Raw genomic sequence first — 57,671 nt, 5'->3', positions numbered from 1 at the left:
CTTCCGTCTCGGGAAAGCGTGTCTGGGTCGCCTCTCGCAGCCGCTCCCACAACGCCTGAAGAAGGCTGGAGCGATCGGGAAAATAGCGGTATATGGTCCGCGCTCCCATACCAGCGGCCTCAGCGATGCTCTCGTGGGAGAAGGTTCCCCGTGGCCCCTGGCCAAGCTGGTGCATTGCCACCTCGAGGATCTGTTCGCGTGTTGCAGCCGCTTGGCGATCCCGAAGCGTTAGAACTTCTGCCTTCATGACAGTATTGTGCCACTAAGGCAGATCTATGTCAAAATTTTGGCAGGCGAAAATGTGCTGTCTTTCCTGAAAACCTGGCGCTCTTGCTGCCCGTACGAGCTCGGATGGCGAATGTAGAAGTGCCTTCGCTATAGACCACAGAGAAGAAGAGGGGCTGCATAAAGCAGCCCCTCGAATCGCCTACCTTCCGTGCCCACCACCTCCGTGTTCACCGCCATGCCCGCCGCCTCCCGGATTACCTCCGCCGCCGCCGCCATGCGGCATCTCTGGCGGTCGAGGCTGTTGCATCTGCTGCATTTGCCTGGGGGGCTGTTGCGGCATAGGTGCAGATCGATACTGCATCTGCCTCGGTGCCTGTTGCGGCGCAGGAGCAGGTCTCGGCTGTGGCATGGGCCTTGGCTGCTGTTGCGGCATGGGTCTTGGCTGCTGTTGCGACGCAGGCCGCTGCATCTGCTCCGGCGCGGGCCTCGGCTGTGACTGTGGCGTCGGCCTCGGTTGCATCTGCGAAGCCGGACGTTGTGCCGGCTGCGAAGTCGGCCTCGGCATCGGCTCCTGCGTTGGCCGGACCTGCGGTTGCTGCTGACCCGGTCGTACCTGCAGTTGCTGTGTTTGACCAGGCTGACCGGGACGGACCTGTGGCTGACCGGTTTGCATCTGTGCCTGACCGGGCCTGCCCTGAAATTGACCAGGCTGGCCAGGCCGCATCTGCGGCTGCGTAGGACGCTGGCTCACAGGCATCGGGCGAGCCACCGGGCGCTGCACTCCACGGTCCGCCTGGATCGCCTGCGGAGCCGCCGCCGTCACGGGACGGCCACGATTCGCACTGTAGAACTGCTGCCGATTCTGCGCCGCCTGTTGCCGCACCTGCAGCTGGGTGTTCATCTGTCCAAGCCGCGGCTCGCGACGAGCTGCAATCTCTGCCGGCCGCGGTCGAACCTGGATACCTCCACGCCCGCCGTTATACGAAACCCGATTATTGATGACCGTACGATTCACCACAACCGTACGGCTGTATACGTTCGTCACCCGGGTAACGTTGATCCGTGTGACCGAACGGTTATAGAAGAAGTTATTCCCGCGCCAATAGCCACCGTAGTAGCCATAGCCGGTGTACCCGAACCCATAGGGAATTCCACCGTAGAAGCCGACGTAGCGGCCCCAGTACCCGCGATGGAAGCGATAGCGTCCGCCGTAGAAGCCCCAATAGCCGGGGGTCCATAGCGCCCCGGGCCACGGCGAGGCTACCCATACTCCGGGAACCCAGTAATAACCCGCTGGAGCATAGCCCCAGTAGCCGGGAGTCCATAGATAATTCGGCTCAGGAGCTGGCGGCTGTTGATAGGTAGGCAGCTGTGGAGGAGGCTGCTCGGCCTCCAGCTCGTCATAGCTTGCTTCGTCGTCCTGAGGATTTCCCTGGGAGTCGTCATACACGCCCTGCTGGCCAGCCTGCTGCTGGTCGGGAGCCTGTTGGTCCTGTGGTTGAGCCTGCTGTTGATCCGGAGGTGGAGCACCCGCCTGCCCGCCCGTCTGCTGATACTCCTGAGCCCGCTGAACACTCTCGTTCTGGACTCCCGAAGAAGGAGGGGCTGCCTGCTGAGGCTGCTGCGCCCGAGCCACTGGTTGCTGCACTTGCCCGGGCTGCCGAGCTGCCTGTGCGTAGGGGTCGCCTGGATCGCCATTCGCGGGAGCCATATTGGCGTCCGCCGGATCAGGGCCCGTGTCCTGTGCTGCCGTGGATTGCGCTGTCACCGGAGAAGTGTGGCATCCGATCAAAACAGCGCTCCCGAAGAGAGCAATTCCCAAAAAAGAAACTGGAAGAGTTCGCAAAAATCTGGCCTGGATTCTACTTTTCACTTGTACCCTCATCGTCCAACGTACTCCTGCTGCGTATAAACACAATTCCTGGTCATGAGATGCGAATTTCGGTTAAGGTCTGTCGTTTGTCGCACCTCAAAGCTGTCCTTTCATAGAGATAAATCACTTTGCGGAGATTTATTCCCGACCTCCCCCGTGAAAGCCGCAAGGTCGGCGAACGAAATTCCCACAACCAGTAGCTTCATGAAACACTTGAGACCGCTCGAAGGCTGGTCGTAAAATGATTGCGATGGCAGGACACGGTCCACTTCTTCTCAAGCGCTATCGTCACGGTCGTCCTGACCGCGGTCGTTAATCGAGCATCTACGCTACCCCTCTAAGATTTTTGATACGCTTTTCCCCGTCGGACCGGGGCTGCTTTGGCCAGCCCCAGGCCTCCCAACCAGCGCGCCCGGCGCGCTCCCTCGGAGATAAAAAGAGATGTCCAGCTCACAGAACAATCCCGATTCCTTCAAAAGCAAAGCCGCTCTGGCTTCCGGCTCAAAAAACTACACCATCTTCCGCCTCGACGCCCTGAAGTCCGCAGGCGTCAATCTCACCCGCCTGCCCTTCTCCCTCCGCATCCTGCTCGAGAATCTGCTGCGCCACGAAGACGGCCGCACCGTCACCTCCGACGACATCAAGTTCCTTGCCAACTGGGAGCCCAAGGCCGAGCCCTCCCGCGAGATCGCCTACATGCCCGCCCGCGTCCTCATGCAGGACTTCACCGGCGTTCCCGCCATCGTCGATCTCGCCGCCATGCGCGATGCCATGAGCGCCCTCGGCGGCGATCCAGAGCGCATCAATCCGCTTCAGCCTGCTGAGCTCGTCATCGACCACTCCGTGCAGGTCGATCAGTTCGGCACCTCCAGCTCCTACGACCTCAACGCCGCGCTCGAGTTCCAGCGCAACCGCGAGCGTTACGCCTTCCTCAAGTGGGGACAGACCGCCTTCCGCAACTTCTCCGCCGTTCCTCCCGGCATGGGCATCTGCCACCAGGTCAACCTCGAGCACCTCGCCCGCGTCGTCTTCACCACCGAAGACAACCTCGCCTACCCCGACACCCTCGTCGGAACCGACTCCCACACCACCATGATCAACGGCCTGGGCGTCCTCGGTTGGGGCGTCGGAGGCATCGAGGCCGAGGCCGCCATGCTCGGCCAGCCGGTCTCCATGCTGGTCCCGCAGGTCGTCGGCTTCAGGCTGACCGGCAAGCTCAAGGAAGGCACCACCGCCACCGACCTCGTCCTCACCGTCACCGAAGCCCTCCGCAAGCTCGGCGTCGTCGGCAAGTTCGTCGAGTTCTACGGCCCCGGCGTCTCCGAGCTTCCCCTCGCCGACCGCGCCACCATCGCCAACATGGCTCCCGAGTACGGCGCCACCTGCGGCATCTTCCCCGTCGACGCCGAAACCCTTCGCTACCTCCGCCTCACCGGCCGCAGCGAAGACCAAATCGCGCTCGTCGAGGCCTACTACCGCGAGCAGGGCATGTTCCACACCGCCGACGCTGCCGAAGCCGAATACTCCGCCACCATCTCGCTCGATCTCTCCACCGTCGAGCCCTCGGTCGCCGGTCCCAAGCGCCCGCAGGATCGCGTTCCCCTCTCGCAGGCTGGCCCCAGCTTCAAGCAGCAGCTGCCTACCCTCCTCGGCCCCAATGCCAACCTCAACGAGGTTCGCCAGATGCTGCGATGGGAAGGCGAGGGCGGACACGCCTCGCTCGGCGGCAATCTCGCCAGCAGTATCGGAGCTCCCACTCCTGATCCCCTCGGCTCTGCCGTGGCCACACTCGAAGCCCCAGCCATCTCCATCAAGGGCCGCTATGGCGTCGATCCCGAGCCTTACCTCGATCACGGCTCCATCGTGATCGCCGCCATCACCTCCTGCACCAACACCTCCAACCCCTACGTCATGCTCGCCGCCGGACTGCTCGCGAAAAAAGCCGTTGAGAAGGGCCTCAGCACACCGCCGTGGGTCAAGACCTCGCTCGCTCCCGGCTCCCGCGTCGTCACCGACTACTACGAGAAGGCCGGGCTGACATCCTTCCTCGACAAACTCGGTTTCCAGACCGTCGGCTACGGCTGCACCACCTGCATCGGAAACTCAGGTCCGCTGCCTACCGACGTCTCCAAGGCCATTGAAGACCACGGCCTCGTCGCCGTCTCCGTCCTCTCCGGCAATCGCAACTTCGAGGGCCGCATCTCCCCCGACGTTCGCGCCAACTACCTGATGAGCCCCCCGCTGGTCGTCGCCTACGCTCTCGCCGGTCACATCGCTCATAACTTCGAAACCGATTCGCTCGGCAAGGGCAAGGACGGCAACCCCGTCTTCCTCCGCGACATCTGGCCGACCCAGAAGGAGGTCTCCGACGCCGTCGCATCCTCCATCGACTCTCACATGTTCGAGGAAGAGTACAGCCGGGTTACCGAGGGCGACCAGAACTGGCGCGGCCTCAAGTTCCCCGAGGGCAAAACCTACGGCTGGGAGCCCGACTCCACCTACATTCGCAAGGCTCCCTACTTCGACGGCATGAAGGCCCAGCCCTCGCCCGTCGAAGACATCGCCGCTGCCCGCGTCCTCGCGGTCCTCGGCGACTCTGTCACCACCGACCACATCTCGCCCGCAGGCTCCATCAAGTTGAACGGCCCTGCAGGCAAGTACCTCACCGACAATGGCGTCAAGCCTGCTGACTTCAACAGCTACGGTTCCCGCCGCGGCAACCACGAGGTCATGGTGCGCGGAACCTTCGCCAACGTGCGACTGCGGAATAAGCTTGCGCCGGGAACGGAAGGCGGCGTCACCCGTCTGCTTCCGGACGACATTCCAATGTCGATCTACGATGCTTCGGTCGCCTACGCGCAGCGCTCCACTCCGCTCGCCATCCTCGCAGGCAAGGAGTACGGTTCCGGCTCCTCGCGTGACTGGGCAGCCAAGGGCCCGCGCCTGCTCGGCATCCGCTTCGTCGTCGCCGAAAGTTACGAGCGTATCCATCGCTCCAACCTCGTCGGCATGGGAATCCTTCCGCTCCAGTTCCTGCCCGGCCAAAATGTCGAATCCCTCCTGCTTACCGGAGAAGAAGTCTTCCGCGTCGGCCAGCCCGGCGAGCTGAAGGCCATGCTCGACTCGAAGTTCGCCAACGGCAAGGTCATCAACGTCTTCGCCGAAGACGATCTCGGCAAGACCAAAGAGTTCTCCGCCACCGTCCGCATCGACACCCCGCAGGAGATCCTCTACTACCAGAACGGCGGAATCCTGCAGTACGTCCTCCGCCAGCTCGCAGCAAAGGGATAGCCGTAAACCATCACCCTCAACAAGCCCCGGCTTAGGCCGGGGCTTCTGATTTGGCTCATCCCTGAAAGAAATCGCTTCGTCCCACATCCATACAATGGTCGCCATGAAACTGCTGGCGCTGCGGTTCTTTCTTCTCCTTGCCGGATTCCTCGTCCCCTGCGTCTCGTTCGCTCAGAAGACCTACACGGTTGGCTTCGAGACCCGCTCCTTCATCGACGACACCCGCCGCAACTACTCTGACACCGGTCCGCGTCCGATCGAGACCGTCATTTGGTATCCCGCTGCCGACGGTTCCGTCGCCGCCGTGCAACCGGAGCCCGAGAGCTTCGTCAAAGGCATGTTCGTCATCGAGCCAAACGCTCCGAAGGCTTCGCTTCCCACAGGCAGCAGCAGGTTTCCACTCATCGTCCTCTCGCACGGCACATCCAGCCTCGCCTACTCCATGGGCTGGCTTGGCTGGTTTCTTGCCTCCCACGGCTACATCGTCGCCGGGGTCAATCACCACGGCAACACCGCCGCCGAACCCCAGATGCTGCCTCAGGGCTTCGTTCTCGAATGGGAACGTCCGCGCGATATCTCCGTGCTCATCGACAGGATGCTCGCGGATCCGAAGTTCGGCCCGCACATCGACGCCGCACGCATCGGCGCTGTAGGCCACTCCGCTGGGGGAGCCACCGTCATCGAGATCGCAGGCGGAGTCTTCGACGCAATGGGCTACTGCAACGCGCACCCTCAGGACGCCAATTGCAATCTCCCGCCTATCTTTCAGCAGTGGGTCGCCGGTTACAACAAGATCAAGGACACCGACCCCGTCGTCCTCGAAGCTCTCCGCCACCAGCGCGACCCACACCTCGACTCTCGCGTAAAAGCGATCTTCGCCATGGCTCCCGCCGTAGGCTTTGCCTTTAGCGAGCAAAGCCTGAGGTCGATCCACGTACCAGTCTTTATCGTTGTCGGTGCTGGCGATACGGTCGTCGATCCCGTGACCAATGCCGAGCGTTATGCGAAGTTTATCCCCGGCGCGCAACTCAAAATCTTTCCCGGAAGCGCCAACCATTACATCTTCGGAACTCTCTGCAAGCCGTCAGGCGAAAAGGCCCTCGCCTCCTGCAAACCCGACGCCGGGGTCGACCGCGCTCAGATTCACACGGAAACAGAAGACCTCGCTCTCAACTTCTTTCAGAAGAGTTTGAAGGGGAAGTAATGAGCAACCCGCCTCCACATTCGTCTCTTTCGGACGTCTCCACGAACTCTGTTCTATCTTGTCCCCAGCCGCGCCGGAGCTCACCGATGAACTTTACCCGTTCCATCAAGCCCACCCGCCCTCTCTCAACCCTGACGCTCCCGCCCCCGCTTCGACAGAAGCTCGAGAGTATTGCTAACTGCACCACCACCCTCTACACCCGCGGCCAACACGGTTCTCCTCACCGGCACCCCCTCGGCATCGAGAGCCGCCGCCGAAGCCATCGCCCACTCGACCGGGCGCGAACTTCTTCGGGTCGACCTGGGCGCGTTGACCTCCAAATACATCGGAGAGAGGGAAAAGAACCTCGATCGCGTCTTAGCGAACGCCGATCCCTCTCGTTCCATCCTCTTCTTCGACGAAGCCGACGCTCTCTTCGGCAAGCGTTCCGAGGTCAAAGACAGCCACGACCGCTACGCCCCATATCGAAATCTCATACCTTCTGCAACGCCCGGAGTCCTTCTCCGGCATGGCCATCTTTGCCACCACTTCGGAGGTCAAACCTCCCTCCGGAAAACCGTTCCGGCACACCCTCCGCCTTCCTCCTGATCCCGAATAGGCAGCGCATCCTCAGCCCATTCACGAAAGATTTTTATAAGAAACAGCGAACCAACCTTCACTTTCGCGCGTCCCATAGATATCGGGTCACGACTATAGACAGCTAAAATAACTCACGATCCGATCTCTCTCGATCTGGTGGTGCAGTTTTCCGCCTCCTGACCAGCGAGGGAAGGAGGAAGACCATGGCAGTCACGCCTGTGTTTACATGCCTCTGCGGAATCCAGAAGAAGTCTACGAACCACTGGGTTCTTGCCTCGGTGACTCCTGCAGGAATTACTTTCATGCCCTGGGACTGGAAACTCGCCCAAAGCGACGACATCATCGTCCTCTGCGGGGAGGGCTGCGCCGCGGCACTGCTCAGCCGCTCTCTGGGAGATTGGAAGCAGGCAACCGAAACCGCGCTCGCTGCGACTGCATAATCGCAGCAGGTGCGGCTGAATCCAGGTTCGTCCCTCGCCGGGGAAGGCCTGTGCCCCTCGCATCCCTACAAAAAAATCCCTCTCTGTTCCGCATCTCGATGCCCGAAGACGCTCGCTCCGCAACTCCCCTGTTTTTAGATCCATCGCCCGTAGATCCATCGCCCGTAGATCCATCGCCCGTAGATCCATCGCACGTAAATCCATCGCACGCAGATCCTTCGCACCTAGAACAACCACTCCGGAACACAACTCCTTCTTCCACGATCCTCGCTGCCGACCCACTCGAGCTACAAAGCAGTTAAGATGATCGCGTGCGCAAGATTTTGTTGCTGGCGAATCCCGTCTTCCAATCCCAGCAGCGGCGATATCTCCCTCGCATCCTGCGGGTGTTCGAACAAGCTGGCTGCGACGTTGAAGTCCAGCAGACCGGACCGGATCGCGCAGCAGACAGCGCCGTCATCCGCGCCATCGAACGCGGCATCGAAGGCGTGATCGTCTGTGGCGGCGATGGAACGGTCTTTGACGCTTTGCAGGGCCTTGCCGGGTCAGAGATTCCCTTGGGGATCTGCCCCTTCGGCACCGGAAACATCCTGGCGCAAAACCTGAAGATTCCCGCGGATCCCGTCAAAGCGGCACAGTGGCTGCTTCAAGCAACCCCGCGCCCCGTCCCACTGGGCAAGATCACCTGCTGTTCCCCCGCAGGCGCGCGAACCTGGTTCTTTGCCATGGCCGCGGGAATGGGCGCGCACGCTGCGATGATGGCGGCAGCGCTCCGATACGGGAAACACAGCGCCGGGAAGATCGCCTACTTTGCCGCTGGATTTCAGACGCTCCTCACCCAACCCGTCCAGCCGTTCGAGCTCGAGATTACAACCCTCGATGGAACCGTCCTGCAAAGGAACGCCTCCGAGATGATCGCCGTTCGCGTCGCCGAGCTGAATCGATGGCGCCCCGGCGGTGGACTGGAGCTTCCCTTCCTTCGTCTCGCCAGCGTCGAGGAGGCGTCGCGTATCCGCCTTGCCCAAGCCTCGTTGGAAGCCATGTTGCTCGGGGCAGGCCAGCGCGACCGCAAGCCCCGGCAGAATCCCGCAGCTCGTTATGAAGATGTGAAGCGCGTGCAGTGCCGCCCCATCCCGGGCTTGAAATACAAACAGCCGATCACCGTGCAGGCGGATGGAGAGATTCTGGGAAGCTCCTGCGCCACCATCGAGATGGCAGACGTAAAGGTCAGCCTGCTGGCAAACCCAACGCCCAACCCATAAATTCCCCCACCACGTCATTCCGAGCGCAGCGTAGCGGAGTCGAGGAATCCCTGTATTTCGCCAGTGCCACCACAAAAGCACGGTTAGCCCAATCAGTTCAAACCAGAAGCCGTCGAAGCATCTGCAGTCCGTAGCAAACCGGGCGCGCTTTAACGATCCTTCTCGATCACAGCCTCCGGACGCTGCGCATACTCAGCCCACGATCCGTCATACAGGCTCACATCTTTCGCCCCTGCAATCTCCAGCCCCAGCGCAATCACCGCCGCCGTCACGCCCGACCCGCACGTCGTCGTAATCGGCTCTGCCAGATCAACCTTCTTCGCCGCGAATACTTCGCGCAGCCGCTCCGCATTCTTCATCCGGCCCTCGGCAACCAACTCCGTAAACGGAACCGAGGTCGCGCCCGGCATATGGCCGGAGCTGATCCCCGGCCGCGGCTCCGGAGCCGTGCCCTCAAACCTTCCCGCCGAACGCGCATCCAGAATCTGCCCCCGCGCCGTAATCCCCTGCTGCAGCTGCACGAAATCCTTCACCGCGTCCCGATCCAGCTTGGCCGTGAAGCTCGCCCTGCCCCGCTCCACCGGACCCGACTCTACCTGCAGTCCCGCCTTCGTCCATGCCTCAAGACCTCCATCGAGAACATGCACCTCTCGAGCGCCAAAGCTGCGCAGCATCCACCAAGCCCTGGGAGCCGAAAAAACACCTGCCTGCTCATACACAACAATGGTCATCCCATCGCCAATGCCCATCTCCGCCATCTTCTGCGAGAACTCTTCCTCCGCCGGCAACATGTGCGGCAGCGCAGTGGAGTGGTCCGAGAGCTCGTCGATATCGAAGAACACCGCCCCCGGAATATGCCCCTCAAGGTAACGTCCGCGTGTATCCACAGGCGGCGTCACTCCCACCGGAGGAAGCGTTGCATCGAGCACAACCGTTTGAGGATCATTGAGGCGATCGGCAAGCCACGAGACGGAGACCAGGGGATTCAAAGCATTCATAGAATCAGCTTACTTCGTCTCCGGAGAAGCTTCACCTCCGCCTCCTGAAAGCCAAACCCGGCGTGACGATCCTGCGACATACACTGTTGGGGATGAAATCGCGTCGTTCCGTCTGGATCTTTCCATGGGCCTTTGCCGCTTCCCTCGCCTTGTGTCTCGCTTCCACAACGAGTACTCAAGCACAGACGCACAACCGGCAACGCTCTTCTCTGCAAGCAGGCTTTCGCAATCCCCCTGCCTCATCGCGGCCCTGGGTCTTCTGGATGTGGCTGCGGGTGAAGACAAATCACGCAGCCATCACGGCGGATCTCGAAGCCATGCACGCCAAAGGCATCGAGGGTGCGATCCTCTACGACAGCGGCGTCGGCGACGAGATGCAGGGCACCACAAAGATGGTCCTCGCCGACAAGGGTTACAAGCAGATTCCAACGACGGACTTCCCCGGCGCGCACTTCTCCGAGATTCCCTCTCCGCCCATGCAGTCGTGGCAACCGGAATCGCGTGAGCTGGTACGGTTTGCCGCGCAAGAAGCAGCGCGCATCGGAGTGAAGCTGGTCGTGACCGTAGGACTGGCCAGCACCTCCGGCGACATTCCCGTCGAAGATTCGCAGCAGAAGCTCGTCTGGTCGGAGACCGCCGTAAAAGGCCCGGCGAAGTTCTCCGCTACGCTCGCCGAGCCAAAGACTGCGATGCGCCCCAGTAAAGACGCCGTGCACTCGATGGTGGCGGAGAAATTTACGCTCCCGGACATCGCGAAGTATCGGCATCCGATCGCAGTGCTCGCGGTGCCGGATCGCGAGCACTTCGACGAAACAGACGTGATCGACCTCACCAACAAAGTCGACGCGAATGGAAGGCTCAACTGGGACGCTCCCGCTGGCGCGTGGACCGTGTTGCGCTTCGCCTACGAGCCCACGGGAATGCGAAACGCCTGGGGCCTTTACACCGACGGAATGAGCAAAGAAGCCCTCGACAGAACCTGGGACGTCACTATGGGCAGCGTGCTCAAGGAGATGTCAGCCAGTGAGCGCAAAGGCCTCTATGGAGTGGAGGACGACAGCTGGGAAGCCGGGCCCACCACATGGACGCGATTGTTTCCCGCCGAGTTCGCGCGTCTGCGCGGATACGACCTCATCCATTGGCTGCCAGCACTGGCCGGCAAGTCGATGGGCAATGCAGGCGATGCGGAGGCCGTGCGTCGCGATTACTACCAAACCATCGCGGATGTAATCGCGACAAACCACTATGCGCATCTCGGCGAGATCGCGCACCGCAACGGGCTCCGATTTTATTCAGAGGCCGCCGGGCCCAACTCAGGCCAGCTCGATCCGCAGCAGGACGTAAGCGGTGTGGATGTTCCCATGGGCGAATTCTGGGTTCCCTCACCCCACCGGCCCACGCCCGACCGCCGCTTCCTCATGCGGGACACCGCAAGCGCAGGGCACATCTACGGCAAGCACCTTCTCGGATGCGAGAGCTTTACCTCCGTCGGTCCGCACTGGGAGGACACCTTCTTCGACATGAAGAACACAGGCGACCAGGGATTCGCCGATGGCTGCAATCTGATCGTGGTCCACAACTACAGCCAGTCGCCCTCTGTCACCGCAAAGCCCGGTTATGTCTACTTCGCAGGGACGCACTACAGCCGCAACACCACCTGGTGGGATGAGACCCCGGCATTCAACGCCTACCTTGGCCGTAGTGCGTTCCTCTTGCAGCAGGGATTGTTCGTCGCCGATGCGCTGTACTATCGCGGCGACGCCATCGGTCAGATCGAGCAGAGAAAGACGGAACCCGCTCTTCCAGCCGAAGGATACGACCACGACAACATCAACCTCGATGCCCTGCTGCATCGCCTGACCGTGCGCGACGGACGCCTTACCCTGCCCGATGGAATGAGCTACCGTATCCTCGTGTTGCCTGCGAATACCCCAATGACTCCCGAGGCTCTGACGAAGATCGCCGGACTGCTTCGAGCGGGCGCAGTCATCGTTGGGCCGAAGCCTTCAGGCATAGCAGGGCACGTGCTCGACGCAAACGTGAAAAAAGAGTTTTCCGCTGCCGTGGATCAGCTCTGGAGTGACCGGCTCAAAGACGGAGAAATCTTCCAGGGCAATGCGAAAGAGGCACTGCATGCATTGAAGCTGCAGCCCGACTTTACCTACACCGGACTGAGCGACAAAGGAACCATCGACTGGATTCACCGCCGCACCGGAGATACCGAGATCTACTTCATCGCAAGCAAGTGGGACCCGGAAGAGAAGATCTCTGCAACGTTTCGCGTTGCGGGCAGACAACCAGAGCTGTGGGATCCCGTAACCGGCGAGATTCGCGACGCACATGCATTCTCGCAGACGGACGGAAGAACAACCGTACCCCTGCAATTCGGCCCGCGAGGCTCGACATTCGTGGTCTTTCGTAGGCCCATCGCGCGGTCTGCCTCAGGCACCGCGCAGACAAACTATCCGGCCATCAAAAAACTTGAAACCCTGAACGGACCATGGCAGGTCGCCTTCGATCCAAAGTGGGGAGGCCCGGAGCACATCACCTTCGACACCCTGACCGACTGGACAAAATGCCCTGAGTGGGGAATTCAGCACTACTCCGGGGCTGCACGTTACACAAAGACCTTCAGCCTTGCATCTACTCCGCAAGCCCGCGAAAAACTCTTGCTAAACCTGGGCGAAGTGCACGAGGTAGCTGCAGTCCGTGTGAACGGCAAGGATGTCGGCGTCGTATGGACGAAGCCAACCCGGACCGACATCACAAAGTTTGTCCATGCCGGAAAGAACGAACTGGAGATCAAGGTTGTGAACCTCTGGCCCAACCGGTTGATCGGAGATGCCAGCCTTCCCCCAAACCAACGCCTGACTGAGACCAACGTCCACAAATTCAGTGCGAAGACACCCTTATATCCTTCCGGTCTGGATGGACCGGTAACGGTAGAACGCGCCGCGTTCTGAAGATCGCTTTCCTGCGACGAAGGCGCCAGCCTCGGCGCCTCTCATCGCGAAGATTCATTCCCGGCCAAAACTCCCTCTGCCGTCAGAAGCCGCTGCACCCGGCCTCGTATCTCATCGCGAATCACTCTCACCTCCTCGATCGGCAGACCCTTCGGATCCCGCAAAGGCCAATCCTCTCTTCGAAACCCCGGAACATAAGGGCACTTGTCTCCGCAGCCCATCGTCACAAGCAGGTGAGCCTCCCGCGCCAGCTCGTCCGTCAGCTTCCGCGGTCTTGCATCGCTCAGGTCGATCCCGGCTTCCTGCATAACCGCCACAACCTCCGGATGCACGCGCAGCCCCGGCTCCGTTCCCGCGGACACGGCCTCCGCTCTCTGTCGATCCACCAGGTGATTGAAAAAGGCCGCAGCCATCTGTGAGCGGCCCGCATTATGAACGCAGGCGAAGATTACCGTGTACATTGCCTCTCCTGAAACATCCCGGTTTATGAGCAGCAGGCAGGCCCGCAGCACGTCTTGGCCGAAGCCGATTCTGGTTTCACCGCGTAGACCTTCACGCTGGCCGCCGCCGCATTCACGTCATATTGCGAAAGCAGCGTCTTAAGATCGTCATGCAAAGATGACTCACCGGCAGGCGGAGCGCAGCAGGCACTTTCAGAACTATCCCCCACCATCGCGGGGGAGCAGCAACCGGCCTGATTCTCAACCTTGCCGTAGGCATTCAGATCCGCTCCGCTGTCCACAATCTCGACGTGCTGAAATCCCGCCGCCAGCAGGCCAGCGCGATAGTCTTCGATCAGGATGGCTCCCGCAACGCACCCCACGTAAGCTGCCATGCTTTGGGCCACAGCTTCAGGAAGTTCGTGCTTCAAGGCGATATCGCTGATGGCGACACGGCCACCCGGTTTAAGGACGCGGGCCATCTCGCGAAAGACCGCAGGCTTGTCCGGCGCCAGATTGATCACGCAGTTGGAGAGAACGCAATCCACCGAGGCATCCGGCAGAGGAATCCTGTCGATGGTCGATTGATAGAACTCCACATTGGTGTAGCCGCCCTTTCGCGCATTCTCACGTGAACGCTCGATCATCGCCGTCGTCATATCGATGCCGATGGCCCGACCCTTCTCTCCCACTTGTTTTGAAGCGAGAAAGACATCAAGCCCGCCGCCCGAGCCCAGGTCAACGACCACCTCTCCCGGCCGCAGATGAGCGGTAGCCGTTGGATTCCCGCAGGACAAGCCCATATTCGCCTCTGCCGGAATGGAGGTCAGCTCCTCGACGCTATAGCCAAAGGCCTCCGCCACGGCCTTGACTCCCTCGTGATGGCTCGACAGCGAGCTCTCCGCAACCATGCTGTACTTCGACTTCACCGAATCCAGAATCTGCTCAGGCATGTCGCCCTCCTACATATTCGCTTAGGCGACTATAGGAGCTTGCCATCGCATACGTCAAGGCGTATATATTAAATTCATGGCGGCAAAACCGGCTTTCAATGTGGAACGTTTCTTTCAGGCGCTCGGGGACAACACTCGCCTTCGCCTGTTGAACCTCATGGGAGACCAGGAGATCTGCGTCTGCTACTTCGTCGAAATTCTCGGAGGGCCTCAGCCGAAGATCTCACGCCACCTTGCCTATCTCCGCAGCGCGGGAATCGTTGCGGCGCGGCGCGAGGGCAAGTGGATGCACTACCGCATCGTCATGCCGCCCCACATCGGCGCCGCGCAGATTCTCCGCCAGACGCTCGATTGGCTTACCGAAGACAAACAAATGCGCGCCGACCGGGCCACGCTCACGAAGGCCTGCTGCGCGCCAGCGAAATACGCTCTTCTCGACGGAGCTCCCCTGCCCTCGTCCATCGCCCCTCTGTCATCCACAAAAAACACCTCCTGCGAGTCCTGCTGATGTCCGTTGCCCCCGTTGCACAAGGTCGCATCTGCGCCCCCGCCGCTCGAAAGAAGCTCTCGTTTCTCGATCGCTTTCTGACCCTCTGGATCTTTCTTGCGATGGCTCTCGGCGTCGGGATCGGCCATTTCGTTCCATCCACCGCGGGCTTCGTAAACCGCTTTCAATCGGGAACGACCAACATCCCCATTGCGATCGGGCTGATCGTCATGATGTTTCCCCCGCTGGCCAAGGTTCGTTACGAAAAGCTGGGAGAGGTCTTTCGCAACCGGCGCGTACTCGGACTCTCGCTGGTGCAGAACTGGCTGATCGGTCCGGTGCTGATGTTCCTGCTGGCCCTGGCCTTTCTTCACGGCGAGCCTGCCTACATGCGCGGACTCATCCTCATCGGCATCGCCCGCTGTATCGCGATGGTGCTGGTCTGGAATGAGCTCGCCGAAGGTGATACCGATTATGTCGCCGGGCTGGTGGCCATCAACAGCGTCTTTCAGGTGCTCTTCTACAGCCTGTATGCCTGGGTCTTCCTGACCATACTTCCCCGTTGGTTCGGTCTTCACGGAAGCGTTGTTCCCATCGGAATCGGCCAGATCGCAAAGAGCGTCGGCCTCTATCTCGGCGTCCCCTTTGTCGCTGGCTTCCTCACCCGCTACGCTCTCATTGGCCGCAAGGGAGAGGACTGGTATCGCACCCGATTCGTTCCACGCATCAGCCCGCTCACCCTGGTAGCTCTGCTCTTCACCATCCTCGTCATGTTCTCGCTCAAAGGAGACCTGATCGTCCGTCTCCCGCTCGATGTGGTAAAGATCGCAATCCCCCTGGTCATCTACTTCCTCATCATGTTCCTGGTCAGCTTCTGGATGGGGAAACGGTTGGGCGCGGACTACGCCCAATCCGCCACGCTCTCCTTCACGGCGGCGGGCAACAACTTTGAATTGGCTATCGCGGTAGCCGTAGCCGTCTTCGGATTGAACTCGGGCGAGGCCTTCGTCGGAGTCGTCGGCCCTCTAATCGAGGTTCCCGCACTGATCGGGCTGGTTAACGTCGCCTTCTGGATCAAGCGCCGCTATTTCACTTCGGAGACCAAAGGCGTGGTCGCTTTTCAGCCTTAAAGGGCTCCAGCCTTCACCATTTAATTCCAAACACTTCCGCCGTCATTCCGAGCGAGCGCAGCGAGCCGAGGAATCCCTGTATTTTTTGCAGGATCCACAATCGAGGGTTCCACTTCATTGGACCTTTTCAAGCCATCGAGATCCCAGAGCAAAGCTCACCTAATCCCAAACAGCCCTCACCGCGAAGCGAGCCGAGAGCCTGCCTGAGCGAATTCGAACGGGCATCCCTGTATTTTGCAGAGATACCCAATCGAGAATCCCACCTCCGCTGGAACTTTTCAGGCCGCTGCAATCCCTAGCGTGAAGTTCACCTTCGCCACCGCGGCCTTCTCTTCCTCGGTGACCAGCGTTCCCCCAAACCCAAGGAATCCGCCCTCCTTGGTAGCCTCTGCCGTGGCATCGGCAATCTTGCCCAGCCACTGCTTCACCTCGGCGGCCTCTTCCGGCGTGGCTTTCTTCGCCAGCAGCTCTGACGTGCGCCGCAGAATCTCCGTCGCGGCATCCTGCACTGCCGTAGGCGAAGCTCCCGCGGGCGGTTTCGGAATCGACATCGAGGCCTTCATGTCCTCGGCCAGGGCTTTCAGCAGTGGAGTCTGCGCCGAGCTCGCTGCAGAAAGAATCATCTTCCCCACCGCAGCCGACTCCTGCACCAGCCCTACCGGCCCGCTCGGACTCGCCGCCACCACCAGGATCCCCGCCATCATCGGCGAAGAACGCAACAGGTCCCACTCCTCTGCGCTGTAGTCTGGCTTTGTGCTCATCGAATGCCTCCGCCCCACGCAAGGCATCTATGCCGGCGGGGCCATTGGATTAGTCAGCAGGAAGATAGAAGATTGGCCCGCCGCTATCGCCGACGCCTTGAGGCTACCCAGCCTCCCCTCCCCTGTCAATTTGCAGACCATGAATTAAAGAAGAACGCAGATTCAAATCCCTGAGCGAAGCCGAACGGGTGCCCCCACCAGCAAAAACAGCAGCTTCAGCCCGAGATACCCACACCACAATTCACGTCATCTCGACAATTCACGTCATCTCGACCGAAGCGCAGCGAAGTGGAGAGATCCCTGTATTGCGCTTCTCCACAGACCGCCACGCGCAACGTGCCCGGCAACCGCCCTGTCAAGCCTCTATTCGACCCAACCACCACATTCAAAATGGTTTACCCGTTGCCGATCAGTTCCCCCTCGCTCCCTATAATAGAAGTAGCATTCGAAAATCGTGGGAGGCTCAAACCGCTCCCGCGACGAGGTCCGGACCTAAATTCCCTGAATCGAAGACTTTGCGTAAAAAAGTACGGGGAGGGGTATACCTGCGTGGTACGGCGTCAAACTTCCGCACCAATCCTCCGGCGCATAGAAGAGACTGAAAGAAGTATGAAGAAAAAGCAGCGCATCGGAATCCTCTTCGGGGGACGCTCCGGCGAGCACGAGGTCTCGCTCCTCTCCGCCGCATCGATCCTCAAGGCCATCGACAAGAAGAAGTACGACGTCGTCCCCATCGGAATCACCAAGCAAGGCCAGTGGGTCACGGCCTCCGACGCCCACGCCCTCCTCACCGGCAAACAGGCTCCCGATAACCCACGCCTCGCCGGCGACCCGGCCACCACCCCAACCGCCGCCGTCCTCAAACGCGGCGAAGCCATCATCATCCCGCCGGTCCCGGCCGAGTCGCTCCAGCCCCTGCAGCTCCGGGCAAGCCCCGAGCTCTCCCGGCCCGCGCTCGATCTCGACGTCATCTTCCCCGTCCTCCACGGAACCTTCGGCGAAGACGGAACCATTCAGGGCCTCTTCGAGCTCGCCGACATCGCCTACGTCGGCTCCGGTGTCCTCGGCTCCGCCGCCGGAATGGACAAGGCCGCAATGAAGAAGCTCTTCGCCGCCGCCGGCCTGCCCCAGACCCCCTGGATCTCGCTCCTGCGCAGCGAGTGGCGCGCCAACCCGAAGGCCTGCACGAAGAAGATTGAAGCCGCGCTGAAGTATCCGATCTTCGTGAAACCCGCGAACCTCGGCTCCTCGGTCGGAATCAGCAAGGTCCACGATCGCTCCGAGCTCGCGGCCGCCATGGATGAAGCCGCCAGCTTCGACCGCAGGCTGGTCATCGAGCAGGGCGTCGGAGGAGCAGGCGCGAAGCCTCGCGAGCTCGAGGTCGCCGTCCTCGGCAACGACTCTCCCGAGGCAAGCGTAGTCGGTGAGATCGTCCCCGGCGCCGAGTTTTACGACTACGAAGCCAAATACCTCTCCGACGCCAGCGTGCCGATCATCCCGGCGAAACTCACCTCCGCCGAGTCGAAGCAGATCCGCCAGATGGCCATCGAAGCTTTCAAGGCCTGCGACTGCGCCGGACTCGCCCGCGTCGACTTCCTGATGGAGCCCGCAGCCAAGGGAAAGAAGAAGGGAAAGAAGCCGCGCATCTTCCTCAACGAGATCAATACGCTTCCCGGCTTCACCAGCATCAGCATGTATCCCAAGCTCTGGGACGCGAGCGGCCTGCCCTACAAGCAGCTCATCGACCGCCTCATCCAGCTCGCCGTAGAACGCCACCAGGAGAAGCAGCAGACCCAGTTCTCCCGCAGCTAACCGGCGCACCTGCATTGACTTCGCGACGGGGCCCGGGTAGAGTGGCGCTCGATGAAAAAAGCGCTCGCACTCGTGGTTTTATTCGCTGCGGTTACCCTCGCGTGGTCGCAGCAGCGTCCGGCTATCACTGGAATCGCCTTCGTTCGCGTCTACGCCAGCGACGGCGCAGCCACCGCGAAGTTTTACGGCCAGACGCTCGGCTTTCATCCAGACAAGGCTGGCGAGATCACCCGCTACGCCGTCAACGACTCGCAGTGGATCGAGGTGACGCCGCTGCCTTCGCCCGCTCCGAACGCGCGACTGGCTGCCGTCGGATTCATGACGCGGGATGCGAAAGCACTTCAGAGCTACCTGAAAGCTCACTCAGTCGAGATCGTCGATCCCCTTAGCAAGGGTCGCTTCAGCGTGCGCGATCCCGAGGGCAACCTGATCTTCTTCGTCCAGCAGGTGAAGGGGCCAGCGATCCCGGGCGCGGTCCCTGCGACTGCAGTCTCGCGACGCATGATCCACGCCGGCTTCGTCGTAAAGGATCCGGCCACCGAAGACCGCTTCTATCGAGACATCCTCGGCTTCCGCCCCTACTGGCATGGCGGACGCAACGACTCCACGACCGACTGGGTGAGCGCGCAGGTCCCCGATGGATCGGACTGGCTGGAGTACATGCTCAACATCAGTCCGAATGCGACTCTGAAACAGATTGGCGTATCGGACCACATGTCGCTCGGTGTAACCCACATGAACGACGCCATCGCCGCTCTCGAGCGCAATCACTGCGAGGGCCCCAACTGCTCCTCCGCGAAGACCGGCCGCGACGGCAAGGTGCAAGTAAATCTCTACGATCCAGACCTGACTCGAGTAGAGATGATGGAGTTCGAACCTGTGGCCAAGCCCTGCTGCTCGGAGTTCACCGCAAAACATCCCACGGAACAGGAAGCCCGCTAGAACAGAACATGGAGCGATGACAACACGCCGGCCTTCGAGAGTATGAAGGTGAACTTCGACTACCTGAACTCGGTGAAGCTTACCTAACCGACAGTCGTCACAGCCGGAAGAATGTCAGCGACATCGACCCACTGGGTGGGATAGTCGCCGGTATAGCAGGCGGTACAGAAGTCGCCGGGCTCAAGGCCATGGAGCGGCTCGCCTGTTGTGCAGGAGTGGGTCAGACCGACGAGGGAGAGATAGGCGAGCGAGTCTGCCTCGATATACTCGCAAATCTCTGCAACGGATTGGTTCGCTGCGATCAGGTCCTTCTTGCTCGGAGTATCCACACCATAAAAACACGGCGAGATCGTCGGTGGACACGAGATGCGCAGATGCACTTCCTTCGCCCCGGCTGCCCGAACCATGCGCACGATCTTGCGCGAAGTGGTTCCCCGGATGATCGAGTCGTCGATCAGGATGACGCGTTTTCCCTCAAGCAGCGAACGCACCGGGTTGAGTTTCATGCGGACGCCGAAGTCGCGCACGCGCTGCTCCGGCTGGATGAAAGTGCGGCCAACGTAGTGATTGCGGATGAGACCGAGGTTGAACGGGATTCCCGACTCAGCGGCGTATCCGAGTGCGGCAGTCACGCCGGAGTCGGGCACGGGGACCACGAGGTCGGCATCGACGTGGGACTCGCGGGCGAGCTGACGGCCCATTTCCTCACGACTCTTCTGGACCCAGCGACCATAGATGCGCGAGTCCGGACGAGCGAAGTAGACGTGCTCGAAGATGCAGCTGGCCTGCGGGGTCTTGGTGTCGAAGTAGCGGCTGGTGACACCGTCTTCGGAAACCATGACGAGCTCGCCGGGCTTCACGTCGCGCTCGTACTTTGCATGGAGCAGATCGAAAGCGCAGGTCTCCGAGGCGAAGACGAAGGTGTCGGGCGCGCCATCGACGCCGGGGATGCGGCCCATCGAGAGCGGACGGAAGCCATGCGGGTCGCGTGCGGCGAAGATGCGGTTGCGCGTCATCATCACGATGGAGAAGGCTCCGTCGACCTGCGAGAGCGAGTCGGCGATGCAGTCGACTAGAGTCGATGCCTTCGAATGCGCGATGAGCTGGATGATGATCTCGGAGTCGGAGGTGGTCTGGAAGATGGCTCCGTCACGCTCGAGCCGCTCGCGTGAGTTGCCGAGATTGACGAGGTTGCCGTTGTGCGCGATAGCGATGAGGCCCTTGGTCGATTCAACCGAGATGGGCTGCGCGTTCAACAGCGCGGAGTCGCCGGTTGTCGAGTAGCGCGTGTGGCCGATGGCCATGTGGCCGGGAAGCTTGGCGAGAACCTCGTCGGTGAAGATCTCGGAGACCAGCCCCATGCCCTTGATGTCGTTGACGTTCTGACCGTCGGCGGAGGCAATGCCCGCAGACTCCTGCCCACGATGCTGCAGCGAGTAGAGACCCCAGTAGGTCATGCGCGCGGCATCGGGATGGTTGTAGATGGCCATCACGCCGCACTCTTCGCGCAGCTTGTCGAACGGGGTCTCGTCGTCCTGCAGATCCTCGATCATGACTTCTTCATCGTTCAAAGCGGTGAATTCATTTTTCATGCCGTCACCACCTCTTCTGCAAGCTGGGCTTCGAGAGCGCCGGACCACGCCTGCTTCAGTTCACCTATCGTTGAGTTGATCAGCGTCTTGCCGTTGACCTCTATGGTGTAGTCGCCTGAAGTGACTTCGCCGATGGCGAAGGCCCAAACACTTCCAACTTCCTTCAACACTGTCTGAATCTCTTCAATCTTTACGGGATCGGCGGTCGCGATGACAGACGATCCAACCTCACTGAAGAGACGCTCAGAGAGCAGGAAGGGCTCATCGGACTCCATCTTCATGGAGACCTTCACACCAAGCTCGTTTGGAAAGCCGCTCTTGGCGAATGCGGTAACGCAGCCACCGTCCGAAAGATCTGTAGCTGACTGGAGGAGCCCCTTCGCCGCGAGTGCTATCAGTGCCTTGTGGAGAGCTGCCTCCTCGTTGATATCCAGCGCTGGTGGAGCTCCCCAAAGCTCTCCCAGGACCGTCTTCGCGAAGTCGGTCGATCCCATGTCCTGCTTTGCGTTGCGGCCCTTGCCGCTCAGCGCGGAGATGAAGAGAACGGCGTCCCCGGACTTACGTAAGGAAGCCGGCACAGCCTTCGTCACATCATCAATAATTCCGACAATCCCAAGCACCGGGGTCGGATAAATTCCCACGCCCTTGGTCTCGTTGTAGAGCGAGACGTTGCCGCCGGTGACCGGAGTTCCCAGCGCGTTACAGGCTTCGGCGATGCCGTCGATGGCGGCTGAGAGCTGCGCCATGATCTCAGGCTTTTCAGGGTTGCCGAAGTTCAGGCAGTTCGTCGCGGAGACCGGAGTCGCGCCGGTACAGGCGACCTTGCGGGCGGCTTCGGCGACGGCGTGCATCGCGCCGAGTTTGGGATCGAGATACGTCCAGCGTCCATTCCCTGCGAGAGCCATCGCGAGACCGCGCTCACGCGGAGCGTGCTTCTGTTCCCTGTCGTCGGTCGGAGAGAGCGAGGTGCCCTTGGTTCCCGTTCCCTTGATGCGCATCACTCCGGCTTCGCCACCGGGGCCCTGCACGGTGTTGGTCTGAACCATCGAGTCGTACTGCTCGTAGACCCAGCGCTTGTCGCAGATGTTGGCGCTGGCGAGAAGCTTTTTGAGGTCTGCGGTGTAGTCGCGGGGCTTCTTCAGCTCTTCGAGGACATGCGTCGGAGGATCGAGCGGAACCGGAGCCTTCCATGTGCCGACGGGACGGTGATACACAGGAGCGTCGTCGGTGAGCGACTGGTTCGGAATGTCCGCGACCAGAACTCCGCGCTGGGTGATGCGCATGTGCGGCTCGGCGGTGACCTCGCCCACGATGGAGGCGTCGAGGCCCCACTTCGAGAAGACGTCGAGAACTTCGACTGCTCGCTCTTTGTCGGCGACCAGAAGCATGCGCTCCTGCGATTCCGACAGCATGATCTCGTAGCTGGTCATGCCGGTCTCGCGCTGAGGAACGCGGTCGAGCTCGACGGTGAGGCCAAGGCCGCCGCGTGCGCCCATCTCGCAGGTGGAACAGGTGAGGCCTGCCGCGCCCATGTCCTGAATGCCGAGGACGGCCCCGGTGGCCATGGCTTCGAGGCAGGCTTCGAGGAGAAGCTTCTCCATGAAAGGGTCGCCCATCTGGACGTTCGGGCGCTTCTGCTCGGAGCCTTCAGTGAATTCTTCGGACGCCATTGTCGCGCCGTGGATGCCGTCGCGGCCAGTCTTCGCGCCGACGTAGATGACGGGGTTGCCGATGCCGACGGCCTTGGCATAGAAGATCTCGTCAGTCTTCACGAGGCCGAGTGCAAAGGCGTTCAGAAGCGGGTTGCCGGAGTAGCAGGGCTCAAAGCGGGTCTCGCCGCCGAGGTTGGGTACGCCGAAGCAGTTGCCGTATCCGGCTACGCCGTGAACGACTCCGGTGGCCACCTGATGATTCTTGCGCCGCAGAGCCTCATCGGGCTCAGTCTCGTCGAGCGGGCCGAAGCGGAGCGAGTCCATGACGGCCAGCGGACGGGCGTTCATCGTAAAAATATCGCGCAGGATTCCGCCGACGCCGGTGGCCGCGCCCTGGTAGGGTTCGATGTAGCTGGGGTGATTGTGCGACTCGATCTTGAAGGCGCAGGCCCAGCCGTCGCCCACGTCGATGATGCCGGCGTTCTCGCCGGGTCCCTGAACCACGCTTCCGGGGCCGGTGGTGCGCTCCCCTCGGGTGGGAAGGCGCTTGAGGTGCACGCGCGAGGATTTGTAGGAGCAGTGCTCCGACCACATGACCGAAAAAATCCCCAGCTCAGTCAGGCTGGGGGTACGGCCAAGCGCCTCTTCGATTCGCTTGTACTCGTCCGGGGTGATGCTGTGCTGCTTCAACAGCTCCGGAGTGATGGTCGCTGGGGAGGGTACCGCTATGGGATGTTCCGCTTGCAGATTGGCCATGGCTCGCAAGGTTAATTGTACGTGACATGCGGGTCTCCTGTTGTCGGCGGAGACATTCCCGCGCAGGTGGCGATAGCGAAGCTGTCACATGCCCTCGACCAGTCATGACGACAGGTGCTGCCATCTCGATCATTTCAGAAGGTTCTGAGCCGAGATTTCTCGTTTACGCGCCGGTGCTGCCGAACCCGCCAGCTCCCCGTACTGCCTCGCCGAGCTCTGCAACTTCTTCAAAATCAGCTTCGATGCGCTGTACGATTCTGAGCTGGGCGATCCGATCGCCAGGCTTGACCTCGGCAGCTGCTGCTCCCAGATTCGTGATGACGATGCGGATCTCGCCCCGATATCCGGGATCAATGACGCCCGCCAGAGTGGTGATGCCCTTCAGCGCCAGCCCAGAGCGATCTTCGACGAGCGCACCGTGTGTGGATGGAAACTCCATGGCGATGCCGGTGGAGACGGCTGCGGTCGCGCCGGGCTCGAGGATAAGGCCCTCGGAGGCGTAGAGGTCTGCCGCCAGATCGCCATACTCTCCCACATGCGAGTAGCGCGGAAGCCGCGCCTGTTCCACTAACTTTTTCACCCTGATCCGTACGGCCGAACTCATCCTGAAAGGTCCCTCATTCCACAACGATCTTTCAGCGATGATCGCCGGGGGGCTCATGAAAAAGCAAATATGGGTCTTGAGGGACGAGTGGGAAGCTAGAATCAAAGCACGATGCTGCAACGCCTCTGGACGTGGATGAAAGCGGAAGATTCACGCGCAGAGGGCGATCCTCGGGCACCATGGCGTCTCTTCTGGGTCGCCTTTGCGATACGCGTGCTTTACATGACGCTGGCGCACAGCTATCGGATCCGGCCTTTTGTCGACCACTTTCAGTTCGGTTGGGAGGCCGGGCGCATCGCGCGCTCCCTTGCCACCGGTCATGGCTACGCCAATCCGTTTGCCCCAACCTTTATGGGCCCGACCGGTCCCACGGCATGGGTTCCTCCCGCCTACCCCATGCTGATCGCCGGAGTCTTCAAGCTTTTTGGGGTCTACACGAATGCCTCGGCGTGGGTCCTGCTCTTCATCAACTGCGTTCTGTCGGGATTCACGGCCATGGCCGTCTGGGAGATCGCCTGCCGCTGCTACTCCCGCACCAACGCCGTCTGGTCAGGCTGGCTTTGGGCGCTCTACCCCGCAGCCATGCAGTATGCGGTCCGCTGGATCTGGGAGATGACGCTGACGACCTTTCTCTTCAGCTTCGTCCTGGTCCTGGCGCTGCGCATGCGAAATATCAACGTAAATCCTGCCACGGGCGAAGCCTCGTCCCGTACCAGCCAGACGCGCCAGTGGCTGCTCTTCGGCCTGGTGTGGGGGGTCATTGCCCTATCGACCTCCACGCTGCTGCTCTTTCTTCCCATCTGCGGGCTCTGGATTCTGATCGGCACGTGGAATCGTCCTCATGCACTGCGAAACGCCGTCCTTGCCGGGATCGTCTTTATCCTCTGCCTGACTCCTTGGGAGATCCGCAACTATCGTGTCTTTCACGCCTTCGTGCCTATCCGCGGCAATCTCGGGGTCGAGACGTACCTTGGGAATGGTCCCGGCTCCAATGGCTGGGTGATGGTCTATGACCATCCCAATATGGCGACCAATCAGCTTCAGCTTTACAGGGAGATGGGCGAGGTCCGGTACGCGAAGATGCGAGGCGACCTGGCGAGGGACTATATGCGCGCGCACCCCCGGCACTTCCTCGCCAACACGATTAAGCGCTTTTATTTCTTCTGGATCAGCGTGCCCTCGGACGCTCCATGGGCGCTTGAGCTTCCCCGGGTAATCAGCTACAGCTTCATCAGCCTGGCGGGACTTCTCGGCCTGGGGCTGGCGCTTTATCACTCGGTTCCGGCTGCCGGGCTCTTCGCCTGGATCTTCGTCCTTCTGCCGCTGCCGTACTACACGGTCTTCGTGCAGGCACGTTTTCGGCATCCTCTGGAACCTGTCATCACCATCCTGGCTGTCTATCTTTTCCAGTCGGCCAGGCCGCGCCTGTCCCGGTCCCGAACCGCTTAGACTGGCCCAGAAAGGCCGCCTGGCCCTTGAGGGTATCGGCGCGAAGCCGATAATGGTACACTAGAAACTGATCGTCGAATCCGATCTGGTTCTTGCTTGTTCTGGTTACCCTCTACTCGCAAACAATCCACTTTGAGTTCAGCGGTACATTTCATGCAGCACAAGGAACGAGTTATGGAACAGGGAATTGTTAAATGGTTTAACGACGCAAAGGGTTTCGGCTTTCTGAGCCGCGCCAACGGCGAGGATGTATTCGTGCATCACTCCGCTATCCAGAGCAACGGCTTCCGTTCGCTCCAGGAAGGCCAGAGCGTCCAGTTCAACGTCGTCAAGGGCCCCAAGGGCTGGCAGGCAGAGAACGTTCAGGCTCTCTAATCCTGAGATAAGAATCATGGAAGGGGCGGTCCTGAGGACCGTCCCTTTTTGGTCTTCCGAAGAGATTGCATCTTAATAAGTTCTGATTGCAGATCGCCTCGCGTCGTTCGCCAGCACCCCTATGTCGCAACCAGAATTCCCCGGAGGATTCACAATGTCCACTCCACCCCATGGAAAGTACCAGCTCCGCACTCTTCACGAGGAGATCGGTCTCTTCGATCGCAAGCTGGCCCATCTGCTCAAATACGAAAGCTTTCCTTCAGAGGCAGAGCGTGAGGCTGCCGCCGGCAAGCTCAATTCCAAGCGCAATCTGCTGGTAAAAAGTGCGCTTCAAATGGCCAAGGATGGCGTCGAGTTCAGTCCGTCCGAGGTTCCTTCTTCACTCAGACCGGTTGGAGAACAAAGCACCGATCCCGTCCCTTCGTCTGCCGAGCCTTCTTCCGAGATCCAGCAGCTGGTCCCGTCTGTCAAAACGCAGGATGCGCAGGCTCAGCCTTCCCCATACGCCGGAACCTCCTTGGATTGCCGGCTGGAAGTACAAGCCTACAAGCGCACCAAGACGAAGAAACAGGCCTAGGTCAACATCATTCGAAGATCGTTCGTTTGCTAGCTGTATCCGGGTTCGCACTCGCATCGTCGGACATTCCTCGTCGTCGCGGCCCTATCTCGAAGCCATGTCAGAAACACTGATATTTGCGAAAAAGCGCGCTTTTAGGAAGCGATTCGTTGTCGGTCGCGGTTCAATGAGTGAATTGTCCTGTAATCCTCGATTGAGCCAGGCGTCGGCTGAAGCGTGGGGCAAGGGCGTAGCCCTTACCCCGCCAGATTCTCTAATGGGATGGGATACGAAAGCTTAGAAATGCTTATTTGCCAACTTGTAGGGTCGGTCAGTTTGCCTTGGGGAGTGTTTGTAACATAAGTAGAGTACTGATCACCGGCCGCGATACAACACAGGCCAAGAAGATATGCAAGATCAGGATCAAAGCCTGCTGGCAATGGGTTTAGTGGTTGTGGTGGATTCGAGCTTGCAATACATGTTGTTGTTTTTTTCGTCTGCCGAAATCCGCATGATTGAAAGTTGTTCGGCGTTGCTTGTGTGCAGAGCGGCAGGAGTCGTAGTTTTTTCGTCGGTGTGCAGTGTCTGAGGAACAGTAGTTATTTCGGACATGACGGATCTCTACATTGCGTCGTTGTTGGATTAGCAACGGAGCAGGCGGGAGAAAGTTAATTCGAATGCAATGAATATCCGATTATTGACTACCCGGAATTTGGTCTGGTTACACCGCTCTCGGTTGTACCGCATCCTGTCTTCAAAAGTCCAATGATCAGATCCCTACTTACTATTCAACAACTCAGGCGAGTTGTTACGCACGTTACCGACGGCTTTTGCTGATCTCACCGCAAAGCCGTTCGACAAACCATACAGTCACGCTATTTTGTCCGATGAGTGCTGACGGAAGCGGACGACGATGCTGGCTCACAGTCTGAGGCGTTGCCGGCCTCCATCTCTAAGCAAGTGTCAGATTAAGCGTTATTTTGTACTGGATTCAGAGCTATTGGATACCAGCTTGAATTCTTCAGCGATACAGGATACTGGCCCCCGGGTGCGACTTTTCGAAGATGTGATGACCACTGAAATCGCCGGCACCAGCCCTTTAAAATCGCTTCGCCGGAGAGATGCTGGTTCGATAAGCCAAGAAGTTACCTCTGAAGGAGGAGTTGCTGGACAAGCGTCCTGATGACTTCACGAGTTCCTTCGCCCTGGCTTAACGCACGGCGCGGCCTAGGCGGATGGCTTCATTCTTGCGGCGTCTTAGGAAATAAGTGCCAGCAACTTCCAAGCCTGGATCAAGCACCCGCTCGTCAACGGCAGTTCTTGCAAAAATCAACTAATCACTGCACTCCGCAAAAATCACGCACGGTGCACTGTCAAGGCCATCGAAGAGCCATGGAACGACGTAGACCTTATCAAGCTCAGGCAGCGGGTTCGGTAGGTTGGTATCTTCAATCAAGAGAATTGGCCGGCTCGAATACTCTTCGCATCCGAGAAAAACACGGTGCGCCTCGCAACCTTCCTCCATGTGCGACATCGCCGCGATCGAAACGAAATCGACAGCGAGTGCCTTGAGGTCTGAAAATTGACGCATGAGAAAATCAGCCGCTGCCTTGGAAAATCCGGGGGAATGATCGACATACATCTTTGCGTCGGTGCGATACTTTCCGAACCCCGAACGTAGGATAAGCAGATCGCAATCCCTGCGGCAGGCGGAAGATGCCTCGAGATGTTCAGGGAGAATCAATTCGTCCGGTGACACTTGGATATCCATCACAACCGTCTTTGTGAAGATGAGCTCGGACAGGTCGTACTCGGAGATCTTCCTACCCTGGGGGTTGAAATGGAATGGTCCATCGACATGTGTCCCCGCATGATTACTGGTCGTCAGATAAAACGAGTTGCACCCATCGCCCTTCGCAAGATCGTAAAACCTGTCGAGCCGCGGACCGGGTAGCGCACTGTAGAACGGCGTGGACTCAGAGAGATTATGGGAGAGTTTGATAACCATACAACGGATTCTAGAGTGGTTCGGTATCTGTACGCCGGGATGATGCAAGCATCTGTACCCCCTGCATCCTGTATACGGGAAGGAAATTTGCACCTTTATTTCCAGGGTCAATAGCTCGCATCAATTTGAAAGGCGGCCTCTCCCTTTACATTCGGAATTCTGATCCACTCTTTGTTCGCATCGAAATCGCTCCACGGTTGGCCGTTCACAGTCACGTTGCGAATCGGTAGGTTCTGTGGATGACGCACGCGAACCAGAATGGTCTTTCCAGGATCTGGCGCATCGAGCCGAAGCAAGGCTTCGATGTGACCACTGGCGACATGGCTTCTTAGCTCGAACGAGATATTTCCGAACAAGGTCGGAGCACCGCTGACCGTAATCGTCTTGCCGTCCTGCAACCATGCTCGTGGCGTAGCCTGTCCAAGAATGAGAGTGTCATCATCCCATTCACGGACGAGCATATTGCGATAGATCTCAAACCAGGCTCCATCTGTACTTGGCGGGCCAAAATACTGTCCCCAGCGCCATCGGTGCTCCACGGGCTCGTACCCACCCTGGCTGAAGCCCCCAGCCATCAAGCTGTAAAACGTGCGGATCGTGGCCTTGGGGTCATCGCGAAGCAGATAAGCAGCCGCCTGCTGGCTGTAGACAGGTTCATTCGCCAGGCCCCACTGGTGCAAAAAGAGGTTATCTTCGTGATCATTCAAAATTGCATCGGCCAGTTCCCCTTGTGCAGGCAAAGCCTTCAATCGGAGAAGATGGGCTACCCCCGTATCCACATCCGATGGATACCACTGCTCATAGTTCCTCCCTGCATGATCGGCGTCTGATGGAACGAAAGAAACCCACGTGTGATCTCGCAACTGCACCAGGGGAGATCGAACCGTCGACACTCGAACCGCTCGCTCTATTGCAGTGCGGTACTCTGCTGCGACCTTACTGCACTCTAAAGCTCGTGGGCTTCCGTACTTTGTCAGTGCTTTGCCCATCATCTCGACACCGGCATACAGATACGCCTGATTGAAGGTCCAGTAGCCGACTCCGGTGATGTCGTTCAGGGGCCCCGCCACAAGACCTTCCGTTGCACCAGCGACCGACGAGGCCCCGCGAATCTGCGCGATGGACCAGTTCAGCGCCTTCAGCGTCTCCGGGAGCAGTTGCTCGAAACTCTCACGGTCGCCCGAGAGCAGATAGTTCTGCGCGACTGAATACAACATCCCCGGCGTGTAGGCATGCCAATGTGCAAATCCGTCAACGCGGCCGCTAAACTCCTGGTTATTCCGAAAGATGGCGGCCATCTCTTCTGTCGCGACTTGGTTGTATCCGCGCAGGCCGTAGATCATGTAGTCGACATAGACTGCCTGATTGATCGGCCACGGAGTTCCTGTCTGGTCATACGCAAAGTTCGAATAGGGTAAGTCCATCTCCTTGTCGCTGTGTCTTCGAGGCAAACGCAGGGCATGCCAAAGATTGGCATTGAACAAATCATTGACAGCCTGCTCGGGTACATGAAACTTAGCGCCCTGCGCCAGATAAGCGGACCAGAAATTCAGCGTCTCTGTTCTTGCCTTCTCATAGTCCAATGCCTCGAACGCAGCTATGTCTTTCTGATCAACTATCGGCGAAGGAAGTGTGACATAGAACTCGCGTGTACCACGAGCAGGTAAATCAATTGAGACCGTAACGTCTACACGTTTCGACTTCTGACCTCGCTCGTAGACGCCTACCCAATCAACCTTCTCTCCCCTTGCATTGACGGCCAGGACTGCGTGACGACGCGCATCTTCGCTTAGCACGAGCATTCCATCTCGGTACTCACTCACAACATCCGTGTCTCCCTGCAATGACAGAAAGCGTTCATGCGACATCGTCACAGGAATCGTGTGTGCCACGCCTGTAAGGTCAGTCAGCCGCACCCGCTGCAGCAACACCATCTTTAGGTCGCCCGTCCTTTTCTGCGGCGGACCGTTCAGGGGATAAGCGAATTGCTCAACCTCATAAAGAACATTCTCACGCTCGAAGAGCGTCGTCATCACTGGAAGCCCTTCCGCCAAGGTCTGGCTCTTCCAGTAAGGAATGATTCCGTCGGCGAGGTTACCGAAGCCAAACCAGAACCGAAATCGATCGGGATTTCCATAGTCGTTCCAGACACCGGCTCCGCGATCGATCCCGAACTTCGGAATAGCACTATCCCACGCGAGACCGACGATGTGCCCCGGTCCCTCTTGTACAGGGTGGGTATAGGCGGGGCTTCCCATATTCTCCCATCGCTGTTTGAACTGTTCGTAGCTGGCCTCCGGGTCGCGTTGCACCCGGTCGAGCACGCGGCCACCTCTGTATGGAGCAGATGTGCTCTGATACTCGGCAAACGAAACAGATTTCGCTCCCGTCGAGAGATACATATCGAGCGAAGGAATCCAAAACGTCTTATTCCGTACCAACTGGTCGATGGTCAGGGTAAAACCGCGCGTGCCTTCCGCATTAAGTTCCACCCTGATCCGGCGCGAATCGATACGAGCTGCAGGATCGCCCAGAAGTCGCGCCGCGGTATCAGCGTCGGAGTGAGCAATCAAATCGGCCCATATGACGTGGAGGTCCTGTAGCGGCTTGACGTCCATCTTTGGATAAGCAAGCTCAAACGTCTGCGTCTCTACATGTCCTGCCCCGGCAGTGCCTTGCCATAAACTTTCACCACGGACCGTCACGCCGCCTTCCATCACGAGACGAACATGGAATGGTTCACGTTTCGAAGCCGTCTGGCCCAAAGAAAGGCGAACTGTAAGCGCCTCCCGCGACTGCGCACGAAGGCTCCCCCCACATAAAAGAATAAGTGCGATCGTTGCTCCGCAGGAGATCCCACTCCGTTGGCGGCTCCAATCCAGCAGCCTCTTTGAAAAAGTTCGAACTCCAAAAATTGACAACAGCATTGGGCACTAACCTCAGCTGATAGATCACTTCCATCTTCCTCTTTTAAGTGCGCCCAGGAACTGAGACGGAAGCATCACAACCCCTTCCAATCCGATTGGCTGGATGAAACACTGAGAGAATTTATTAGCGCGGACGCCAGAGACTATGCGCATCCATAGAATGAAAGCCAATCCCGGCAAATGGCTTCGGGTGCGACGAATCCAGATAAAAGGAATTTCATTTGCTGCAGATTGAGTCGTCTGATCTTGTTGTTGCGATCCTGCCCGAGGTTGGCGGCAAGATTGCGCAGATCCGCAACAAGTTCTCAGGCCGGGAGTATTTCGTTCCTCCGCAACGCCCCTACCGTACAATTCCAGCCGAAGGTGACTGGCTGCAGCATGACACCAGCGGGATGGATGACTGCTTTCCGAATGTCGCGGCGGGCCAATATCCCGATGCTCCATGGTCGTCTCTGCATCTTCCCGATCTCGGAGAGTGGACGCATGGCATCTGGGAAGTCACCAATATTGATAAGCGCGAAGTCTCGATGAAGCGGTCCAGTACAACGCTTCCCTACACTGCCACCAAGACGACACGGTTTCTCTCGGAGCGCATCCTGGAGTCAATCTATCTCGTACATAATCACGGTGAAGCGCCAATACGCTACCTATGGTCGGCACATCCCCTGATCTCCGTCGAAGGCGAGTACGAGGTAATACTGCCGCCAGGCGAACCACAGCTACGAACATTTCCTTTGGACGGCGGAAGCTATTCGTGGCCGATGTGGAAGGACACCGATCTTTCACGGGATTTTCTTCCCTCAGGCAAGACGTTGAAAGTCTTCGTCTCTGGACTGAGTGAAGGCTGGTGTCTCTTACGTCAACCCGCATATTCCCTGCGCTTTACTTTCGATTTGAACCAGCTCCCGGCACTCGGTATCTGGTTTAACAACTACGGGTTTCCGACTGATAGCGAAAAACGCTTTCGTTGCATTGCTCTCGAACCGTGCACCTCCCCAACTGATCTTCTTGATGAGCTCGCACCCGACGCGTATCAGTCCATCCCGCCGGGCGCCTCTGTGCACTGGTCGTTGCAGATGGAGATTTTGCCCCACGATGAGGAGCCATCAACGAAATTACCCAACGCTCAGCAACACCAGCGATAGAATTCCGATCACGATTCCAGCGACTCCATATTTTCCAATCCGTTCACGGAAGAGAAGAACCCCCGCGGCGGCTACGAGAAAGAGATTTCCTCCCGTAGTTGCGGGAAATACGATGTAGCCCGGCACACCCCGCTCCAATGCCATCAGACTAAAAAGCTGGCCTCCGAAGCTGCCGATCCCAATTCCAAAGGCGAAGATAACCTCTCTCGAATAGAACCGGCTTCGCGTTATCAGAAATGCCGTCAGGGCAAATGCAAGTCCGCCGGCGTACCACCAAAGCAGGTATTGGTAGTGATATCGGTCCGAGAGACCTTTCTCTGCCATCACTTTCAGACCGAATGGACCGATGCCGTTCGCAATAAACGCGATGATCATCAGTCGAAGCCACGTAAGTTGACGGTTCATTGCGGCTTCTCCGTCTGCGCCTGTGCCGCCTGCAACCGCTCATCATCCTGCTTGTCCTTCCAAAGCAGCAGCATCGATGCCACTGCCAGCAGGAGGACAACAATCTTCCTGGGGTTTACCGGCTCCCCATAGAAAAGAACTGAGCCAATCGCCGGGATCGCAGCGGACAGGTTGATGATCAGCCAACTGGTCGAGATCTTCCCATACCGAATGCCCGACATGAAGACGATTCCGCCAATTGCACTCGCAACTCCGAACGGCAAGGCAACGGCATAAACAATTCCAGGAACAGCAAACGATCCGCCTCGAAACAGCACAACAAAGAGAGCGCTGAAGAGCATCGACCAAGCGTAGGCGAGGGTATACACCGCACTAGGCCTGCACCCGCGCGTGTCCGCAAGCTTGGCGAAGATTCCGATCATCCCAAACGAGGTGAGCGAAAGCAGCATGTAGAGGTACCCAGGGTTCACGAAGTCTCCTCTGTTTTAATCCGCATTCTTGCATGCCGCCTTCCGTACGAACTTGTACCAGGCGACCGCCTCACAACGCGCAAAGCGGATGACGAAACGCTAAATTCGGTTGAAGCCAATCTAGCATCCCCACGACCAGGACAGCGGTGAGCGCACAGGCAAGATCTACCAAAGTATCCGAAGGACTGGATAGACACGATCCACACCGACCTGACCGCGATGTCCGGTGCATATGCTTCGTTACCATGGACAGTGAGATCAAACTATGTCAACGACCGTCATTCACCATCCATCACAAATTGACTTTGACAAACCTGGAAAGACCCACTACCGCTTAGCCTTCCACTTTGATTCAGGATGGGGGAGTTCTCTTGTCCCTATCACCATCATCAATGGCTATCGTGACGGCAAAGCCTCTACCACTCCACACGGCCTGGCAGCCTTCGGGGGGACCCATGGAAACGAATGGGAGGGACAGGTTGCGGTTAAACGTCTCTGTCAGGAGCTCGATCCCACCGAGGTCAGCGGGAAAATTATTCTGATGCCGCAGTTGAGCGAGAGCGCTTGCGCGGCGAACCAGAGGATTTCGCCGCTCGACGGTGTCAACATGAACAGGGCCTTTCCCGGCAACGCGCGTGGCACCATCTCCTATCGCATTGCGGACTTCGTCAAGCGCTACATCTTTCCTCTGGTGCGCGTCGTTGTCGATATCCACGCAGGCGGCCGCGAAGGTGGCTTCGCCCTGTGCACCTCCTTTCATCCGGTACCTGATCCAGAGCAGTTTGATGAGATCGCCAAAGTCGCATCCCTCTTCGATCTTCCGTTCCAGCTGATCTACTCCAGCCAGATGGCCTCCGGCCTTCTCACCGATGAAGCAGAAGCAGAAGGAAAGATCGCGATCGGAGGCGAATTCGGCTTTGGCGAAGGCGTCAATCGCAAAGGTGTTTTTCACGCCTTCGAAGGAATTCGGAATGTGCTCAAGTACTACGACATGCTTAGCGGAGAGATCCTCAAGATCGATCCGTCTCGCCCTTCGACCCCACGCCTCGTCGATGCTCGCAATCTCGAGGACTATCTTTCCTGCCCTCGTCCAGGAATATGGGAGCCTCTTGTTGATCTCGGAGATGAGGTGAAACACGGCCAACTGGTGGGCCGTTTACACGACTTCTCCGACCACACCGCAGATCCTTTGGAATTGAGGGCACACCAGGATGGCGTCCTCATCATGATGTGCGCAGCCGCAAGCTGCCAGCAAGGCCTCACCCTCTACGTCATCGCCCGCGATGCTTCAATCGCCAACAGATAACAGAATAATCCTCATTCAAAAAGAAAGAGCCGCCGGTTATGAACCGGCGGCTCTTCGAACATGATCTATCAGAAGATCAGCTTCAGACCAAGCTGCATCTGTCGCGCGGCTTGAGCAGAGAATATCTGCCCCGTCGTCGACTGACCGATCGATACATTTGGCGCATCCAGATTGGTCACGTTGGGAACGTTGAAGACCTCCCACCGGAATTGGAAGTAGGTCGGCTCCGTGATGTGGAAGTTCTTCAGCAGCGCCATGTCCAGGCCGCGGAATGCCGGTGCGTCCAGAATCCCCATACCGGAATTGCCATAAGCATAGGACGCGGGCGCCGCGAGCGCGGATGCGTTGAACCATGCCGCCGCTCCCTTGTTTGGCGCGGCCAGCGAGCCGACAAGGTTTGGCCTCGTGTCATATCCGTTCCCTAACGTGGCGCCAGGAACATCGAACGTCAATGGCGCTCCCGAAATAAAGGAGTAGATGCCAGTGATCTCCCACCCCCCTATTCCGGCATCAAGTAAGCGGTTCATATCGGTACCATACTTCTTCCCGCGTCCGAAGGGCACCTCGTACACAGTATTGACGGTAAGAATGTGGCGATGGTCATTGCTGGAACGTCCGCGGTTATATCCAGGCGGCGTAAATGGTTGAACATTGCAGTAAATGCACGACGCCAGGTTGTCGACCATCAGTTTGCTGAACGCATACGAGCCTGTATAACTAAGTCCGTTAGAGAAGCGGCGCTCCAGCTTAGCCTGCAGGCCGTTGTACCAGGATTTACCCATATTCTGGTAAAGCACGATCCCGCTCAACAGAGGGTACGGTCTCGCTGCCTGTAGATCGGGGTAATTTCCAGCGGGAACATCGTCGTACGATTGGCCCGAGATTCCGTCAGCGATGTGGTTTCCCACATACGAAAGAGTGAGAGAAGACTGGAATGGAAGGGCCTGCTGTATCGCCACGTTCCACTCATGCGTCTTCTGCGGAATGACGTTCCAAGCAGGAGCGGCAACACCCGGCGTGGCGAAATCCGTAGGGATCGCGGAGAACGCCGTCTGCCACTTCTGCAGTGATTGTGCACTATAGCTTGGCGTCTCGTAGCCCCAGTACGGTGGACCAACAATGGACGAAGCTGCAATATTTCCCTGGAAGCTGCTGGCGAAGATGCCATACGATCCGCGAATCACCAGGTCATTGACGAATGACGGACGCCACGCGAACCCAACTCGTGGCGACAGGAATCCATTCGACTGAAAAAGTCCCGACGGGATATTGACCTTGTTCGCAGGAACCCAGAGCGCCGCCGTAGACGCAGCGAGATACTTCGCCTCTGGTTGCGCTGTAAGATTCACGTTGCCATCTTGATCTACTCCGGCAATCACCTTTCCGAGCGTAGGATCGAACGTGGCCGCATTTCCATACAACCCCCGCTTTCCGAACCATCGATCATAGCGAAGTCCAAGGTCAAGTGTGAGCGTGGAAGAGATCTTATATGTGTCCTCAACAAACCATGCAGAATAGGGTGCTCGCTGTTGGCCAAATGGTGCCAACGGATAGTCTCGAGCTGCAGCAGACGTGTAGCCAAGAAGGTAGTCCGCGAAACCATCCCCCGTATATTGGCCGTTGAAGGTGAAATTGCCACTTGCGGCGAAGGATGCATGCGCACCGTACACGCTACGGTTGTCGTACTCATAGCCAATATCGATCAGATGCTTACCGCGGAGAAGGTTGACGCTCGTCTTCCCATTCCAACTATGCGACCAAAGGCGGCCGTTAACACCCCACAGATGAGCAAACCCCGTATAACCGCTGATCATGGCTGTCGGCAAACCGATTGCACTTTCCCGGCCGGGTGTCGAAAATCCCTGAATCCCAGCCTGTTCGGTTAGGTTTGCAACTCCGGCCTGAGGGCTGATAAACGTATTGTTCGACCCCTGACGTCCAACTGAGATCGTGAAGATCGTTCTTGGCGTAATCGTGTAGAGATAATTCACGCCAAAGCTGTTCTGCGTCGTCGTGTTCGTCTCGAAATACTCAGGGCCATAGCCGTAGAACAACTGCGGACTGTTATATCGAATCCATCGGCCATAGATATGCTGCTTGTCCGTAATGGAGTGGTCGATCCTCACAGTGGCCGAGCTGTTATCGGTTTTGGTAGGTGCATTGGCATGGTAACGTCCGTCCGCTCCATTCGCCTGCTGAATGTACGGAAGAAAGAATGTCGCCGCCGAATCAATGCGCGAAGCAGGAATCTGGTTTCCAGCGAACTTCACCCCGGTAAGCGGATCGATGATCGGCGTGGCAACCGCAGAGAAGTCTCCCTTCCTCATTGCATCTGTCGGAACCGTATTGTTGAAGATCTGGTCCTGGCGAATACGCAGGGCTTCGAAACTCCCAAAGAAGAACGTTCGGTTACGTAGGATACGACCACCGCCCGCCGCTCCGAACTGGTTCTGAATCAGCTTGGGCTTCGTCACCGCAAAATGATTGGTCGCTGAAAACGCGCTGTTTCTTGCAAACTCCCAAACCGTACCATGATACGAGTTCGTTCCAGCCTTGGTGACCAGGAGAACCTGCAGCGGATTACGCCCATACTCCGCGCTGAACCCCGACGCCTTCACATTGAACTCCGCAATGGCGTCAACGCTTGGAATGCCGACGGCACCTTCGTCCATGCCACCATTCGAGTTGAATCCGTCGAGCGTAAATTGCGTCTGTCCGCTCTGGATTCCAACACCCTGCACCGTGGACCCTCGCTCCGCCCCGAACTGCCCTCCTGCCTGTCCGGTGTACTGCATACCTGGTGCAAGGCTGACCAACTGAATCGCGTTCCTTCCATTCAACGGAAGATCACGAATCTGCTTTTGCTGCACAACCGTATCGACAGACGCGTTTTCTGTCTGCAACTGCTCTGAGTCCGCCTGAACGTTGACGCGTTCGCTTACGTCTCCAATCTCCAGCACAGGTGAAAGTCTGCTGCGTTGGCCGACCGCCAGCACCATATTGGTAACTGTCCATGTCTTGAAACCCTGCATGGACACAGTCACGGTATAGGGACCAATGGGCAAACCCAGAACTTCAAAGGTACCCGTCGAATCAGTCTTCGCTTCTTTTGTAAATCCAGTCTCCAGGTTCTTCGCGGTCACTGCGGCGTCCGAGATCGTAGCTCCGCTTCGGTCCGCCACAACTCCAAGAACACCACCTTCGTTCGCGATCTGGGCTGGCAATATGCCAGACATGGCGAACAGCAGTGACATCAAGATCATGACTCGTTTCATCGCTGTCTCCTATTTGCACGGTTGTATCTTCACCGGCGGGCTTCTAATGGCAGTGCGTGAAAGTAATTCTGCAACGCATCACGGTCTTGATTGACATAGCTTCCAAAAAAACGAGTGAATCCATCCGACCCGTCGGAGTCGAACTTTCGTCGTCCCACCGGAGCCGATTGAAGTGTCGGCCGTCGCCGATAGCCAACCGCGCATGATCACCGCAACCCCATTACTCTCGGATTTCACCCATCGAGAAGATATTGTCCGATTAGCCGGACAATATCAGGAATAGGCATCTATTTTTATGCGCTGTATTCACGGTATAGTGCGCTATGGATTCTCTGACCGCTCCCAGGACACAATCCGTGCCGGCGTTGGAACGAGGCCTTTTGATGTTGGAGCACCTCGCCAAGTCCCGGAACGGTGTCACCTTATCGCATCTGACCCAGAAGCTTCAGCTTCCGCGAAGCACTGCTCATGCACTGCTCCTCACTTTTCAGCGCTGCGGGTATGTCCAGCGCGACGAAGAGACTGGGCGCTACCGGCTGGGTTTTCGACTCCATGCGCTTGCGAAGATGGCACTCTCTGGAGTGAGCCTTCGCGGAAAAGCTTCGCCGATTCTTTATCAACTCATGCAGAACAGCGGCTTGACGGTGCACCTTGCCATCCTGGAAGAAGGAGAGGCAATCCTCATCGACCGCATCGAACCTCCTGGCGCGCCAAGATTGGCAACCTGGGTCGGCAAGCGCATGGGGCTACACTGTACCGCACTCGGCAAGGTCCTTATCGCACCTCTCCCTGAGGATCAGCTCGCCTGCATGATCCAGAGACAGGGGCTTATACGCTATAACGACAACACCATCCGCTCCATGCGAAAGCTGCGCATGGCCTGCGATGAGGTCCAGCAACTTGGCTATGCCGTCGATGACGAAGAAGAGGAGATTGGAGTCCGCTGCATTGGAGCACCCGTCTACAACAGTCGAGGCGAAGTCGTGGCGGCGATCAGCGTCTCGGGAGCCAAGGCTCAGCTCGAAGACATCGCGCTGAAGGCTGCCCGCGTCAAGGAAACCGCGCAAGCCCTCTCCAACCATCTCAGCCCTCTTAGCATCGAGCGACACATCGACGCAGTCGAACACGTCACCGAAATCGCTCCGCCAAATTGAATCTCAACTCCATCCGTGAACTGTCCTCGGTATCGGATGATTCAAGAACCAGCAACACACTCCTTTAACTTTCACTCATAATTTGGAACTAGTCTGGGCGCATGGACAATCAAACCACTCGTATCTCGGGACATCCCGCGACCCAAACAGATCTTGACCTGTTCAAGCACATGGAAGAGAACCTGTACACAGCTGTCATCTCAGACTCCTTGGATGAATTAGGACACAGGGATCAGGTCCTGCGGGAATTTATGCGCCCGCTCTCCCCTGCCGATCGATTTGCCGGATGGGCCCGCACCTTCTCCTGTGTCGACATGGACTATATTCCCGCGGAGCCATATGCAATGGAGATTGCCGCCCTCGATTCCGTCCTTCCCGGAGAAGTGGTTATCGCATCGACAGGGGGCTCTCTGCAGAATGCGCCCTGGGGAGAGCTGCTCTCTACTGCAGCGTATGTCAGGGGTGCGCGCGGAGCCGTCATCGAAGGACTTGTACGGGATGTTCGCAAGATCCAGGAGTTGGGCTTCCCCGTCTTCGCACGCGGCATCAAGCCCGTCGATTCAAAAGGCCGCGGCGCCATCGTCGACTATAACGTCCCCATCGAATGCGCCGGCGCCTATGTCCGCCCTGGCGATCTTATCTTCGCCGACTACGACGGTGTCGTCGCAATTCCGGCTGCGGTTCTTCCTCGGGTCATCCAACTTGCTACAGACAAGGTATCGAAAGAAAACGGAAGTCGCGCTGATCTCCTTCGAGGTGCCTATCTCAAAGATGTGTTCGCAAAGTACGGTGTGCTGTAACCATTTGGAGCGCTGGCGAAACACAACCGCGCAGTCAGAACATGGCTGGGCTTCTTCGAATAACTCTTCTGCGCGACAGCTTAAAGAGATCGTCCCGGCAAGAGTCTCGCGCGTAGCCGGGAACGATCAGAGTCGCTTTTGTTTTCATCTGGTCCTAGGCTCTAAAGACCAGGACTCAATGCCATAAGGTTCCAGACGGACCTGCTGAATCTTCTCTCCCGGCTTGAGCGCGACATCCGGCATCGGCCGCAGACGCACATTCTCATCATCCGACGGGGCTGCCGCATCCAGCGAGCGACGCTTTGCCACCATGACGACTGGGAGACCATGAGCATTCAGGTCGACACTCACGGGCGTCGCGGAGTAGTTCCACAACAGAAGGTTGTAAATTCCGTAAGACTCATCGTAAGAGAGAAAAGCATGAACCGAGGTGTCGTTGGAGTCGGCTCCGAGCCTTTGTCCTGTGGCGCGCGACATTAGCAAAAACGCGAAGTATGCGGGCCTCACCCTGTCCTGGTAGTCGAAGAGCCCCGAGTACTGTGGCATCCGATTCCACCAACTCGCCATGAACGACGCGCCTCGCAGCGAGAAGAACGCCGCGAACCGGTCACGGTCCACATGATAGTCGCGAATATGGTAGTAACAGGAATAGTCCAGGCCTTGCTCCTTCATCCGCCACGCCGTCTCAACAACGAAGGCAGGTTGAATCCGAACATCGGTGGGAGGGACAGTCAGAGCCATATTCCACTCATCGAGAATGGTCTCGGGATGCAGCGATGGATGTTTGGCGATAAGAGCTTTCACGCTCTTGATCGTGCCCTCGACAGCTATTGGATCACTGTCATAGATATGCCACGACACGAAACTTAGCGGGACTTTTTCCCTGTCGCAAAATGCGAGCAAGGCAGGGAGAATCGGAGACTTCCACCCAGCAAGTGCAGGACCGCCCACATGGGCCCGTGGATCCGCTCGAAGGATCGCCGCCACCGTGTGTTGATAGTAACGCGGATAGTTTTCAGCCGTAAAAAAGTAAGGGGAGCCGCCGGTCTCGCCGATATCGGGCTCATTCGCGACCTCCCAATAGAGACCCTCCAGGCCGCGCGCCTTATAGTGGCTCACCATCTGGAAGATCAACTCCTCCCACTTTGCATAATCCTGCGGATCGACGATCTTCTCATCGACCACTGGAAACAATACCTTCGGTTTGATCGCAATGGACATCAGCGGCTTCGCGCCGGCTTTAAGAATCTCGTCCACCGATTGATCCAGCGTGTCGAAATGATAATTGTCACTTGCAGGCAACACGTCGAAATACTCCTGCACAAACAATCGAATCAGCTGGGGATGTAGAGCACGGACCTCCGCGATCCGGTTGTCCCACATCGGATACTCTGACAAACCACCCTGCCCCAGGGAGATGTGGTCCATCGCAACAGGTCCCATCGGCTTGTCAAACTTCAGGTCCAGCGTCGCAGTACGCGCCTGCGAGTACGAGGCAGAACTCACCGCCAGAGTAAATACCAAAGCAAACAAGTACGACATCTTCAAGGTCATGGATCTCTCCTGTTGCGGTGCGTCTTTACAAAACTCTCAACGCTCGTTACGAACGTTTCCGCGCAGAACTCGACGTCCATCCGCCATCTACTGGCAGGGTGATGCCAGTAATGAAGGAAGCCTCCTCGGAGGCCAGAAACAACGCGGCCCACGCCACTTCCCGGGGATAGCCAACGCGGCCAAGCGTCGTCTGGTCGCACTGCCACTGGAAATGCGGATCTCCTGGATCGGCTGAGATACGCGTCTGGATGGGGCCAGGGCAAAGTGAATTGATTCGAACGTTATGCGGACCGTAGTCGTACGAGACGCTCATGCAATAGCCCAGCAACGCCGCCTTCGTCGCAGTGTATGCAACCGAGGTCATCATGCCCTCCATTCCCTGAATGGACACAATATTCACAATCGATCCCTGCTTCTGGCCGATCATGTAGGGCAGCGCAGCCTTGGTAAACGAATGTGTTCCCAGCAAGGCCACATCGATGCAACCGCGCCATTCCTTCTCCGTCGACTCCAGAGCGGCATGGAAGTCCGGAGAGAGATAGGCCGCATTGTTGCACAGGATATCGACACGACCGTTGTGCTCCGCAGCCATCGCCACAGCACGCTTAACGTCGTCTTCTCGGGTTACATCGGTCCGGCAGAACTCCGCCTCTCCGCCTTTCGATCGTATCGTTGCCGCCAGTTCCTTCCCCCTGGCCTCATCGACATCGGCGATCAACACCCAGGCGCCTTCCTCGGCAAACAGTTCGCAGATCGCCCGGCCGATCCCGTTAGCTCCACCCGTAACAATCGCGACCTTGTTCTTAATTCTGTCCATAGCCTCACGCCACGCGATACTTGTTAATCACCGATTCATCGACCTCTACGCCAAGGCCAGGACCTTGAGGCACGCGAAGATAGCCATCCTCCGGTTGGATCGGGGTCAGGCACAGCTCCCGGCTCAAAGGTCCACTCGTCGTGTTGAACTCCTGAAGCGTCGCGTTTCGCATAAAGGCGTTCAAATGCAATGAAGCCGCCGTCAACAAATCAGAGATCCAGGCGTGCGGAATACATAGCTTGTTATGAAGGTCGGCAAGGTGAACGATCTTGCGACCTGCCGTGAAGCCGCCGCATCGTGAAAGATCAGGCTGGATGACATCAACCCGTCCTCGCTCGATCAACGTGCGAAAGCCCCATTCCGTCGCCTCCTGCTCTCCGCACGCAATCATCGTGTCCACCGCGCCCGAAAGTTCGGCATAACCGTCATAATCTTCAGGAGACAAAGGCTCTTCAATCAGAAAAGGCCTGTACGGTTCGAGTGAACGAACCATACGAATCGCCTGCTTCGCCGTGCGATGCACATACCATCCCGTATCGATCAGAAGGTCCGCGCGATTCCCCAGCGCCCCTCGCGCTGCCGCTACCAGTTCAATATCTCGCTCCGCATCCTGCCCGAAAACACCCCATCCGAACTTGATAGCAGTAAATCCGCGCTCCACGTATTGGCGGCCGGCCTCTGCTATTCCCTCCGGCGTGGAACGAAAGAGCGTGCTCGCATAGGCACGAACACGATCACGATACCCTGCTCCGAGTAACTTATAGATCGGCTGGCCAACCCGCTTACCGACGATGTCCCACAAGGCAATATCGATGCCGGAGATCACCTGCATCGCCGCTCCGCGCCGCCCATAGTAGACCGAGGCCATATACATCTTGTGCCACAGCCGTTCCACCTCCAGCGGGTCCTCACCCAACAGCACGGACCGCAGTCCCTGAAATCCCGGCACTGCCCCCTCCGAAGGAGCATCGACGATTGCTTTCGCTACGTGCGGCTGCGTCTCAAGATCGGCATAACCCGTAATACCGCTGTCCGTCTCAATCTTGACAAGACCAAGGTACTTGATGCCATAAGCCTCCTCCGCCCCCTCCGTAGCCTCGTACGAGCCGGGCGACTCAAGAATGATCACCTCAACGCTTGTGATCTTCACACCCCCTCCAGCCCAAGGCAGGTCAGCGTCGGGCTATAGATGAGCCGCTCGATCTCCTCGCTGGTAAGCCGCGGGAGATTCGTACCCTCCGTAACGTGGTTGATATTCCGCAACCCCTCTATCTGCGCCTCTGGAGTCGTAAACGGATAATCGGACCCAAACAGAATCTTATCGAGGACACCATATTCTTTCGCCATAATAAGAGCGTTGTAGAACTGCCACGGCCGGTAATGCAGCGCTGAAATATCCGAGTAAAGATTCGGATGTTTTCTGATGAGGACCAGCGTCTCTCCAATCCACGGATGCCCAAGATGCGCAACGATCATCTTGAGTTGCGGGAATTGAATCGCGATATCGTCCAGAAGAATAGGCAATGCATACTTCAGGGGTCCGGTCCTCACAAACGTGGTTCCCTGATGAATCATGATCGGCAAGCGATTCGCCTGGCAGAACTCATACACTCGAAGCATGCGTGGATCGGTAGGGCTAATGTTCTGATAGATCGGACCGAGCTTGACCCCGCGAAGCTTCAGCCGAACGATCTCTTCTAGCGTTTCTTCTACGGGATCGACCATCGGGTCGATCGCTCCGAATCCAATCACCTTATCCGCATAGCTCGCCGCATAGGCAGCGACGTAGTCATTGGGAACCCACAGGCCGGAGTGAAAGGCACGCAGGCCAAAAACTATGACCTTATCAACACCGGCCATCGCCTGCCGGTGTTTTTCCGGAGGGATGTCCAGGTCAAGCGCATGTCCACGGGACCGCGCATTGGCCTCGTTCACAAACTCATCTGACAGATGTCCGGGATAAGCCCAAACGTGAGAATGACAATCAACTAACAAGGATTCGCCCTCTCTTTCGTTCCAATCTCCCCCTCACTTTAGCAGCACGAAGTGTCTAGAATTATTCGTTTCCAAGTACACATACAACTGCATCCGGCTAATCGGACGTAGAGATGCGAACGCCCTCTAAGTTAGTGCCTGATTGTGTGACAACATCGAACGGAAGCAATGGTGACAATTGATTTTTTTAGACCGAAGGACATCAAATCCTCTTACCCGCCGCAATGCGGCAGCAACCCTAATAGGGTAAGAAGAGAAAGTATGGTCAGCGCAGGAGAACGGTTGACTGAATGTCGAGATCAGGTTTGGCTATGCCGCTAACGAATAAGGGGCTCGCTACTTTAAACGCTGCGACGTATCGCCAACGCGCTCATCGAGCGCTGACACCTCTAATGTAGAGCTGATGCCCTTAAGTCAGCCACGCGGCGCCGGCGCCTGCAAAGTTCTCATCGAATTGATCCTGACTGTGCGAGTTTATTCAATGGCTGATTCCAAATCTGCGGAGCGGTCCATTCCCATGGCCTCGAAGAGATCAGAATTAAAAGCTTTGGGGGTCAAACGACCAATTCACGAACATCGTACGGCCGAAACCATCCCAATAGGAAGAACTTTGGTGACGATCTTGAAGAAGCGGCGATCTAGCTGTACGACCCACTCGACGGCTTCACGTGCCATGATCTTAGTGGCTGCGATCCCAGCTTCGACCCCGGCCGTGAGATAGGTGACGACGGCTTCAGACGCAAGTCGGCCCATAAGCCTGCCGATCTTTTCACCTAGTACGCCTAAAGGAAGGCGGCCCCATTCGAGCAGCTTGTCGGCGAACATCTCACCCGCCTCTCGGCTCTTGGTCTTACCGGCCTCATACAACATGTTGAGCAGTTCCTGTGGTGAGCCCGAGGTTCTTCCAAAGCTCAACCAACTGATCGACCACAACGGCGGCCACCCCCTTGATGGAGCTGCCGAGGTCCTTGATGGCCTCCCAGGCGATACTTACTTTACGCGAGGTCTTGTCTAATCAAGCCTTCGGAACGGGTCGCGTCAGGTCGTTCATACCTGCCTGGGCTCTCTTGTGCCATTCTTCCGAGGTCGAGAGGGGACCTAGGGCTTGGAGATGGGCTTCTTCGGAGATGCGAACGCTTCCAACCCATCGACTAAGGATGTTCGAAAGACGTTGTTTGATGTGCTCATAATTCCACTCCGATCTGAGTTTCGACACCCCCTGCTCTATCGTTATAGTATTCCGACGATCAATGATATTCAGTTCGGCGGCCTTTAAAAATGGGCGCGTATGGCTGTCAAATACGATGAGGAGGGTGCCTTGGATGCTGGCCATCGCCTGGATGCTCACGTAGTGGCCGATCTTCTTGAACCGGCAAATCGTGTTTTTCGAGTACCGCTTCTGCCGGTGTAGACGCGATTTTAAGCAACTACGAATTAGCGCTGGATTTGTCAGCAAGGCCGGTGGATTCCGCCTGCTCCTGAGCGTGATAGCTCGAGCGCACCAGCGGACCCGACTCCACGTGCCGGAAGCCCATGCCCAGGGCTTCGTGCTTGAGGAAGGCAAACTCGTCCGGCGTGTAGTAACGCGTCATCGGGAGGTGGTCCCGCGAGGGCCGCAGATACTGCCCGATGGTGAGGATGTCGACGCGGCGGTCGGCGAGGTCGCGGAAGACCGCAAGAAGCTCGTGCATCTCCTCGCCCATGCCGACGATAATGCCGGTCTTGGTGACAATCTCCTCACCGCTTTCGGCTGCAATCTCTTTCGCGTGTTCGAGGAATCGGAGCGAGCGTTCATAGCGTCCGCCCGACTTCGCTACACGATACAGCCGGGGCACGGTCTCGATGTTATGGTTCAAAATCTCCGGACGCGCCGCTACAACCAGCCGCAGAGAGGCTTCATTACCCTGAAAATCGGGAGTAAGAATCTCGACGCGGCAGCCTGGGGCCTGTATCCGAATCTCTTCGACCACTTTGACGAACGCCTGCGCTGCGCCCACGTTATCGTCGTCGCGGTTCACACTAGTGATCACAGCGTGATTCAAGCCAAGCTGCGCAACCGCATACGCGACCCGGCGCGGCTCGTCGAGGTCGATGGGCTCCGGCTTCCCCTTCGGGACCGCGCAGAAGCCGCAGCGGCGCGTGCACAGGTTGCCCAGCATCATGAACGTCGCGGCCTTCTGGTTCCAGCACTCGCCGATGTTGGGGCAGTGGGCGCTCTCGCAGACGGTGTGAAGATTCAGATCGCGCGCCATCTTCTTCAGATTGTGAAAGGTCTCCCCCATGGGAGCCTTCGCCTTCAGCCATGCCGGCTTGGGCGCGGGCTTCTTCGGCGTCAGTTCAATCTGGACCAGCTCGGAGACAGGCGTCATCGCTTCTTTAGTGTATCAACTAGCTGGTTGTCAGTTCTTTCTCCGCCTCGAGCCGCGCCTTCCTGAGCGCCTCCACCGGATCCCCTTCGGGATAGAACTCCATCGCGATCATGCCCTTGTAGTCCAAGGCCTTCAGCTTCCTGTAGATGTTCGCGTAGGCCATCTCGCCCGTGCCGGGATCGCTTCGCTTGGGCACATCGGCCACATGTACCAGCGCCACCTGGTCAAACACCTTTTCGAGCTTCTCGATCACATTCCCACGCGTGCGCTGCTCATGATAGAAGTCGTAGAGCACTCGGATCCGCGAACTTCCTACGGTACGGGTAATCGTTGCCGCCTCCTCCACTCCGTCCATCCAGTAGGTGGGGTTTTCGAGGTGATCGATCGGTTCCAGCAACGCCTCCATTCCTTCGGCTTCCAGCACTTCGGCTACGCGCTTCAAGGTGGCAATCGAAGCTGTTCGCTGCCCCTCGTCTCCCACTGCAGGCAGTATCTTGCCCGACATCAGAATCAGCCGCGTGCATTTCACCTGTTTCGCGGCGACGATCAGTTTTTTAAGCTCCGCGATGTAAGCGTCCCCGCTCGCGGGATCGGCAAAGCCCAGCTTCATTCCCGTTGTCGCATCGACCGTGATTCCGAGAGCTGCCATCTTTGCCATGTAGCGTTCGCGATCCGCATCCGTCCATTGCCAGAACTCGCCGATCAACTCGATGTGCCGGTAACCCGCTTTCGCCACGGTCTCAAGGTTCTGCTCGAAGCTGGCCCGTTTCCGCAGGACCCAGATCATCACCGAGAAGCGTTGCGTTAAATTGTTGGAGACCTGAGCCTGACTGTTAGAAGGCTGCGCCAGCCCCTCAGCTGATGCAAGCGGTATAAAGAGCGTGGACGAAACCAGTCTTCCGAATACTCTGCGATTCATGATTCAGCTTTCCTCCGGGCGTACCCAGCCTAATCGAAGATCACAGTCTTGTTGAGATAAGAGAGAATTCTTCGGTCCAGATGCCAGCGCACGGCCCGCGAAAGCACCAAGCGCTCGAGATCGCGGCCGCGGGCGATGAGGTCCGGCACCTGATCGCGATGAGAGATGCGCGCTACATCCTGCTCGATGATCGGGCCGTCGTCGAGTTCGGCGGTGACGTAGTGGCTGGTCGCTCCGATCAGCTTCACCCCGCGACGAAAGGCGGCGTGATAGGGCCGCGCTCCCACGAACGCGGGAAGAAAGGAGTGATGCACATTGATGATGCCGAATGGATATCGCTCGACGAAGCCTGGGGTCAGAATCTGCATATAGCGAGCCAGCACGATCAGTTCGACACCGGCTTGCTCCAGCAGGCGCATCTGCCTCGCTTCCGCCTCTACGCGATTCGCCGCGGTGGACTCGATGACATGGAAGTCAATTCCGTAAAAGCGCGCCAGCGACTCGCCTTCGGTGTGATTGCTGATGATCAACGGGATGTCGCAGGCAAACTCGCCAAGCTGGTGACGATGCAAAAGATCCGCCAAGCAATGCAGATGCTGGGAGACGAAGATGGCAATGCGTGGACGCTCCGTGGTCAGCCTGAGTTGCCACGCCATGTGGAAGCGTTCGGCAATCGGTTGGAAGGAAGTGCGAAAACCGGGGAGATCGAAATCGTCCAGGAGCCACTCCACGCGCATGAAGAAGAGGCCTTCTTCGTGGTCCTGGTGCTGGTCGGCATGGATGATATTTGCGCCGAAGCGGTAGAGTTCGCCCGAGACAGTAGCGACCAGACCCCTTTGATCTGGACAGGTAATCAATAAAACTGCGGTTTCGATCATCGTTTCGTTCTCAATCGTCAATGTAGTTGTACACGCCGAGAACGAAAAAGCTATCTCAATCTGTCGCGCACGGAGCTCCGCACGAGATAAAGAAAAAAGACCAACACCAGCAAAGCGCGAATGAGAAAGAATCCTGCCTTCGTCTTCTCGAAGAAGAAGAAATCGCCCGAGCTGAGCAGAAGCGTCCCCGCCGTCACAATCGCCCATCCCCACTTCTTCAGCCGCAGCAGGCCGAAGATGCCCACCGCGAGCAACGTGCAGATGCCGAGTACGCTGTACTTCGCAGCGTTGGTTCCAAAGGCTCCGCGTAGCGCGGCAAAGGCGTTCAGGACGGTCATAAAAATCATGAACATCGAGATACCTGCGATACCGGGCAACATGCCACCGGCGCGTGCCTCCAGCCGCCTGATCTCCCTGGCCCTTTGTTCGTCGATCTGGTTTTCGTCGCTCATAACGTATGCAGGTACGCTAACAGGTCGTCAAGATCCTGCTGATCGATGACATTGGCCTGCGCGGGCATCATATTCCTTCCACGAAGAATCGTCGCCGAGACTCGCTCATCGGTCGCCGCGGCGCCGCTGGGCAGATACTGCTTCTTGAAGATGCCGCGCATGGCTGGCCCGGTCAGCGGACCGTTGGTACGGTCGCTATGGCAGACCAGGCAGTGTGCCTGGTACACCCCATGCCCCCGCACCTGTTGCGGATTCAACTGCGCCAGAGGAGTGGGCGGAGGAATGGACTTGCAGCCGGCCAGCGTACCCGCCAGCATCAACAGAAAACAGATTCGCTTCATTGCTTCTATTCTCTCACTCTAGCCTCGGACGGACTGCACCAGCAGCAGCGTCGCGATTCCCATGAGCCCAAGATAGACATAGCGAAGAAAGCTGTCGCCATGCAGGCGATGGTTCACTACCCTGCCCAGCCAGATGGCAGGCCACAGAATAGGAAGGCACAACAGAAAGTAGTGCGTGACCATGCGGGTCCACAGGCCGGAGGCCCAGTAGCCGGCCATTCCGACGAGGCTCGCGGGCAGAAAGTATCCCTGCAGCGTCGCCCGAAAGTGCTGCGCCGACCACCGCCGCATGGCTCCATAGATGACCAGCGGCGGCCCATTCATTCCGTACGCTCCGCCCAATACACCGGCACAGATTCCGCAGCCGACCAGCCAGCCGGGATTGTCGGTCTTCAGCTCCGGCGGTCTGCGGCCGATCAGCGAATACAGCGAGAAGGCCAGGATGACGATCGCCAGCGCCACCTTTACGCCCCGCTCATGCGTGCTGGTCAAAAGCAGCAATCCAATCGGAATGCCGAGCAGGGTGGAACCGAAGAGCCATCCGGTACTGCGAAGGTGAATCTTGCGCCAGTCCTGAACGACGACAACCGCCGCAATCGTGATGGAGACCAGGACCGCCAAGGGGGCCGCCACTTTGATAGGAAGATAGAGGGCGAGCAGGGGGACTGCCACCAGGGCTTCCCCAAACCCAAATGCCGAACGGATGAAGGTCGCGAAAAAGATAATCCCGAGGATCTCGACTGTCGTTCCGCTCATGCCTCGCAGCCCCGGCGGCGGATCGCCCACAGGGTCCAAAACCTGATTACCATCTATCTATTTTAAGCCCTGCAAGGGCATAATAATTGATTCTGTTTCAATTACTTACATCAATATTCGCCCCTTCAGTCCCCTGCCTCGATCAAGCCGACAATTTTATCCATGGCGATACGATCGGCGCTCGATCCCGGCGTATGCGGGCTCACCATAATCGAAAAGATCACCGTCTTTCCGCTGGCGCAGTCAACATACCCGCTCAACGCTCGCGCCTCGCTCAGGGTTCCTGTTTTGGCGAAGACATGATCCTTCAGCGGCGCTTTGCCGAACCGCTCCACCAGCGAGCCGTCCTCGCCGCCCACCGGCAGGGTTCGCTTCCAATCCGCAAACCAGGGTTGCGTGCTCGCGAACTGCAGCAGCCGTGCAGTTGCCCGTGGAGCCACAAGGTCATGCCCGCTCAGCCCGGAGCCATCGAAGAAGACAAAATCGTCAGGGTCAAGTCCCGCTCGGCCCGTCAAAAATCCCCGCACCGTTCGCACTCCACTTACGGTCGAGCCATCATTCAGCACAGCAGCCCCCACGTTGTGCAGAAACATCTCTGCGTGGAGGTTCTGACTCACTTTATTCGTAACCACCATGTCCTCGATCAGAGGAGGCGATGTGTGCTGAGCCAGAGCCGTCTCGGTAATGCCCCCGCAGTTGTTCACACATCCAGGCGGTGCAGTCATCGGAGAATACGTCCTGGTCCAGTCGATTGCCAGAAGCGGCTCGTGCGAGGCCTGGAGGAATCCCCTTGCATCATTCGAGATGCGATGTTTTCCGCGCGCCTCCCCAGTCACCAGGATTCCGCGCGCCTCCAGCATTGTCTTGAACGCCGACGCTGCATACTCAGCCGGATCATGAATGGCGATCTGCTCTTCGTCCGGATGCGCCTCCACCGCAATCGAGCCGTAGATGCGAAGCACCTTCGATCCCATGGCACGTTCTATCTGTACATGAGTTCCACTCTTCGCCGGGCCGGTGGTCAAGGAAGTCGCATCCACGGTGTAGTAAGGAGCGATAGGGTCGATCATCACTGCGGCCGGCTTCCCGGGCTCATCCCCGGGCATAACGGTCAATTTGAGCTGGTTGTCGTTGATCGTCAGCGCGGAGACGGGTGCGCCGTATCCCCAGACCGAATCATCGATCGACCAGTCCTGTGGGTAAGGCTCCCATGGATAGAGCGTGTCGTCTCCAACGACATCTCCATTCACGACCTTCAGACCTGTCTTCGCAATCTGATCCGCCAGCTCCTCAAGGTTGCGAAGCGCGGGTGGCCCCGGCGGTGGCTGCTGGCCCGGTGCGACCTGCGGACGAAGAGCCGGAGGAACATAGGGAATCTCGCGCCCCGAGAGATTTGCGTCGCCTGCCCCGACTAACACCACATCGCCCGCAAGCTTTCCTGGCGAGCTGAACGTTCCTCTCGCGACCACCTTCGTCTGGAACGTCGTCTGCGCACCCAAGAGCGCCAGAGCCGTCGCCGTGGTGAACATCTTCGTATTACTTGCCGGCTGAAAGAGCTGGCCTTCGTTCAGCGAGTAGATGGGAGATCCATCCATCGCCGTCACCTTGATCCCCCAATGTGCCCGTGCGACTGCGGGCTCGGCCAGCACAGCCTCGATCTCACGCGCCAGCTTCGAGTCTTCCTTCTCTCGTCCCACCTTAGATGGAACCTCTGCCTTCGTCTTGTGCTTTTGCGCCAGGCCGCTGCTCGGAGACACGAGCGCGAGAGCCGCCAGAACCGCCACACCCCATGCTGTCTTCATATGGGCGAAGTCTAGCATTCCTCATGCTGTTCCCAGCCTCTTTCCTGTCTCGGGCGTCATCCCTCTAGAATCGCTCCATGGCCTTCGCACCACGACCGCTCTATGACTGGAAGTTACGCACCCGCGCTCTTGCGCTTGGGCGGCGCACCTTCATCATGGGCATCCTGAACGTCACGCCGGATTCTTTTTCAGACGGAGGCCACTTCTTCACCCCGGAGCAAGCTCCCCAGCGAGCACTTGACCATGCGATAACCATGCTGGACCAGGGAGCTGACCTTATCGATCTGGGAGGCGAATCCACAAGGCCGGGCTCGACCAGGCTGTCGCCGGACGAAGAGCAGTCCCGCGTTCTCCCGGTCCTCTCTGCCATTCTTCAGGAGCGACCTTCGACAATCATCTCCATCGATACCTTCCATGCCTCGACCGCAGGCTACGCCATCGACGCCGGTGCCGAAGTCGTCAACGACGTGAGCGGACATCTCTGGGATGCGGCCATGTCATACACCTGCGCCCGTTTCGCCTGCGGCGCCGTCCTGATGCACGCACGAGGCACCCCTTCTGAGTGGCGTTCCCTGCCTCCTCTCGCCGACAACGAGGTTGTGCCTCTCATCCTCACGGAGCTTCATGCCCGCGTCGGTGCGGCGGAAGCGTCTGGCATCCTTCGCGATCGCATTGTCATCGACCCCGGATTTGGCTTCGGAAAGCGGCTGGAAGAAAACTACCCCATCCTCGCAGGCCTTGGAGCCTTCCATCGCCTGCGGTTGCCGATCATGGCTGGAGTCTCACGCAAGAGCTTCCTAGCCCGTACTCTTTCGCAGACACCTTCTCTCACCGCGATTTATCGAGGAACTACCCCGCCTGCGAACGCTCGCATTAATGCAACCACTGCCGCGAACGTGGCGGCTATCTTCGCCGGAGCTCATATCCTTCGAGTCCACGATGTGCAGGCTGCCGTGGAAGCTGCCGCCATCACCGACCGTCTTCTTCGCGATCGCCAGTAATCTCAAGGCTGTGAATAATACCCCTGCAGCGTCCGGGCCGTGAGACCCGGCGTGGCCACATGGACATCGACAGAATGGTATTCATCGCGATGCTCGGCCGGAGGTGGATCGTACGTGATCTCGTAGTACGCGGTTGTGTCCACCAGGCAGTGAGCCAGCAGCCCGGTCAGGTCGTTAGAGTTCATCACCAGCCCGCCTGTATGCGCGGCGAACACCTGCAAACCCAGATTTCCCAACACCGCATCCCGGGGCTTCGACAGGCCTTTTATGAAGCTCTCGTAGTACAAGTTGCGGAAGACAGGCTCATCCGCGCCCAGCGGATCGAGCGCGTAGAGCGTAACGCGATTCTGGCGAAGATCCGTAGACAACTGCACAACGCCCGTATAGATCCGCTGCTGTTGCTTGTCGGTCAGCTGGACATTCGGCCCGCTGAGAAGGGGCCAGCCCGGCGAGACCCACAGAATCAACTTGCGGCCCGGCTTACTGCCCTCTCGCGCCGCCAATTGATGTAAGGCATTCAGCGAGAGATTCATCCGCTCGTCGGCACCGTAGAATCCCGTCGAACGCCGAATGGTCCGCAGTCGGACCGTATATTGGTCCAGAGCAGCACTGAGCGCATTGCCGTCTGTGGAAGAGCTCTGCTGGATTTGCGTATCGGTATCCGTCAAAAATGCCAGCGTTGTGGGATAAGGCAAATGCTCCCCATGAGATCGCAGGAACTTCTCGATCTGATCCCGCTCCGTCGCTACGGTGCTATAGGTGGCATTTACGGCATCGATAACCAGCAGAATTTCGACTGGTCCCTGATCGCCTCCGAGCGCCGTAAAGGAGGTCATCTTCTGCGTTGCCTTATTGTCGAAGACCTCGAAGTCCTTCTCCTGAAGTCCACGGACGGGCGCTCCCGATCTCGGCGTGACCACGACATCGAGCGTGATTGCCTTTGAAGGCTCCGCCTTGGAATCGACCTGTTGTGCCTGGATTGGCTGTTGTGCCTGAATTGCCGCGGAAGAGAGAACCATCAGGGACGAGGACAGAGTAACGACGCCGAGCCAGTTTGCCACGAACATAATCACCTCTTGCCAGACGCACGGGGCGTCTTCTACGGACTGATGTTCGACCACTAAGAGTTAGACGAAACGAAAGCTTCACAGGACTCTTATCTTCCGGTACTGGAAGTCCTTACGGCGATGGACTAGATTGGCTTCCATGTCCATCTCACGCAGGCGCCTGCTCGCTGACTCCGCCCTCCTCGCGAGCGCCTCCCTCTTGCCCAGCCCTTTGACTGCCATGCAGACTGGTGCCCCACAAGGAGCACCGGACGCTTATGCCACTCCAAAGCCCGATCTCAACGGTCCGGTACAGCCCACGTGGGAGTCCCTGCGCGACACCTACACGGTTCCGACCTGGTTCAATCAGGCAAAGTTCGGGATCTTCATTCACTGGGGCCTCTATTCCATTCCCGCTCATAGCAGCGAATGGTACGAGCGGCATATGTACAAGGATGCCGATGGCATCAAGTGGCATGCCGAGCACTACGGCCCACAGGATAAATTCGGGTACAAGGACTTTATCCCGCTCTTCAAGCCCGAAAAGTATCACGCCGAGGAGTGGATCACCATCTTCCAGCGTGCGGGCGCTCGTTATGTTGTGCCGGTGGCCGAACACCACGACGGCTTTCCCATGTACCGCTCTGAGCTGACGCCTTGGTGCGCCGGCCGCATGGGTCCGAAGCGTGACCTGACAGGCGAGCTTGCCTCAGCAGCGCACAAACAGAACTTCATCTTCGGGCTCTCTTGCCACAGGATGGAGCACGCCTACTTTGCCTATCCAGCCAAAGGACTCGCCAACGATCAATTCGATCCGAAATATGCCGGCTTCTACGGTCCTCCAATCGACCAGGAGTTCAACAGCGGAAAGAATTCGAAGCCATTTCAACTCGACTGGCTGGCGCGCGTACAGGAGCTCGTCGACAAGTTCTCCCCGCAGATTCTCTACTTCGACAACGGCGTCAACCCGCGGGCTTACGACGAGGTGAAGCTGCGAGCCGCTGCCTACCTGTACAACCGTGCCCGTGAACGCGGCTACCAGACAACGCTCGCCACCAAGGACGATGCCTACCTCTACGCCACCGTGCAGGACTTCGAAGGCTCGCACCATGCGCCGAAGCTACCCTTCGCGGGAGCCTGGCAATGCGACACCCCCATCGGCAACTCATGGGGCTATATCGAAGGACTGAAGGTCGCAAGCGGCCACTCGCTGATCCACCAGATGATGGCCGTGGCCAGCTGCGGCGGCAACCTGCTGCTCAATATCTCCCCTAAGGGCGATGGTTCCATCCCCGACGACCAGCAGGCATCGCTGCATATGCTCGGCGACTGGTTGCAGGAAAACGGCGAGGCCATCTACGGAAGCCGGGCATGGATCACCCCAGGCGAAGGTCCCGGCATTCCGACCGTCCCGAATGGCGACTGGAAAGGCCGCTCCACCGCTATCCTCGACTGGCCCAGTGTCAAGGCGGCAGAACAAAAACTCTATACCGAAGCTGATTTCCGTTTCACAACGAAGGAAGGAAAGCTCTACGCGATCGGCTACCGATATCCTTCCGCCGAGGCGACGATCAAATCGCTCTCCAACTCAAAAGCGAAGGTGGAGCGCGTCTCGCTGGTAGGCAGGCAGGTGAAACCTGTGAAGTTCAAGCAGACATCGGACGGGCTGGTGTGCACGCTGCCCGATCGAACAGCATCGTCAGACCAGCCTTATACCCTGCGGATCGAGGGAACGATGTCGTTAGGACTTTGAGAATCTCACCAGAGCCGCTTCGTCGCCGTAGATCACCTCCAGAAGCTCAGCGGCGAGTTTGTGCAGCGGGCGCAGCAAAGGATTGGCCCCTAATTTGATACCGACCATCACCATCTTCAGCGTCTTCTCGTAGAGCACCCTGGTGCGCTTCTGCCCTGCGCTGCGGTCGTAGACCCAGAAGAGAATCAGTCCCATCTGGTACATCCACAGCAGGCGCGGCAGGTAATGAGTGAGATTGGACGGCAGCTTGACGCCCGAGGTGGCCACGGCTTTCTCAAAAAAACTGAGATCCTGCTGACGGATGGCTGCCGTCTCCTTGCTGAAGGGGGAGAGAGGATGTTCCGGATCTGCATGCGCCGAGAGCGCCCCAAGCAGCTTGCGGTTGGGAGCGAAGACCTCGAACTTGGTAGAGATAATCGCCTGCAGCAGAGAATCAAGGTTCTTGCTCTTCCCCATCTGGGCTTCGATCAGCGGCAACATCTCAGACTGCGAACGCTCATAGAAGGCCATAACAATGGCCTCTTTGGACTCGAAGTAGTAGTAAGCCGCGCCAATCGCAACCCCGGAAGCTGTGGCGATCTCGCGCATCGTCGCACGCTCGAAACCGCGCTCACGGAAGATCTCGAGCGCGGAATCAAGGATACGGGTTCGTGTCTCTTCAGACTTCTTTGTCTTCATGCTTATGGGTTCATACTAACTCTGAGGAGCGGGCCAGCCGGGGCCGGCCACCTCGTCTCCACACGGCTAGAACGAGCAGGTCGAAGGTAAAGATAGTGCCGAGGAGCATGACACCGAACCCCAGCCTGATCAACACCTCGTCAATCATCTGTCTCGTCGTCGCGACATAGTTATTGGTCAAAAGCGTGAGAGCGAGATAACCGGCCGCGACCGTCACCATCCCAATAATCAGGCGGCGATTTATGGGATCGGCGTCTTCGCTGAGTCGCTGCGTTCCAGCAGCTGCGCCTAAACGGTACAACATGCGTGTCAGCAGGAGAGTCATTGCCATCAGAAGCAGCGGATACACCCAGTAGTAGATCGCTGGATTGCCTTTCATGATGCCCTTCCTTTCTGCCCTTCTTGCGGGCATTCCTGTTCAAGCTGTCTGCGGAGGGTGAGGAATTGCCGTCTGGACCAAACGGTGCCGCATCTTCGCGAAGACAAGAATGTTGAAGAAGTGCATACCGCCCAGGATGAGCAGGACGACACCGATCTTTTTGCTCTCCAGCTCGATCGCCTCCCTAAGGGTGAACAGCGGAGCCCGGGTGGTCAAAGCCAGCGCGATATATCCGACATTGATGAGGTAGAAGCCCACAACGAGCAGGTGATTCACAGAGTCGGCCAGGTCTGTATTTCCGTGAAAGGCGTCGACGAGAAAGACCCGTCCATTCTTATGGAGCGTCCGGGCGACCCAAACCGTAAGAGCGATGCTGATCGCGAGATAGATGAAGTAGCATGCCGCAACATTCATTTGCCGTACCTCTCTTTCTTTTTTGAACACATTCAAAATCGTTTACACGTATAGAGATACTTCAGAATCGGGTGGGGTTGCAAACTATTTTGAACATGTTCATAAATATTTGCCTTTGGCGCCGCAAACTACTGGGTGGTTTCCACAGATACCCTGAGACGATTTTGTCCGGAGTGCTATTCTGTGGCGAAGGAAAGACGAAATGTTGAATATCCTCCTCGCCTGCCAGATCGTGACCTTTCTTGTTGTGCTGGTTCTGCTTCTGCGCAGGCAGGCGCCTGCCCCCGAAGATCCGCGTATGAGCCAGCTTCCCGATCAGCTGACCCGGATCGACGCCCGCAGCCAGGCGCTGGACGAACACATTCGCGCCTCGCTGTCGCAGATGCGGAACGACATCGCCTCCGAGGCGCAACGCACCCGCGAGGCCAGTGCCACCGACTTCGGCGCCTTGCGCGGCGAGGTAACGCGTAATATCGCCGAGCTAAGCAAGCTGTTGCAGACTGGGCTGGGCGAGTTCCGCGCCGATAACAAGAGCTCCGACGATCTGCTGCGCAAGGCCGTGCTGGACCAGATGCAGGCACTCTCGCAGCGCGTAAACGCCTTTACGGCCGAAACCAGTCAACAGCACATGGAGCTGCGCGAGACGCTGAACAAGAAACTGAACGACCTGATGCAGAGCA

51 protein-coding genes (2 of these 51 only partly in view) are annotated in these 57,671 nt (G+C 58.2%); 20 read left to right on the top strand and 31 right to left on the bottom strand.

Going from position 1 to position 57,671, the window contains the following annotated elements; translation table 11 throughout:
- Positions 1 to 247: the 5' portion of a TetR/AcrR family transcriptional regulator gene (locus AC5S26_RS04140; RefSeq protein ID WP_494183584.1), read on the bottom strand. The gene continues 365 nt to the left of window position 1, outside the view; the window shows 247 of its 612 coding nt (coding positions 1-247); it begins with the start codon at positions 245 to 247; its stop codon lies beyond the left edge, outside the window.
- Between the two features lie 180 nt (positions 248 to 427).
- On the bottom strand, positions 428 to 2,020 hold the full coding sequence (locus AC5S26_RS04135; protein WP_494183583.1) for a YXWGXW repeat-containing protein: 1,593 nt from the start codon (positions 2,018 to 2,020) through the stop codon (positions 428 to 430).
- 522 nt (positions 2,021 to 2,542) lie between these two features.
- Here AC5S26_RS04135 and AC5S26_RS04130 point away from each other — a divergent pair.
- The 5 genes from AC5S26_RS04130 to AC5S26_RS04110 all read left to right on the top strand — a co-directional run bounded on the left by AC5S26_RS04130 (position 2,543) and on the right by AC5S26_RS04110 (position 8,877).
- Positions 2,543 to 5,392, top strand: a complete 2,850-nt coding sequence (locus AC5S26_RS04130; protein ID WP_494183582.1) for an aconitate hydratase — start codon at positions 2,543 to 2,545, stop codon at positions 5,390 to 5,392.
- A 103-nt stretch (positions 5,393 to 5,495) separates the two neighbouring features.
- Entirely contained in the window at positions 5,496 to 6,596 is a 1,101-nt protein-coding gene (locus AC5S26_RS04125; protein WP_494183581.1) for an alpha/beta hydrolase family protein, read from the top strand.
- 171 nt (positions 6,597 to 6,767) lie between these two features.
- On the top strand, positions 6,768 to 7,184 hold the full coding sequence (locus AC5S26_RS04120; RefSeq protein ID WP_494183580.1) for an AAA family ATPase: 417 nt from the start codon (positions 6,768 to 6,770) through the stop codon (positions 7,182 to 7,184).
- 194 nt (positions 7,185 to 7,378) lie between these two features.
- Entirely contained in the window at positions 7,379 to 7,615 is a 237-nt protein-coding gene (locus AC5S26_RS04115; RefSeq protein ID WP_494183579.1) for a hypothetical protein, read from the top strand.
- A 311-nt stretch (positions 7,616 to 7,926) separates the two neighbouring features.
- Positions 7,927 to 8,877, top strand: a complete 951-nt coding sequence (locus AC5S26_RS04110) for a diacylglycerol/lipid kinase family protein (protein ID WP_494183578.1) — start codon at positions 7,927 to 7,929, stop codon at positions 8,875 to 8,877.
- 149 nt (positions 8,878 to 9,026) lie between these two features.
- Here AC5S26_RS04110 and sseA read toward each other — a convergent pair whose 3' ends face one another.
- Positions 9,027 to 9,875, bottom strand: coding sequence for a 3-mercaptopyruvate sulfurtransferase (gene sseA, locus AC5S26_RS04105; RefSeq protein ID WP_494183577.1), 849 nt, complete (start codon positions 9,873 to 9,875; stop codon positions 9,027 to 9,029).
- 275 nt (positions 9,876 to 10,150) lie between these two features.
- On the opposite strand from sseA, the gene AC5S26_RS04100 reads away from it, so the two are divergent.
- Positions 10,151 to 12,838 carry a glycosyl hydrolase gene (locus AC5S26_RS04100; protein WP_494183576.1) on the top strand — a complete coding sequence of 896 codons (2,688 nt, stop codon included), beginning with the start codon at positions 10,151 to 10,153 and terminating at the stop codon, positions 12,836 to 12,838.
- A 41-nt stretch (positions 12,839 to 12,879) separates the two neighbouring features.
- Here the strand turns inward: AC5S26_RS04100 and AC5S26_RS04095 are convergent, their stop codons facing one another.
- Both AC5S26_RS04095 and arsM read right to left on the bottom strand, forming a co-directional pair.
- Positions 12,880 to 13,299 carry an arsenate reductase ArsC gene (locus AC5S26_RS04095; RefSeq protein WP_494183575.1) on the bottom strand — a complete coding sequence of 140 codons (420 nt, stop codon included), beginning with the start codon at positions 13,297 to 13,299 and terminating at the stop codon, positions 12,880 to 12,882.
- A gap of 23 nt (positions 13,300 to 13,322) precedes the next feature.
- Complete coding sequence (gene arsM, locus AC5S26_RS04090; protein ID WP_494183574.1) at positions 13,323 to 14,231, bottom strand: arsenite methyltransferase; 909 nt, start codon at positions 14,229 to 14,231, stop codon at positions 13,323 to 13,325.
- A gap of 76 nt (positions 14,232 to 14,307) precedes the next feature.
- Here arsM and AC5S26_RS04085 point away from each other — a divergent pair, with 76 nt between their 5' ends.
- Positions 14,308 to 14,739: an ArsR/SmtB family transcription factor gene (locus AC5S26_RS04085; protein ID WP_494183573.1), complete on the top strand. Its 432-nt coding sequence runs from the start codon at positions 14,308 to 14,310 to the stop codon at positions 14,737 to 14,739.
- Positions 14,739 to 15,848: an ACR3 family arsenite efflux transporter gene (arsB, locus tag AC5S26_RS04080; protein WP_494183572.1), complete on the top strand. Its 1,110-nt coding sequence runs from the start codon at positions 14,739 to 14,741 to the stop codon at positions 15,846 to 15,848. Before AC5S26_RS04085 ends, arsB begins: the two co-directional genes overlap by 1 nt.
- A gap of 278 nt (positions 15,849 to 16,126) precedes the next feature.
- Here the strand turns inward: arsB and AC5S26_RS04075 are convergent, their stop codons facing one another.
- On the bottom strand, positions 16,127 to 16,609 hold the full coding sequence (locus AC5S26_RS04075; protein WP_494183571.1) for a hypothetical protein: 483 nt from the start codon (positions 16,607 to 16,609) through the stop codon (positions 16,127 to 16,129).
- Positions 16,610 to 17,218: 609 nt separating this feature from the next.
- Between AC5S26_RS04075 and AC5S26_RS04070 the strand changes: the two genes are divergently transcribed.
- Both AC5S26_RS04070 and AC5S26_RS04065 read left to right on the top strand, forming a co-directional pair.
- Entirely contained in the window at positions 17,219 to 18,421 is a 1,203-nt protein-coding gene (locus AC5S26_RS04070) for a D-alanine--D-alanine ligase family protein (RefSeq protein WP_494183570.1), read from the top strand.
- 51 nt (positions 18,422 to 18,472) lie between these two features.
- Complete coding sequence (locus AC5S26_RS04065; RefSeq protein WP_494183569.1) at positions 18,473 to 19,363, top strand: VOC family protein; 891 nt, start codon at positions 18,473 to 18,475, stop codon at positions 19,361 to 19,363.
- Between the two features lie 83 nt (positions 19,364 to 19,446).
- Here AC5S26_RS04065 and purF read toward each other — a convergent pair whose 3' ends face one another.
- From purF to dut, 3 genes are all read right to left on the bottom strand, one after another.
- Positions 19,447 to 20,916: an amidophosphoribosyltransferase gene (gene purF / locus AC5S26_RS04060; RefSeq protein WP_494184601.1), complete on the bottom strand. Its 1,470-nt coding sequence runs from the start codon at positions 20,914 to 20,916 to the stop codon at positions 19,447 to 19,449.
- 35 nt (positions 20,917 to 20,951) lie between these two features.
- The gene (gene purL, locus AC5S26_RS04055) at positions 20,952 to 23,363 is read right to left on the bottom strand and encodes a phosphoribosylformylglycinamidine synthase subunit PurL (RefSeq protein ID WP_494183568.1); all 2,412 of its coding nucleotides are present in this window, start codon (positions 23,361 to 23,363) and stop codon (positions 20,952 to 20,954) included.
- 163 nt (positions 23,364 to 23,526) lie between these two features.
- Entirely contained in the window at positions 23,527 to 23,967 is a 441-nt protein-coding gene (gene dut, locus AC5S26_RS04050; RefSeq protein ID WP_494183567.1) for a dUTP diphosphatase, read from the bottom strand.
- Positions 23,968 to 24,078: 111 nt separating this feature from the next.
- Between dut and AC5S26_RS04045 the strand changes: the two genes are divergently transcribed.
- The 3 genes from AC5S26_RS04045 (at position 24,079) to AC5S26_RS04035 (ending at position 26,368) form a co-directional block, all read left to right on the top strand.
- A complete protein-coding gene (locus AC5S26_RS04045) occupies positions 24,079 to 25,416 on the top strand; it encodes an ArnT family glycosyltransferase (protein ID WP_494183566.1) in 1,338 nt (445 codons plus the stop codon).
- A gap of 174 nt (positions 25,417 to 25,590) precedes the next feature.
- A complete protein-coding gene (locus AC5S26_RS04040; RefSeq protein WP_035350315.1) occupies positions 25,591 to 25,791 on the top strand; it encodes a cold-shock protein in 201 nt (66 codons plus the stop codon).
- 154 nt (positions 25,792 to 25,945) lie between these two features.
- A complete protein-coding gene (locus AC5S26_RS04035) occupies positions 25,946 to 26,368 on the top strand; it encodes a hypothetical protein (RefSeq protein ID WP_494183565.1) in 423 nt (140 codons plus the stop codon).
- Between the two features lie 402 nt (positions 26,369 to 26,770).
- Here the strand turns inward: AC5S26_RS04035 and AC5S26_RS04030 are convergent, their stop codons facing one another.
- The 3 genes from AC5S26_RS04030 to AC5S26_RS04020 all read right to left on the bottom strand — a co-directional run bounded on the left by AC5S26_RS04030 (position 26,771) and on the right by AC5S26_RS04020 (position 31,060).
- Positions 26,771 to 26,959 (bottom strand): hypothetical protein, encoded by a 189-nt coding sequence (locus tag AC5S26_RS04030; protein ID WP_494183564.1) that lies wholly within the window; start codon positions 26,957 to 26,959, stop codon positions 26,771 to 26,773.
- 721 nt (positions 26,960 to 27,680) lie between these two features.
- Positions 27,681 to 28,355, bottom strand: coding sequence for a cyclase family protein (locus tag AC5S26_RS04025; RefSeq protein WP_494183563.1), 675 nt, complete (start codon positions 28,353 to 28,355; stop codon positions 27,681 to 27,683).
- A gap of 107 nt (positions 28,356 to 28,462) precedes the next feature.
- Complete coding sequence (locus tag AC5S26_RS04020; protein ID WP_494183562.1) at positions 28,463 to 31,060, bottom strand: hypothetical protein; 2,598 nt, start codon at positions 31,058 to 31,060, stop codon at positions 28,463 to 28,465.
- Between the two features lie 443 nt (positions 31,061 to 31,503).
- Here AC5S26_RS04020 and AC5S26_RS04015 point away from each other — a divergent pair, with 443 nt between their 5' ends.
- Positions 31,504 to 32,427, top strand: a complete 924-nt coding sequence (locus AC5S26_RS04015; RefSeq protein WP_494183561.1) for an aldose epimerase family protein — start codon at positions 31,504 to 31,506, stop codon at positions 32,425 to 32,427.
- On the opposite strand, the gene AC5S26_RS04010 is transcribed toward AC5S26_RS04015, so the two are convergent.
- Together AC5S26_RS04010 and AC5S26_RS04005 are read right to left on the bottom strand one after the other, a co-directional pair.
- Complete coding sequence (locus tag AC5S26_RS04010; RefSeq protein ID WP_494183560.1) at positions 32,398 to 32,832, bottom strand: hypothetical protein; 435 nt, start codon at positions 32,830 to 32,832, stop codon at positions 32,398 to 32,400. The two genes, AC5S26_RS04015 and AC5S26_RS04010, sit on opposite strands and share 30 nt — an antisense overlap.
- The gene (locus tag AC5S26_RS04005) at positions 32,829 to 33,302 is read right to left on the bottom strand and encodes an EamA family transporter (protein WP_494183559.1); all 474 of its coding nucleotides are present in this window, start codon (positions 33,300 to 33,302) and stop codon (positions 32,829 to 32,831) included. Before AC5S26_RS04005 ends, AC5S26_RS04010 begins: the two co-directional genes overlap by 4 nt.
- 265 nt (positions 33,303 to 33,567) lie before the next feature.
- Between AC5S26_RS04005 and AC5S26_RS04000 the strand changes: the two genes are divergently transcribed.
- On the top strand, positions 33,568 to 34,608 hold the full coding sequence (locus tag AC5S26_RS04000; protein WP_494183558.1) for a M14 family metallopeptidase: 1,041 nt from the start codon (positions 33,568 to 33,570) through the stop codon (positions 34,606 to 34,608).
- 68 nt (positions 34,609 to 34,676) lie between these two features.
- Here AC5S26_RS04000 and AC5S26_RS03995 read toward each other — a convergent pair whose 3' ends face one another.
- The gene (locus AC5S26_RS03995) at positions 34,677 to 37,883 is read right to left on the bottom strand and encodes an outer membrane beta-barrel protein (protein ID WP_494183557.1); all 3,207 of its coding nucleotides are present in this window, start codon (positions 37,881 to 37,883) and stop codon (positions 34,677 to 34,679) included.
- Between the two features lie 323 nt (positions 37,884 to 38,206).
- Here AC5S26_RS03995 and AC5S26_RS03990 point away from each other — a divergent pair, with 323 nt between their 5' ends.
- A complete protein-coding gene (locus AC5S26_RS03990; protein WP_494183556.1) occupies positions 38,207 to 39,037 on the top strand; it encodes an IclR family transcriptional regulator in 831 nt (276 codons plus the stop codon).
- A gap of 101 nt (positions 39,038 to 39,138) precedes the next feature.
- Positions 39,139 to 39,837, top strand: coding sequence for an RraA family protein (locus AC5S26_RS03985; protein ID WP_494183555.1), 699 nt, complete (start codon positions 39,139 to 39,141; stop codon positions 39,835 to 39,837).
- 144 nt (positions 39,838 to 39,981) lie between these two features.
- Here the strand turns inward: AC5S26_RS03985 and AC5S26_RS03980 are convergent, their stop codons facing one another.
- The 12 genes from AC5S26_RS03980 to dacB form a co-directional block, all read right to left on the bottom strand.
- Positions 39,982 to 41,391 carry a GH39 family glycosyl hydrolase gene (locus AC5S26_RS03980; protein ID WP_494183554.1) on the bottom strand — a complete coding sequence of 470 codons (1,410 nt, stop codon included), beginning with the start codon at positions 41,389 to 41,391 and terminating at the stop codon, positions 39,982 to 39,984.
- A 46-nt stretch (positions 41,392 to 41,437) separates the two neighbouring features.
- Positions 41,438 to 42,208 carry an SDR family NAD(P)-dependent oxidoreductase gene (locus AC5S26_RS03975; protein WP_494183553.1) on the bottom strand — a complete coding sequence of 257 codons (771 nt, stop codon included), beginning with the start codon at positions 42,206 to 42,208 and terminating at the stop codon, positions 41,438 to 41,440.
- Between the two features lie 4 nt (positions 42,209 to 42,212).
- The gene (locus AC5S26_RS03970) at positions 42,213 to 43,358 is read right to left on the bottom strand and encodes a mandelate racemase/muconate lactonizing enzyme family protein (protein WP_494183552.1); all 1,146 of its coding nucleotides are present in this window, start codon (positions 43,356 to 43,358) and stop codon (positions 42,213 to 42,215) included.
- The gene (locus AC5S26_RS03965; RefSeq protein ID WP_494183551.1) at positions 43,355 to 44,203 is read right to left on the bottom strand and encodes an amidohydrolase family protein; all 849 of its coding nucleotides are present in this window, start codon (positions 44,201 to 44,203) and stop codon (positions 43,355 to 43,357) included. The genes AC5S26_RS03970 and AC5S26_RS03965 overlap by 4 nt, the downstream gene beginning before the upstream one ends.
- Positions 44,204 to 44,770: 567 nt before the next feature.
- Positions 44,771 to 45,118, bottom strand: a complete 348-nt coding sequence (locus tag AC5S26_RS03960; protein WP_494183550.1) for a hypothetical protein — start codon at positions 45,116 to 45,118, stop codon at positions 44,771 to 44,773.
- Positions 45,119 to 45,630: 512 nt separating this feature from the next.
- Positions 45,631 to 46,572, bottom strand: coding sequence for a lipoyl synthase (gene lipA, locus AC5S26_RS03955; protein WP_494183549.1), 942 nt, complete (start codon positions 46,570 to 46,572; stop codon positions 45,631 to 45,633).
- Between the two features lie 19 nt (positions 46,573 to 46,591).
- On the bottom strand, positions 46,592 to 47,491 hold the full coding sequence (locus AC5S26_RS03950) for a TIM barrel protein (RefSeq protein ID WP_494183548.1): 900 nt from the start codon (positions 47,489 to 47,491) through the stop codon (positions 46,592 to 46,594).
- A gap of 29 nt (positions 47,492 to 47,520) precedes the next feature.
- Positions 47,521 to 48,369, bottom strand: a complete 849-nt coding sequence (gene purU, locus AC5S26_RS03945) for a formyltetrahydrofolate deformylase (protein WP_494183547.1) — start codon at positions 48,367 to 48,369, stop codon at positions 47,521 to 47,523.
- A 50-nt stretch (positions 48,370 to 48,419) separates the two neighbouring features.
- Complete coding sequence (locus tag AC5S26_RS03940) at positions 48,420 to 48,821, bottom strand: hypothetical protein (RefSeq protein ID WP_494183546.1); 402 nt, start codon at positions 48,819 to 48,821, stop codon at positions 48,420 to 48,422.
- On the bottom strand, positions 48,818 to 49,162 hold the full coding sequence (locus tag AC5S26_RS03935) for a c-type cytochrome (RefSeq protein WP_494183545.1): 345 nt from the start codon (positions 49,160 to 49,162) through the stop codon (positions 48,818 to 48,820). The genes AC5S26_RS03940 and AC5S26_RS03935 overlap by 4 nt, the downstream gene beginning before the upstream one ends.
- 18 nt (positions 49,163 to 49,180) lie before the next feature.
- The gene (locus AC5S26_RS03930) at positions 49,181 to 49,918 is read right to left on the bottom strand and encodes a sulfite exporter TauE/SafE family protein (RefSeq protein WP_494183544.1); all 738 of its coding nucleotides are present in this window, start codon (positions 49,916 to 49,918) and stop codon (positions 49,181 to 49,183) included.
- Between the two features lie 125 nt (positions 49,919 to 50,043).
- Positions 50,044 to 51,738, bottom strand: a complete 1,695-nt coding sequence (dacB, locus tag AC5S26_RS03925; RefSeq protein ID WP_494183543.1) for a D-alanyl-D-alanine carboxypeptidase/D-alanyl-D-alanine endopeptidase — start codon at positions 51,736 to 51,738, stop codon at positions 50,044 to 50,046.
- A 59-nt stretch (positions 51,739 to 51,797) separates the two neighbouring features.
- Here dacB and folP point away from each other — a divergent pair, with 59 nt between their 5' ends.
- Entirely contained in the window at positions 51,798 to 52,721 is a 924-nt protein-coding gene (gene folP, locus AC5S26_RS03920) for a dihydropteroate synthase (RefSeq protein ID WP_494183542.1), read from the top strand.
- A 2-nt stretch (positions 52,722 to 52,723) separates the two neighbouring features.
- Here folP and AC5S26_RS03915 read toward each other — a convergent pair whose 3' ends face one another.
- On the bottom strand, positions 52,724 to 53,788 hold the full coding sequence (locus AC5S26_RS03915) for a VWA domain-containing protein (protein WP_494183541.1): 1,065 nt from the start codon (positions 53,786 to 53,788) through the stop codon (positions 52,724 to 52,726).
- Positions 53,789 to 53,927: 139 nt separating this feature from the next.
- Between AC5S26_RS03915 and AC5S26_RS03910 the strand changes: the two genes are divergently transcribed.
- A complete protein-coding gene (locus AC5S26_RS03910) occupies positions 53,928 to 55,520 on the top strand; it encodes an alpha-L-fucosidase (protein ID WP_494183540.1) in 1,593 nt (530 codons plus the stop codon).
- On the opposite strand, the gene AC5S26_RS03905 is transcribed toward AC5S26_RS03910, so the two are convergent.
- The 3 genes from AC5S26_RS03905 to AC5S26_RS03895 are packed head-to-tail and all read right to left on the bottom strand — an operon-like array spanning position 55,509 to position 56,991.
- A complete protein-coding gene (locus AC5S26_RS03905; RefSeq protein ID WP_494183539.1) occupies positions 55,509 to 56,198 on the bottom strand; it encodes a TetR/AcrR family transcriptional regulator in 690 nt (229 codons plus the stop codon). The genes AC5S26_RS03910 and AC5S26_RS03905 overlap by 12 nt on opposite strands.
- 10 nt (positions 56,199 to 56,208) lie before the next feature.
- Entirely contained in the window at positions 56,209 to 56,577 is a 369-nt protein-coding gene (locus AC5S26_RS03900; RefSeq protein WP_494183538.1) for a hypothetical protein, read from the bottom strand.
- Positions 56,578 to 56,616: 39 nt separating this feature from the next.
- Complete coding sequence (locus AC5S26_RS03895) at positions 56,617 to 56,991, bottom strand: hypothetical protein (protein WP_494183537.1); 375 nt, start codon at positions 56,989 to 56,991, stop codon at positions 56,617 to 56,619.
- A gap of 202 nt (positions 56,992 to 57,193) precedes the next feature.
- On the opposite strand from AC5S26_RS03895, the gene AC5S26_RS03890 reads away from it, so the two are divergent.
- Positions 57,194 to 57,671: the start of a DNA recombination protein RmuC gene (locus AC5S26_RS03890; RefSeq protein ID WP_494183536.1), read on the top strand. It continues 1,010 nt past the right edge of the window; only the first 478 of its 1,488 coding nucleotides appear in the window; its start codon is at positions 57,194 to 57,196; its stop codon lies off the right edge, out of view.

It is taken from the genome of Edaphobacter sp. FHG110511_03 (assembly GCF_059115365.1).
Note: the sequence above shows the minus strand (reverse complement) of the source record. Positions and strands in the feature narration are given on the sequence as shown.

Bases quoted from the DNA above. Each gene is read 5' to 3' on its own strand.
- AC5S26_RS04130 (WP_494183582.1), top strand. From the start codon at position 2,543: ATGTCCAGCTCACAGAACAATCCCGATTCCTTCAAAAGCAAAGCCGCT.
- AC5S26_RS04125 (WP_494183581.1), top strand. From the start codon at position 5,496: ATGAAACTGCTGGCGCTGCGGTTCTTTCTTCTCCTTGCCGGATTCCTC.
- AC5S26_RS04115 (WP_494183579.1), top strand. From the start codon at position 7,379: ATGGCAGTCACGCCTGTGTTTACATGCCTCTGCGGAATCCAGAAGAAG.
- sseA (WP_494183577.1), bottom strand. From the start codon at position 9,875: ATGAATGCTTTGAATCCCCTGGTCTCCGTCTCGTGGCTTGCCGATCGC.
- AC5S26_RS04095 (WP_494183575.1), bottom strand. From the start codon at position 13,299: ATGTACACGGTAATCTTCGCCTGCGTTCATAATGCGGGCCGCTCACAG.
- arsM (WP_494183574.1), bottom strand. From the start codon at position 14,231: ATGCCTGAGCAGATTCTGGATTCGGTGAAGTCGAAGTACAGCATGGTT.
- AC5S26_RS04085 (WP_494183573.1), top strand. From the start codon at position 14,308: ATGGCGGCAAAACCGGCTTTCAATGTGGAACGTTTCTTTCAGGCGCTC.
- arsB (WP_494183572.1), top strand. From the start codon at position 14,739: ATGTCCGTTGCCCCCGTTGCACAAGGTCGCATCTGCGCCCCCGCCGCT.
- AC5S26_RS04075 (WP_494183571.1), bottom strand. From the start codon at position 16,609: ATGAGCACAAAGCCAGACTACAGCGCAGAGGAGTGGGACCTGTTGCGT.
- AC5S26_RS04070 (WP_494183570.1), top strand. From the start codon at position 17,219: ATGAAGAAAAAGCAGCGCATCGGAATCCTCTTCGGGGGACGCTCCGGC.
- AC5S26_RS04065 (WP_494183569.1), top strand. From the start codon at position 18,473: ATGAAAAAAGCGCTCGCACTCGTGGTTTTATTCGCTGCGGTTACCCTC.
- purF (WP_494184601.1), bottom strand. From the start codon at position 20,916: ATGATCGAGGATCTGCAGGACGACGAGACCCCGTTCGACAAGCTGCGC.
- purL (WP_494183568.1), bottom strand. From the start codon at position 23,363: ATGGCCAATCTGCAAGCGGAACATCCCATAGCGGTACCCTCCCCAGCG.
- dut (WP_494183567.1), bottom strand. From the start codon at position 23,967: ATGAGTTCGGCCGTACGGATCAGGGTGAAAAAGTTAGTGGAACAGGCG.
- AC5S26_RS04045 (WP_494183566.1), top strand. From the start codon at position 24,079: ATGCTGCAACGCCTCTGGACGTGGATGAAAGCGGAAGATTCACGCGCA.
- AC5S26_RS04040 (WP_035350315.1), top strand. From the start codon at position 25,591: ATGGAACAGGGAATTGTTAAATGGTTTAACGACGCAAAGGGTTTCGGC.
- AC5S26_RS04035 (WP_494183565.1), top strand. From the start codon at position 25,946: ATGTCCACTCCACCCCATGGAAAGTACCAGCTCCGCACTCTTCACGAG.
- AC5S26_RS04030 (WP_494183564.1), bottom strand. From the start codon at position 26,959: ATGTCCGAAATAACTACTGTTCCTCAGACACTGCACACCGACGAAAAA.
- AC5S26_RS04025 (WP_494183563.1), bottom strand. From the start codon at position 28,355: ATGGTTATCAAACTCTCCCATAATCTCTCTGAGTCCACGCCGTTCTAC.
- AC5S26_RS04010 (WP_494183560.1), bottom strand. From the start codon at position 32,832: ATGAACCGTCAACTTACGTGGCTTCGACTGATGATCATCGCGTTTATT.
- AC5S26_RS04000 (WP_494183558.1), top strand. From the start codon at position 33,568: ATGTCAACGACCGTCATTCACCATCCATCACAAATTGACTTTGACAAA.
- AC5S26_RS03995 (WP_494183557.1), bottom strand. From the start codon at position 37,883: ATGAAACGAGTCATGATCTTGATGTCACTGCTGTTCGCCATGTCTGGC.
- AC5S26_RS03990 (WP_494183556.1), top strand. From the start codon at position 38,207: ATGGATTCTCTGACCGCTCCCAGGACACAATCCGTGCCGGCGTTGGAA.
- AC5S26_RS03985 (WP_494183555.1), top strand. From the start codon at position 39,139: ATGGACAATCAAACCACTCGTATCTCGGGACATCCCGCGACCCAAACA.
- AC5S26_RS03980 (WP_494183554.1), bottom strand. From the start codon at position 41,391: ATGACCTTGAAGATGTCGTACTTGTTTGCTTTGGTATTTACTCTGGCG.
- AC5S26_RS03975 (WP_494183553.1), bottom strand. From the start codon at position 42,208: ATGGACAGAATTAAGAACAAGGTCGCGATTGTTACGGGTGGAGCTAAC.
- lipA (WP_494183549.1), bottom strand. From the start codon at position 46,572: ATGACGCCTGTCTCCGAGCTGGTCCAGATTGAACTGACGCCGAAGAAG.
- AC5S26_RS03950 (WP_494183548.1), bottom strand. From the start codon at position 47,491: ATGAATCGCAGAGTATTCGGAAGACTGGTTTCGTCCACGCTCTTTATA.
- purU (WP_494183547.1), bottom strand. From the start codon at position 48,369: ATGATCGAAACCGCAGTTTTATTGATTACCTGTCCAGATCAAAGGGGT.
- AC5S26_RS03940 (WP_494183546.1), bottom strand. From the start codon at position 48,821: ATGAGCGACGAAAACCAGATCGACGAACAAAGGGCCAGGGAGATCAGG.
- AC5S26_RS03935 (WP_494183545.1), bottom strand. From the start codon at position 49,162: ATGAAGCGAATCTGTTTTCTGTTGATGCTGGCGGGTACGCTGGCCGGC.
- AC5S26_RS03930 (WP_494183544.1), bottom strand. From the start codon at position 49,918: ATGAGCGGAACGACAGTCGAGATCCTCGGGATTATCTTTTTCGCGACC.
- dacB (WP_494183543.1), bottom strand. From the start codon at position 51,738: ATGCTAGACTTCGCCCATATGAAGACAGCATGGGGTGTGGCGGTTCTG.
- folP (WP_494183542.1), top strand. From the start codon at position 51,798: ATGGCCTTCGCACCACGACCGCTCTATGACTGGAAGTTACGCACCCGC.
- AC5S26_RS03915 (WP_494183541.1), bottom strand. From the start codon at position 53,788: ATGTTCGTGGCAAACTGGCTCGGCGTCGTTACTCTGTCCTCGTCCCTG.
- AC5S26_RS03910 (WP_494183540.1), top strand. From the start codon at position 53,928: ATGTCCATCTCACGCAGGCGCCTGCTCGCTGACTCCGCCCTCCTCGCG.
- AC5S26_RS03905 (WP_494183539.1), bottom strand. From the start codon at position 56,198: ATGAAGACAAAGAAGTCTGAAGAGACACGAACCCGTATCCTTGATTCC.
- AC5S26_RS03900 (WP_494183538.1), bottom strand. From the start codon at position 56,577: ATGAAAGGCAATCCAGCGATCTACTACTGGGTGTATCCGCTGCTTCTG.
- AC5S26_RS03895 (WP_494183537.1), bottom strand. From the start codon at position 56,991: ATGAATGTTGCGGCATGCTACTTCATCTATCTCGCGATCAGCATCGCT.